Annotated in this window: 49 protein-coding genes; 26 read left to right on the top strand and 23 right to left on the bottom strand. The window is 71.8% G+C overall.

What is annotated here, in order from left to right:
* The 7 genes from VMR86_08030 to VMR86_08000 form a co-directional block, all read right to left on the bottom strand.
* Window positions 1-650 (bottom strand): ABC transporter permease (locus VMR86_08030; GenBank protein HTO06996.1); only part of this gene is annotated, 650 nt, incomplete at its 3' end.
* The gene (locus VMR86_08025; GenBank protein ID HTO06995.1) at window positions 650-1,351 is read right to left on the bottom strand and encodes an ABC transporter ATP-binding protein; all 702 of its coding nucleotides are present in this window, start codon (window positions 1,349-1,351) and stop codon (window positions 650-652) included. The genes VMR86_08030 and VMR86_08025, both read right to left, overlap by 1 nt.
* 7 nt (window positions 1,352-1,358) lie before the next feature.
* Window positions 1,359-2,639 carry an efflux RND transporter periplasmic adaptor subunit gene (locus tag VMR86_08020; GenBank protein ID HTO06994.1) on the bottom strand — a complete coding sequence of 427 codons (1,281 nt, stop codon included), beginning with the start codon at window positions 2,637-2,639 and terminating at the stop codon, window positions 1,359-1,361.
* On the bottom strand, window positions 2,636-4,024 hold the full coding sequence (locus VMR86_08015) for an efflux transporter outer membrane subunit (protein ID HTO06993.1): 1,389 nt from the start codon (window positions 4,022-4,024) through the stop codon (window positions 2,636-2,638). Before VMR86_08015 ends, VMR86_08020 begins: the two co-directional genes overlap by 4 nt.
* A gap of 27 nt (window positions 4,025-4,051) precedes the next feature.
* Complete coding sequence (locus VMR86_08010) at window positions 4,052-4,594, bottom strand: Spy/CpxP family protein refolding chaperone (protein ID HTO06992.1); 543 nt, start codon at window positions 4,592-4,594, stop codon at window positions 4,052-4,054.
* A 52-nt stretch (window positions 4,595-4,646) separates the two neighbouring features.
* Window positions 4,647-5,006 carry a hypothetical protein gene (locus tag VMR86_08005; protein HTO06991.1) on the bottom strand — a complete coding sequence of 120 codons (360 nt, stop codon included), beginning with the start codon at window positions 5,004-5,006 and terminating at the stop codon, window positions 4,647-4,649.
* Window positions 5,003-5,542, bottom strand: a complete 540-nt coding sequence (locus VMR86_08000; protein ID HTO06990.1) for an RNA polymerase sigma factor — start codon at window positions 5,540-5,542, stop codon at window positions 5,003-5,005. The genes VMR86_08005 and VMR86_08000 overlap by 4 nt, the downstream gene beginning before the upstream one ends.
* 137 nt (window positions 5,543-5,679) lie before the next feature.
* Here VMR86_08000 and VMR86_07995 point away from each other — a divergent pair, with 137 nt between their 5' ends.
* The 5 genes from VMR86_07995 to VMR86_07975 are packed head-to-tail and all read left to right on the top strand — an operon-like array spanning window position 5,680 to window position 10,455.
* Window positions 5,680-6,693 carry an ABC transporter substrate-binding protein gene (locus VMR86_07995; GenBank protein ID HTO06989.1) on the top strand — a complete coding sequence of 338 codons (1,014 nt, stop codon included), beginning with the start codon at window positions 5,680-5,682 and terminating at the stop codon, window positions 6,691-6,693.
* Entirely contained in the window at window positions 6,656-7,255 is a 600-nt protein-coding gene (locus VMR86_07990; GenBank protein HTO06988.1) for an SCO family protein, read from the top strand. Before VMR86_07995 ends, VMR86_07990 begins: the two co-directional genes overlap by 38 nt.
* Window positions 7,252-7,704, top strand: coding sequence for a hypothetical protein (locus tag VMR86_07985; GenBank protein HTO06987.1), 453 nt, complete (start codon window positions 7,252-7,254; stop codon window positions 7,702-7,704). The genes VMR86_07990 and VMR86_07985 overlap by 4 nt, the downstream gene beginning before the upstream one ends.
* Window positions 7,671-8,453, top strand: a complete 783-nt coding sequence (locus VMR86_07980) for an ABC transporter permease (protein ID HTO06986.1) — start codon at window positions 7,671-7,673, stop codon at window positions 8,451-8,453. Before VMR86_07985 ends, VMR86_07980 begins: the two co-directional genes overlap by 34 nt.
* Window positions 8,446-10,455, top strand: coding sequence for an ATP-binding cassette domain-containing protein (locus VMR86_07975; GenBank protein ID HTO06985.1), 2,010 nt, complete (start codon window positions 8,446-8,448; stop codon window positions 10,453-10,455). Before VMR86_07980 ends, VMR86_07975 begins: the two co-directional genes overlap by 8 nt.
* Here the strand turns inward: VMR86_07975 and hemG are convergent.
* Genes hemG through VMR86_07945 form a run of 6 tightly spaced genes read right to left on the bottom strand, consistent with a single transcriptional unit; the run spans window position 10,452 to window position 17,748 of the window.
* Window positions 10,452-11,753: a protoporphyrinogen oxidase gene (gene hemG, locus VMR86_07970; protein HTO06984.1), complete on the bottom strand. Its 1,302-nt coding sequence runs from the start codon at window positions 11,751-11,753 to the stop codon at window positions 10,452-10,454. The genes VMR86_07975 and hemG overlap by 4 nt on opposite strands.
* Window positions 11,746-12,792, bottom strand: coding sequence for a uroporphyrinogen decarboxylase (gene hemE / locus VMR86_07965; protein HTO06983.1), 1,047 nt, complete (start codon window positions 12,790-12,792; stop codon window positions 11,746-11,748). The genes hemG and hemE overlap by 8 nt, the downstream gene beginning before the upstream one ends.
* 22 nt (window positions 12,793-12,814) lie before the next feature.
* Window positions 12,815-13,465, bottom strand: a complete 651-nt coding sequence (locus tag VMR86_07960) for a DNA-3-methyladenine glycosylase (protein ID HTO06982.1) — start codon at window positions 13,463-13,465, stop codon at window positions 12,815-12,817.
* A complete protein-coding gene (locus VMR86_07955) occupies window positions 13,465-15,651 on the bottom strand; it encodes a penicillin acylase family protein (GenBank protein ID HTO06981.1) in 2,187 nt (728 codons plus the stop codon). The genes VMR86_07960 and VMR86_07955 overlap by 1 nt, the downstream gene beginning before the upstream one ends.
* Before the next feature lies 1 nt (window position 15,652).
* Entirely contained in the window at window positions 15,653-16,855 is a 1,203-nt protein-coding gene (locus VMR86_07950) for a CoA transferase (GenBank protein ID HTO06980.1), read from the bottom strand.
* Window positions 16,855-17,748 carry an alpha/beta hydrolase gene (locus tag VMR86_07945; GenBank protein ID HTO06979.1) on the bottom strand — a complete coding sequence of 298 codons (894 nt, stop codon included), beginning with the start codon at window positions 17,746-17,748 and terminating at the stop codon, window positions 16,855-16,857. Before VMR86_07945 ends, VMR86_07950 begins: the two co-directional genes overlap by 1 nt.
* Window positions 17,749-17,851: 103 nt before the next feature.
* Here VMR86_07945 and VMR86_07940 point away from each other — a divergent pair, with 103 nt between their 5' ends.
* Together VMR86_07940 and VMR86_07935 are read left to right on the top strand one after the other, a co-directional pair.
* Window positions 17,852-18,811 carry an LLM class F420-dependent oxidoreductase gene (locus VMR86_07940; GenBank protein HTO06978.1) on the top strand — a complete coding sequence of 320 codons (960 nt, stop codon included), beginning with the start codon at window positions 17,852-17,854 and terminating at the stop codon, window positions 18,809-18,811.
* A 22-nt stretch (window positions 18,812-18,833) separates the two neighbouring features.
* Complete coding sequence (locus tag VMR86_07935) at window positions 18,834-19,826, top strand: phosphotriesterase-related protein (GenBank protein HTO06977.1); 993 nt, start codon at window positions 18,834-18,836, stop codon at window positions 19,824-19,826.
* A gap of 3 nt (window positions 19,827-19,829) precedes the next feature.
* Here the strand turns inward: VMR86_07935 and VMR86_07930 are convergent, their stop codons facing one another.
* Window positions 19,830-20,642, bottom strand: coding sequence for an isocitrate lyase/phosphoenolpyruvate mutase family protein (locus VMR86_07930; protein ID HTO06976.1), 813 nt, complete (start codon window positions 20,640-20,642; stop codon window positions 19,830-19,832).
* A gap of 74 nt (window positions 20,643-20,716) precedes the next feature.
* On the opposite strand from VMR86_07930, the gene VMR86_07925 reads away from it, so the two are divergent.
* The 4 genes from VMR86_07925 (at window position 20,717) to VMR86_07910 (ending at window position 24,405) form a co-directional block, all read left to right on the top strand.
* A complete protein-coding gene (locus tag VMR86_07925) occupies window positions 20,717-21,652 on the top strand; it encodes a LysR family transcriptional regulator (protein ID HTO06975.1) in 936 nt (311 codons plus the stop codon).
* 203 nt (window positions 21,653-21,855) lie between these two features.
* The gene (locus VMR86_07920) at window positions 21,856-23,418 is read left to right on the top strand and encodes a radical SAM protein (protein ID HTO06974.1); all 1,563 of its coding nucleotides are present in this window, start codon (window positions 21,856-21,858) and stop codon (window positions 23,416-23,418) included.
* Between the two features lie 26 nt (window positions 23,419-23,444).
* The gene (locus VMR86_07915; GenBank protein ID HTO06973.1) at window positions 23,445-23,840 is read left to right on the top strand and encodes a DoxX family protein; all 396 of its coding nucleotides are present in this window, start codon (window positions 23,445-23,447) and stop codon (window positions 23,838-23,840) included.
* Window positions 23,841-23,892: 52 nt separating this feature from the next.
* On the top strand, window positions 23,893-24,405 hold the full coding sequence (locus tag VMR86_07910) for a hypothetical protein (GenBank protein ID HTO06972.1): 513 nt from the start codon (window positions 23,893-23,895) through the stop codon (window positions 24,403-24,405).
* On the opposite strand, the gene VMR86_07905 is transcribed toward VMR86_07910, so the two are convergent.
* Window positions 24,363-26,000 (bottom strand): sulfatase, encoded by a 1,638-nt coding sequence (locus VMR86_07905; GenBank protein HTO06971.1) that lies wholly within the window; start codon window positions 25,998-26,000, stop codon window positions 24,363-24,365. The genes VMR86_07910 and VMR86_07905 overlap by 43 nt on opposite strands.
* Before the next feature lie 60 nt (window positions 26,001-26,060).
* Between VMR86_07905 and VMR86_07900 the strand changes: the two genes are divergently transcribed.
* The 4 genes from VMR86_07900 (at window position 26,061) to VMR86_07885 (ending at window position 31,695) form a co-directional block, all read left to right on the top strand.
* A complete protein-coding gene (locus VMR86_07900; protein ID HTO06970.1) occupies window positions 26,061-26,735 on the top strand; it encodes a class I SAM-dependent methyltransferase in 675 nt (224 codons plus the stop codon).
* 1,968 nt (window positions 26,736-28,703) lie between these two features.
* Window positions 28,704-29,660: an alpha/beta hydrolase gene (locus tag VMR86_07895; protein HTO06969.1), complete on the top strand. Its 957-nt coding sequence runs from the start codon at window positions 28,704-28,706 to the stop codon at window positions 29,658-29,660.
* A gap of 3 nt (window positions 29,661-29,663) precedes the next feature.
* Complete coding sequence (locus VMR86_07890; GenBank protein HTO06968.1) at window positions 29,664-30,098, top strand: MAPEG family protein; 435 nt, start codon at window positions 29,664-29,666, stop codon at window positions 30,096-30,098.
* A gap of 16 nt (window positions 30,099-30,114) precedes the next feature.
* On the top strand, window positions 30,115-31,695 hold the full coding sequence (locus VMR86_07885) for a hypothetical protein (GenBank protein ID HTO06967.1): 1,581 nt from the start codon (window positions 30,115-30,117) through the stop codon (window positions 31,693-31,695).
* Between the two features lie 4 nt (window positions 31,696-31,699).
* On the opposite strand, the gene VMR86_07880 is transcribed toward VMR86_07885, so the two are convergent.
* Window positions 31,700-32,497: a dienelactone hydrolase family protein gene (locus tag VMR86_07880; GenBank protein HTO06966.1), complete on the bottom strand. Its 798-nt coding sequence runs from the start codon at window positions 32,495-32,497 to the stop codon at window positions 31,700-31,702.
* Between the two features lie 27 nt (window positions 32,498-32,524).
* Here VMR86_07880 and VMR86_07875 point away from each other — a divergent pair, with 27 nt between their 5' ends.
* The 8 genes from VMR86_07875 (at window position 32,525) to VMR86_07840 (ending at window position 38,779) form a co-directional block, all read left to right on the top strand.
* Window positions 32,525-33,100 (top strand): metal-dependent hydrolase, encoded by a 576-nt coding sequence (locus tag VMR86_07875; GenBank protein HTO06965.1) that lies wholly within the window; start codon window positions 32,525-32,527, stop codon window positions 33,098-33,100.
* Window positions 33,061-33,618, top strand: coding sequence for a hypothetical protein (locus VMR86_07870; GenBank protein ID HTO06964.1), 558 nt, complete (start codon window positions 33,061-33,063; stop codon window positions 33,616-33,618). Before VMR86_07875 ends, VMR86_07870 begins: the two co-directional genes overlap by 40 nt.
* Window positions 33,619-33,717: 99 nt before the next feature.
* Window positions 33,718-35,271, top strand: a complete 1,554-nt coding sequence (locus VMR86_07865; protein ID HTO06963.1) for a carboxylesterase/lipase family protein — start codon at window positions 33,718-33,720, stop codon at window positions 35,269-35,271.
* Window positions 35,244-35,885, top strand: coding sequence for a hypothetical protein (locus VMR86_07860; protein HTO06962.1), 642 nt, complete (start codon window positions 35,244-35,246; stop codon window positions 35,883-35,885). Before VMR86_07865 ends, VMR86_07860 begins: the two co-directional genes overlap by 28 nt.
* Window positions 35,882-36,241: a cupin domain-containing protein gene (locus VMR86_07855; protein ID HTO06961.1), complete on the top strand. Its 360-nt coding sequence runs from the start codon at window positions 35,882-35,884 to the stop codon at window positions 36,239-36,241. The genes VMR86_07860 and VMR86_07855 overlap by 4 nt, the downstream gene beginning before the upstream one ends.
* Before the next feature lie 63 nt (window positions 36,242-36,304).
* Window positions 36,305-36,637 (top strand): hypothetical protein, encoded by a 333-nt coding sequence (locus VMR86_07850; protein ID HTO06960.1) that lies wholly within the window; start codon window positions 36,305-36,307, stop codon window positions 36,635-36,637.
* Window positions 36,624-36,923: a metalloregulator ArsR/SmtB family transcription factor gene (locus tag VMR86_07845; GenBank protein HTO06959.1), complete on the top strand. Its 300-nt coding sequence runs from the start codon at window positions 36,624-36,626 to the stop codon at window positions 36,921-36,923. The genes VMR86_07850 and VMR86_07845 overlap by 14 nt, the downstream gene beginning before the upstream one ends.
* Window positions 36,899-38,779: a hypothetical protein gene (locus VMR86_07840; protein HTO06958.1), complete on the top strand. Its 1,881-nt coding sequence runs from the start codon at window positions 36,899-36,901 to the stop codon at window positions 38,777-38,779. The genes VMR86_07845 and VMR86_07840 overlap by 25 nt, the downstream gene beginning before the upstream one ends.
* A gap of 2 nt (window positions 38,780-38,781) precedes the next feature.
* Here the strand turns inward: VMR86_07840 and VMR86_07835 are convergent, their stop codons facing one another.
* The 4 genes from VMR86_07835 to VMR86_07820 are packed head-to-tail and all read right to left on the bottom strand — an operon-like array spanning window position 38,782 to window position 42,201.
* Window positions 38,782-40,074 carry a serine/threonine-protein kinase gene (locus VMR86_07835; protein HTO06957.1) on the bottom strand — a complete coding sequence of 431 codons (1,293 nt, stop codon included), beginning with the start codon at window positions 40,072-40,074 and terminating at the stop codon, window positions 38,782-38,784.
* A 16-nt stretch (window positions 40,075-40,090) separates the two neighbouring features.
* Entirely contained in the window at window positions 40,091-40,486 is a 396-nt protein-coding gene (locus VMR86_07830) for an FHA domain-containing protein (GenBank protein HTO06956.1), read from the bottom strand.
* A gap of 56 nt (window positions 40,487-40,542) precedes the next feature.
* Window positions 40,543-41,403 (bottom strand): alpha/beta hydrolase, encoded by an 861-nt coding sequence (locus tag VMR86_07825; GenBank protein ID HTO06955.1) that lies wholly within the window; start codon window positions 41,401-41,403, stop codon window positions 40,543-40,545.
* 18 nt (window positions 41,404-41,421) lie between these two features.
* Complete coding sequence (locus VMR86_07820; GenBank protein ID HTO06954.1) at window positions 41,422-42,201, bottom strand: lysophospholipid acyltransferase family protein; 780 nt, start codon at window positions 42,199-42,201, stop codon at window positions 41,422-41,424.
* Between the two features lie 36 nt (window positions 42,202-42,237).
* On the opposite strand from VMR86_07820, the gene VMR86_07815 reads away from it, so the two are divergent.
* Complete coding sequence (locus VMR86_07815; protein HTO06953.1) at window positions 42,238-43,839, top strand: FAD-binding oxidoreductase; 1,602 nt, start codon at window positions 42,238-42,240, stop codon at window positions 43,837-43,839.
* Between the two features lie 9 nt (window positions 43,840-43,848).
* A complete protein-coding gene (locus tag VMR86_07810) occupies window positions 43,849-44,661 on the top strand; it encodes an enoyl-CoA hydratase-related protein (protein ID HTO06952.1) in 813 nt (270 codons plus the stop codon).
* A 428-nt stretch (window positions 44,662-45,089) separates the two neighbouring features.
* Here VMR86_07810 and VMR86_07805 read toward each other — a convergent pair whose 3' ends face one another.
* Both VMR86_07805 and VMR86_07800 read right to left on the bottom strand, forming a co-directional pair.
* A complete protein-coding gene (locus VMR86_07805) occupies window positions 45,090-46,544 on the bottom strand; it encodes a DegQ family serine endoprotease (GenBank protein ID HTO06951.1) in 1,455 nt (484 codons plus the stop codon).
* A gap of 34 nt (window positions 46,545-46,578) precedes the next feature.
* Window positions 46,579-47,943, bottom strand: coding sequence for a trypsin-like peptidase domain-containing protein (locus VMR86_07800; GenBank protein ID HTO06950.1), 1,365 nt, complete (start codon window positions 47,941-47,943; stop codon window positions 46,579-46,581).
* A 27-nt stretch (window positions 47,944-47,970) separates the two neighbouring features.
* Between VMR86_07800 and galK the strand changes: the two genes are divergently transcribed.
* Window positions 47,971-49,095, top strand: coding sequence for a galactokinase (gene galK / locus VMR86_07795; GenBank protein ID HTO06949.1), 1,125 nt, complete (start codon window positions 47,971-47,973; stop codon window positions 49,093-49,095).
* Here the strand turns inward: galK and VMR86_07790 are convergent.
* The coding region (locus tag VMR86_07790; protein ID HTO06948.1) for a PDZ domain-containing protein at window positions 49,092-50,031 on the bottom strand (940 nt) is incomplete at its 5' end. The genes galK and VMR86_07790 overlap by 4 nt on opposite strands.

Raw genomic sequence — 50,031 nt, 5'->3', positions numbered from 1 at the left:
GTGTTGCCGACCAGCGTGCGCTGCAGCCAGCGCAGCGGCACGAGCACCACGTCGTCCTGGTCCTGGCCGAAGCTCGACTCACCCTTGGGAGCGAGCAGGCCGATGATCTGACAGGTGAGCTTGCCCAGCCGGATGCGCTGGCCCACGGGATCGGCCGCGCCGAACAGCTCGCGGCGCACCGTCTCGCCCAGGATGCACAGCGCCTTGCCGGCGCGCTCTTCGCCCTCCGTGAAGGCGCGGCCGCCCGCCAGGTCCCAGTTGCGCACGATCAGGAACGACGCGGTCCCGCCCGTCGCCGTGGTCGACCAGTTCTTGGCCGACGAGATCGCCTGCACCTGCTTCTGGGCGGTGGGCGCGACCGCAGCCACGCCGTAGATCTCGCGCTGGATCGCGTCGGCGTCCTCGATCTTGAAGGGCGGGGCGTCGGCGCGGGCGCCGCCCGGCCCGTAGCCCTGGCCCGGGCGCACCATGAGCATGTTGGTGCCCAGGCTGGCGATGTCGGCGGTGACCTTGGCCGTGGCGCCCGCGCCGATCGTGGTCATGGTGATCACCGCGGCCACGCCGATCACGATGCCCAGCACCGTGAGCGACGAGCGCAACACATTTCTGCGTATGGCGAGCAGCGCCAGCCGCACCATCGACCACAGCATCAGGCGGCCTCCTCGCCTTCCTTGACGATCCTGCCGTCGAGGAAGCGGATGGCGCGGTTGCTCCAGCGCGACAGGTGCTCGTCGTGGGTCACGATCACGATCGTGAGCCCCTGCGTGCGGTTGAGCTCGGTGAGCAGCTCCATGATCTCGCGCCCGCGGCTCTGGTCGAGGTTGCCCGTCGGCTCGTCGGCCAGCAGCACCTCGGGATGGGTCACGATCGCGCGCGCGATCGCCACGCGCTGCTGCTGGCCGCCGGACAGCTCGTTGGGCCGGTGACTCGCCCAGCCCGTGAGACCCACGCGCTCGAGCGCCGCGCCGGCGCGCCGGTGACGCTCCTGGGCGGAGAGCCCGCGGTAGACCAGCGGCAGCTCCACGTTCTCGAGCGCGGTGCTGCGGCCCAGCAGGTGGAAGCCCTGGAACACGAAGCCGAGATAGTTGCGGCGCAGCCGCGCGCGCTGGTCGCGCGAGAGCCGCCCGACCTCGACGCCGTCGAACCGGTACGAGCCCGAGGTCGGCGAATCGAGACAGCCCAGGATGTTCATGCAGGTCGACTTGCCCGAGCCGCTGGGCCCCATGACCGCCACGAAGTCACCGCGCTCGATCGACAGATCGATGCCGCGCAGCGCGGCCACCGCGGCCTGCCCGGTGCCGTAGATCTTGCTGACTTGCCGCAGCTCGATGACGGGGGGATGCTCGTTCACGGCGGAGTCACTTGTGCACCGCGACCGAGTCGGTGACCAGCTCGGTCTCGGGCTGGATCTCGCCGCTCTTCACCTGGGTCCAGGTGCCGTCGCTGGGTCCGGGCGAGATCGGCACCGCCTTGGGATGGCCGTTCTCGAGCACGTACACGCGCGCTTGCTTGGGGTTCAGCGGCTCGCTCGGGCGGCCGCCGAAGCGGCGCATGGGCAGGAGCGCGCTCAACAGCCCTCCCTGCGCCCCGGCCTCGCGCGCGGGCGGCTGGAAGCGCAGGGCGGCGTTGGGCACGAGCAGCGCGTCGGCCAGGTGGTTCACGGTGATCTCGGCGGTCGCGGTCATGCCCGGGCGCAGGAGCTTCTCGCCGTTGTCGACCTCGAGCACCGTCTCGTAAGTCACCACGCCCTCGATCGTCTGGGCGCCGTATCGCACCTGCTGGACCTTGGCGTTGAAGTGTCTGTCGGGCCACGCGTCGACGGTGAAGGTCGCCGCCTGGCCCTCGCTCACTTGGCCGACGTCGGCCTCGTCGACGCTCACGTGCAGCTCCATGCGCGTCAGGTCCTCGGCCAGCGTGAAGAGCACGGGCGCCTGCAGGGAGGCCGCCACCGTCTGGCCCGGCTCGACCGAGCGCACCAGGACCAGGCCGTTGATGGGCGAGACGATCGTCGCCTTCGACAGGTCGAAGAGCTGACTGGCGAGCGTCGCCTTGGCCTGCGTGACTGCCGCCTGGTTGCTCGACACGCTGGCGCGCGCGGACAGCAGCGCCGCCTTGGCGGTGTCGAGGTCGGCCTGCGACGGCACCTTGCCGCCCGAGAGCTCGCGCACGTGCTCCAGGCGCGCGATCTGACTCTCGGCCTGGGCGAGGTTCGCCTGGGACTGCTTGACCAGCGCCTCGGCGGAATCGATTGCCGCGCGCGACAGCTGCACCTGCGCTTCGAGCTTGGTGGTCTCGAGCCGCGCGAGCTCCTGTCCGACCTTCACCGTGTCGTTGAAGTCGGCCGACACGGACAGGACGATGCCCGAAATCACGCTGCTCACGTCGACCTGGTTGGTCGGCTGCAGCGTGCCGGTCGCGGTCACGGTCACCGTGAGCTCGCCGCGCCGCGCGGGCTGGGTCGTGAAGCGCACGCCGTCGTTGCCGCCGCGCAGCGCGAGCACGAGCAGCGCCAGGAGGACGAGCGCCGCCAGCCCGCCGTAGCCGAGCCAGCGATTCTTCATGCGCGCGGCGAGTGACTCGCGCAGGCCGAGCGTGCGCTCGATCTCCGAGCTCGCCGGGGTCTCCCGGAGCTCGTTCACGAAGTCGTTCCCGGTGTCCATCCGCCCCCCAGCGCTTTGAACAGGCGCACCAGGTTCGACGTGACCTGACCCTCGCTCGCGGCGAGCTGGTCCTGCAGCAGGAACAGCGAGCGCTGCGCGTCGAGCACGACCTGGAAGTCGATCAGCCCCGAGCCGTACTGGTCCTGCGCCAGCACGAGCGCCCGTTCGGCCGCGGCCGTGCCCTCGGCCAGCGCCTTGCGGCGGTCCTGCTCCTGCGCGTAGGCCACCAGCGCATTCTCCACCTCGTTCAGGGCGGAAAGCACGGTGGCCTGGTACGAGGCCAGGACCTCGTCGCGCACGGCCTCCTGCGCTTGGATCGTGGCGATCACCTGCCCGCCCTTGAAGAGGGTCTGCGACGCGCTCACCGCGAGCGTCGCCGTCTTGGCGCCGGCCTCGAGCAGGCCGGGCGGGGACAATGCTTCGAGCCCGATCGAGCCCAGGGCATTCAGGCTCGGGTAGGCGTCGGCGGTGACGACGCCTACCCGAGCGGTCTCCGCCGCGAGGTCGCGCTCGGCGCGGCGTACGTCGGGACGCTGCGCGAGCGTTTCCGCGGGGACACCGACGGCGACCTCGAGGGGAGTCACGGGAATGGGCTCGGGCGGCGCGAGCAGCGCGGTGAGGTCACCGGGCGGCGCGCCGACCAGGATGGCGATGCCGTTCATGTCGGCGGCGAGCGCGGTCTCGAGCGTGGGGATCACGGCTTCCGTGGTCGCGAGCGCCGAGCGCGCGCGCTCCACGTCGAGCTCGGTGGTGAGTCCCGCCTGCGCGCGCCAGTCGGTGAGGTCGAACGTCTCGGACTGCGAGGCGCGCGTGGCCTCGGCAATGCGCAGCCGCTCCTGCAGCGCGCGCGCGTCGACGTAGGTGAGCGCGAGCTCGGCGACCAGGGAGACCTGCACGTCGCGCAGGTTCTCCACGGCGGCGTCGCGGTCGGCGTTGGCGGCCTCGAGCCCGCGGCGCAGCCGGCCGAAGACGTCGATCTCCCAGCTGGCGTCGAGGGTGGCGAAGTAGTTGGTCACGGAGATGCTGTTGCTCGTCTGGCGTCCGGTGGCCTGGCTGTGCTGGCCGCCGGCGTTACCGGTGATGTGCGGGAAGAATGCGCCGATCGCGAAGTCGCGTAGCGCGCGTGTCTGGCGCAGCCGGGCCTCGGCCTGCGCGACGTCGTAGTTGTGGACGAGCGCCTGCTCGACGAGCTGGTCGAGCATCGGATCGCCGAGCGTCGTCCAGAAACGCGCGAGCGCCGCCTGGTCGGGCGGCAGCGCCGCGAGGCCGCCGGCCAGCGGCGTGCGCCACGCATCCGGTGCGGCGGACTCGGGGCGCACGTAGTCCGGCCCCACCGCGCAAGCGGTGAGGCCGGCCGTGAGCAGATACGCGAGGGAGTGACGTCTCAGAGATCAGTCCTCCGGAGACGTCTCTGGGGTTGGGGCGGGCGCGCCGCCGCTGGGCGGAGCTCCCTGACCACCGCGGTTGTAACCGTGGTGCCAGCGGTGCCAGCGGCCCTGCATGTGCTCGTGCATCGACTCACGGAGCTGTGCGCGCTGAGCGGGGGAGAGCTCGGCGCGCACTGCGAGAAGCGTGGTCAGCATGTCCTTGTGGGCCTGGGTCTGGAGCTGACCGATGCGGTCGGCCTGCGCCATGACCGCGTTCTGGTCCGGAGCGTCCTGGTCGAGCAAGCTGCGCATGTCCTGGAACGCCTGGCGCATCTGGCCGCGCATCGCGTCGCGCTGCGGCTTGGCGGCAGTGAGGATCGCCTGCACCTTCTGGTTCTGTGAGTCGGAGAGGCCGAGCTTGCCGAGCTGCTTCTCGAGCCGCCCTTCCATCCCCGGTCCGCCGGGACCGCCGGGTCCGCCCGTCGGGGCGTTGGGGTCTGCACGAACCGGTGACACGAACAGCGCGCACAAAAGCGCGGCGAGGGAGAGACTCTTGAACGGTCGCATGGAGAGGACCTCCTTGTCCTGACTGTTTCGACCCGCCGCGCCTGTCCGCGGTTTACCGATCGGCAGCGTCGTCGTCGAGGAGAAGCGCGAGACCCTGGTAGTCCGCCGGCAGATAGCCGGGGTCGCCCGCGAGCTCGCTGGCGTAGGCGTCGGGGTCGACCAGCGCGTCGCTCTCGGCGAGGCTGGCGCCGGCGTCGCCTGGCGTCGTCGGGGTCGCGCGCGGCAGGGCGAGATACAGCGCCGCCGCCGCCATGGCCGCCGCGAGCGCGGGCCAGGCGATGCGCGGCCCGCGCGCCGGCCGGGTCAGGCCCTGGCGCAGCGCGCGGCGCTGCTCGGCGGCCCGCGCCTCGGGCACGGGCTCGGGCTGGAACTGCTCGCGAAGTGTCTCGATCCAGCGGCGATCTTCGCTCATGACTCGTATTCCTCTTTCGCCGTGTCACCGTTTGGTGTAGGTCCGCGCAGGTCCGAGAGGTCCTCGCGCAGAGCGCCCAGCGCGCGGTGCAGGTGACTCTTGACCGTCCCGACCGCCTTGCCCAGCACTTCGGCCGCCTCGGCCACCGTGAGCTCCTCCAGGTGCACCAGCACGAACGCCTCCCGCTGGCCGGCGGACAGGCGCTCGAGTGCCGCCGCGATGCGCCGCCGCAGGCCCGGGTCGCGGCGCGGGCTCGGGTCGACCGCCGGGGGCGCGGCCTCGGGGTCGGCCCAGAACAGCCGGCGCACGCCCTGCCAGCGCCGCTGGCGCTGCACCTCGCGCACCAGGATCCGGTAGAACCAGGTGTCGAGGCTGGCCTCGCCGCGGAAGGCGCCGAGCCCGCGATAGGCCCGGAAGAAGGCGTTCTGCACCACGTCCTCGGCCGTGGCCTGGTCGCCGCCGAGCAGGCGGAACGCGAGCCGCAGCGCGCGCCCGCGCCGCGCCTCCGCGAAGCGCGCGAACTCCTCCGCATCCATGAGAGAGGGAACGTCCGCCTTCGCGCGCGCGACCGCAATTTCCACGTCCGTTTGGACTCCCCAGGCCCGGGGCCGGTTTACCCGGAGTTGCGTCTCGGTTGCGCACTCCCGCGCAGCACCGGCAGAATCCGCCCCGGATGCTGACCCGCAGAGATTTCGTGAAGGGCGCGCTCGCGCTCGCTGCGGCGTCGCCCCTGGCGAGTCTCTCCTGCTCCCGGGGCGGGACGGACGCAAACACGCTGGTCGTCGGCGGCCTGCCGGTGACCTGCAACCTCACGCTGCCGGTCGCGTGCGCCGCGAGAGCCGCGAGCTCCGGTCCGGGCGGTCGCCGCTTCGAGTACAGCAAATACGGCGGCTGGCCCGAGATCAAGGAGTCACTCATGGCCGGCCGGATCTCGGCCGCCTACATGCTCGCGCCCCTGGTCATGGATCTGGCCGACCGCAGCATCCCGGTGAAGATCGTCTCGCTCGGGCACCGTTCTGGCGCCGTGATCATGGTGCGCAGCGAGTCACCGGTGCAGCAGTTCAAGCAGCTCACGGGCAAGCGCATCGCCATTCCCAGCCGCTTCGCCGTGGACTTCCTGTTCCTGCGCAAGATGCTCGCGCGCGAGAACATGTCGGTCGGCGAGATCGAGATCGTCGAGATGCCGCCGCCCGACATGCCGGCCGCGCTCTACGCCAATGCGGTCGATGCCTATTGCACCGGTGAGCCGTTCGGCGCCGCCGCGCAGAGCGCGGGCTGGGCCCGGCCGCTGCGCATGACGCGCGACGAGTGGCCCAAGTACATCTGCTGCGTGCTCACCGTGCGCGAGGAGCTGATCCGCGACGAGGCGCCGCTCGTGCAGGACCTCGTGAACCAGGTGCTGGGCGCGGGCATGTGGCTCGATGCCGCGCCCGGGAACCGCGACAAGGCGGTGGCGATCGCGGCCGGCCAGGACTACTTCAACCAGGATCCGAAGATCCTGAAGTACGTGATGGAGAACCCGAGCGACCGCGTGACTTACGGCGACCTGCGCATGATCCGCAGCGAGTTCGAGGACCTGATGCGGCTCTCGCTGCAGGCCGGCACGATCCAGCACGAGATCCCGTACGACAAATACATGGACGAGAGCTTTGCCCGCAACGCGCAGCCGGCGGCGATTCCGCTCTAGCGCCTGCGCCTGGGCGCTCGCGCTCGCGGCCGTCACGGCCGCGGCGGACACAGCCGAGCTGCGCGCGGGGTCCTTCGATCCGCCGCGCCCCGCACCCGACTTCGCGCTGTCGGGCTCGAACGGCGCCGAGCTGCGGCTGAGTCGCTTCGCGGGCAAGGTCGTGCTGCTCGCCTTCGGCTTCACCTCGTGCCCGGAAGTGTGTCCGACCACGCTCGCGACCCTGGCCGAGGCGCGCAAGAAGCTGGGCGCGCGCGCGGCACAGGTGCAGGTCGTGTACGTGACCGTGGACCCCGCGCGCGACGACCCCGCGCGCATGAAGCAGTATCTCGCGGGCTTCGACGCGACCTTCCTGGGCGGAACGGGCAGCGAGGAGCGGCTGGCCGCGGTGCGCAAGGACTACGGAGTCAGCGCCGAGAGACGCGGCTCGGGCCAGAGCTACGGCTACTCGCACTCGTCGTTCACCTATCTGATCGACCGGAGCGGCAGCCTGCGCGCGCTCATGCCCTACGGTCACTCCGCCGAGGACTACGCGCACGACGTCGCGATCCTGCTCGGCCCGTGACCCGGCGCGCGCGCATCGCGGCGGCGCTCGCGGTCGGCGCGCTGGCCGGCCTGGGCGCCGTGGCACTGACTCCCGTGCGCGTCGGCTCGCGCGAGCAGGTGTTCGAGATCCCGAAGGGCACCTGGGCGCGGCGCATGGCCGGTGACCCGGTCGAGATCCTGCCCGACACGCTCTACCTCACGCTCGGGCTCCAGGACGTGTTGGTGCTGCGAAACCTGGACGACGTGCCGCAGACCTTCGGCCCGACTCTGTTGATGCCCGGCCAGAGCTTCCGACTCCCGTTCGCGCTCGCGTCGAGCTATCCCTTCGCCTGCACCGCGCATCTGTCGGGGCAGCTCACGGTCGTCGTCCAGCCGACGCCCGAAACGCCCTGGGCCCGGGTAGCATGGCGATTCAGGGGGTGGTCGAGAGCGCTATGGGCAGGTGGAAGCAAGCTCTTCCGGCGCTGACCGCCGCCGCCGCCCTGGTGGCCGCCTGGTGGGCGCTGGTCGCGGCCACGCACAGCGCGATCTTCCCGACGCCCGGGCAGGTCGCCGCGGGCACGGTCGAGCTGGCCGCGAACGGCACGCTGTGGCGGCACATCGCGGCGTCGCTCCTGCGAGTCACCGTGGGCTTCTCGCTGGCGCTCGCGTTCGCGGTGCCGCTCGGGCTGTGGATGGGCCGTGTGCGCGCGGCCTACACGACGCTCAACCCGCTGTTCCAGGTGCTGCGCCCGATCTCGCCGATCGCCTGGATCCCGATCGCGATCCTGTGGTTCGGCGTGGGCAACGCCTCGCCGATCTACCTGATCTTCATCTCGTCGGTGTTCCCGATGATCGTTCAGACCACCTCGGGCGTGCACACGATCGAGCCGCGCTACCTGCGCGCGGCCGAGAACTTCGGAGTGAGTCGCTGGGCGCTCCTGCGCCACGTGGTGTTTCCCGCCGCGCTGCCGCAGATCCTGGTCGGCATGCGCATCGCGCTGGGCGTGGCCTGGCTCGTGGTCGTGGCGGCCGAGATGATCGCGCTGCGTTCGGGTCTGGGGTATCTGATCATCGACTCGCGCAACGCGGGCAACCGCTACGACCTGGTGATCGCGGGCATGATCATCATCGGCGTGATCGGGCTCCTGCTCGACGGCGCGATGCGCAGGCTGGAAGGATTCGAGTCGGTGCGCTGGCGCTTCGGCGACCCCGCGGCGGGGCAGACGAGTGACTGAGGCGATCGAGGTCCGCGGGCTGCGCGTCGACTATCCGTCGAGCGCCGGCGGCGCGCCGATCCGCGTGCTCGACGGCATCGACTTCTCGGTCGCCACGGGCGAGCTGGTGTGCATCGTGGGCCCATCCGGCTGCGGCAAGTCGACGCTCTTGAACGTGATCGGCGGCTTCCTGCGCCCGAGCGCCGGCGGGGTGCGCGTGCAGGGCGAGCCGGTCCGTGGTCCCGACCGGCGGCGGGTCTTCGTGTTCCAGGAGAGCGCCGTCTTCCCCTGGCGCACGGTCGCCGAGAACGTCGGCTTCGGCCTGTCGCACCTCGAACGCGCCGCGCGCGCGCGCACCGTGGCGCACTGGGTCGAGCGCGTGGGGTTGGCCGGCTTCGAGCGCGCCTACCCGCGGCAGCTGTCCGGCGGCATGCGGCAGCGGGTCGAGATCGCGCGCGCGCTCGCCGCGAACCCCGACGTGCTGTATCTCGACGAGCCCTTCGCCTCGCTCGACTATCTGACCCGGCTGCAGATGCGCGCCGACCTGCTGGGTATCTGGCGGGCCGAGCGCAAGACCATCTTGCTCGTCACGCACGACATCGACGAGGCGCTGCAGCTCGCCGACCGGGTGCTGGTGCTGAGCCCCCGGCCCGCGCGCGTGCAAGAGATCGTGGCGATTCCGCTCGGCCGCCCGCGCCCGTTGGCCGACCCGGTGTCTCTCGCGGCGCGCGCCGCGCTGTTCCGCGGCCTGGGTGTCTCGGAAGAGACGGGCAGCGCGCTGCCGGCACGGGCGGCTTCGCCGGCGCCCGCGCCCGACGCCGACGTGGTGGTGGTGGGCGGCGGGCCCGCGGGGTCGATCCTCGCCTCCTATCTCGCGGGCGAGGGCATCGACCACGTGGTGCTCGACCGCGCCGTGCACCCGCGCCCGCACGTCGGCGAGTCATTGGTGTGCTCGACCACGCGCGTGTTCGACGAGATCGGCTTCCTGCAGCAGCTCGAGCACGGCGACTTCGTGCGCAAGCGGGGCGCGCTGTTCACGCTCGACGGCGGCCGGCGCGAGCTGGCGCTCGAGTTCCGCGCCATGCCCGACCTGGGCATCGCGCAGGACCACACCTACCACGTGGACCGCAGCCGCTTCGACGAGCTCTTGCTGGCGCACGCCGCGGCGCGCGGCGCGCGCATCCGCCAGGGCACCGGGGCCGAGGCGATCGACCTCGCGGGCGACCTGCCGCGCGTGACGGTGGCGGGCGGCGAGTCACTCCGCGCGCGCATCGTGGCCGACGCCAGCGGCCGCGCCACGCTGCTCGGCCGCCAGCTGCGCACGCGCCGCAACGACCCGCGGCTCAACCAGATCGCCGTGCACGGCTGGTTCCGCGGCGTGGAGCGCGGCCCCGACGACAGCGCGGACTGGATCCACATTCACGTGTTCGACCTGCCGCGCGCCTGGGCCTGGCAGATCCCGATCAGCGCCGAAGTGACTTCGGTCGGCATCGTGTGCGAAGGCCAGGCGGGCCTGGCGCGCGACGAGAACGGCGAGGCCTTCTTCGGGCGCATGATCGCGAGTCACCCGCTGCTCGCCTCGCGGCTGGGCAAGGCGCAGGCGCTCTCGGCGCTCTCGGTCGAGGGCTCGCAGAGCTACTTCGGCGAGCGGCTCGCGGGGCGGGGCTGGATCGCGCTCGGCGACGCGGCGCAGTTCGTCGATCCCGTGTTCTCGTCGGGTGTCTCGGTCGCCGCCGAGTCGGCCCGCTTCGCGGCGCAGGCCATCCGCGACGCGCTGCGCGATCCCGGCCACGCGCTCGAGCGCTTCGCCGAATACGACGAGACCGTGCGCCGCGGCGGCGAGGTGTGGCGCGACCTGATCCTTCTGTTCTACCGCAAGCCGCCGGTGTTCCTGAGCCTGCTCGAGGACCCGGCCACGCGGCCCGCGCTGCAGTCACTGCTCCAGGGGCGCGTGTTCGGGCCGGCCGACGCCACGGCGCTGGCGGAGCTCGAGCTGCGCGCGCTCGAGCTCGAGCGCGCCTAGCCGCCCGCTGCCAGGGCGGCGCCCGCGGCGGCTGCCGCCGCGAACGCCACGCCGTCGTAGCCCGCGCCGCAGAGCCCCGGTCCGCGCGACTCACGAAGCGCGGCCCGCAGCGCGCGCGTGCGCGCCGCATGGTCGACGTCGTAGAGCGGAATGCCTTCGGGGTGGCGCGACACGTCGAGCAGCGCCGGCTCGCGCGCCGCGCCCAGCAGTCGCTTCAGCACCGGCGCGAGCTCGCGCTCGAGCTCGGCGTCGCCGGCGGCGTGGAGGGACGGCGCCACGAACACCGACAGGAGGAGCGCGCCGGACGGGGCACGGCCCGGGAAGAGGTTCGACGCGAAGAGACAGCCGATGAGCGGAAGTCTCTCGCGCGGCGGAGCCAGGAAGCCGAGCCCGGTCCAGCGCTCGGCACAGGCCGGCTCTTCCAGCGCGAAGCTGGCCAGCACCTGCGGCAGCGAGCGATACCCGTTCAGCAGCTCGACGGCGCGCGCGTCCTCGAGCACCCGCGCGGCGGCGGCGGGCGGGAGCGCGAGCACGAGCCGCCTGCAGCGCAGCGTCTCGGGCTGCGGGCCGGCGATCTCGAGCTCGAACTCCTGCCCCGCGCGCCGCGCGCGAGTGACTCGCCGCCGCGTGCGCAGGCGTGGACCGAGCCCCGCCGCGAGCCGGTCGCACAGTCCGCCCAGGCCGACCTGGGTCGAGACGATGGCCCCGCGCGGCGCGCCGCGCGCGAACAGCCGCCGCAGCGCGAGCCCCGCGATGCGGCCGCCGGCCCGCGCGAGTGACTCGGCGAGCTGCGGAAAGGCCGACTCGAAGCCGACCTGGTCGGCTGTCGTGCCGTAGACGCCCAGCGTCAAGAGGTCGGCGAGTCTCTCGGCCGCTCCTGCGCCGAGTCTCTCTTCGAGCCACTGCCGCACGCTGCGCGGCCCGGGCCGCACGGGCCGCAACGGCTCGGCCAGCGCGGACGCCAGGGCGCCCAGCGGCAGCACGGCCCCCGAGAGCAGCTCGCAGAGGCTCGGGGGAAGCGTGACGATCCGGCCGTCCGACACGAAGCTCGGGGCGGCGCGGCGAGCCGCGAGCGGAGTGAGCTCGGCGTCGCGGATCAAGCCGAGCAGCGGGACGTTCGCCCGCACCGTGAGCGGCCCGCGCTCGACGAGATAGTCGCCGATGCGGACCGTCTCGGCGGGCCCGCCCGCGCGCTCCGCGGCCTCGAGCACGACGAAGTCGTCGAAGCCCGTGCCCAGATAGCCCCTGGCGCACGCGAGCCCGGCGATGCCGGCCCCGACGATGACGGCGCTAGGCACTTTCCTGCGCCGTGCGCACGAACGTGGCGACCGCCTCGACCGGCGTCGAGGGCAGCACGCCGTGACCCAGGTTGAGCACGTGTCCGCGCGCCTTGCGGCCGGCGCGCACCAGCTCGCGCACGGCGCGCGCGATCGCGGGCAGGGGCGCGAGCAGCGCGGTGGGGTCGAGATTGCCCTGGAGTGACACGCGCTGGCCCACGCGCGCCGCGGCCTCGGCCAGGTCGACGCGCCAGTCGAGTGACACGGCGTCGGCGCCCAGCTCCACCAGCTCGTCGAGCAGGTGCGCCGCCCCGCGCGCGAACACGATCACCGGCGGGCGGCTCTTGCCCAGGCGCGCGAGCACGTCGCGCAGCGCGCGGCCGGCGAACTTCTCGAAGCGCGGCCGGTCGAGCACGCCGGCCCAGGTGTCGAAGATCTGCACGCAGTCGGCGCCGGCCTCGATCTGCAGGCGGAGTGTCTCGGCGCAGATCTCGGCCATGCGTTCGAGCAGGCGCAGCGCGGTGTCGGGCTCGCGCCAGGCCAGGGCCGACAGCACCTCGACGTCGCGCGAGAGCTTCGACTCGGTCGCGTACGCGGCCAGGGTCCAGGGCGCCCCCGCGAAGCCGATCAGCGCGGCGCGCGAGCCAAGCTCGCGCCGCAGCCGGCGCAGCGCCTCGCAGGTGGGCGCGATCGACGCGGCCACGTCGCCGTCGAGCCGCGACAGGTCGGAGAGACTGCGCAGCGGGTTCGCGACCGTGGGGCCGGGCGAGAACTCGAGCTGGAGGTCGCCCGCGCGCAGCGGCAGCAGGATGTCGGAGAACACCACGACGCCGTCCATGCCGAAGCGGCGGTGCGGCTGCAGCGAGATCTCGGCGGCGAGCTCCGGCGAGTCACACGTGGCGAGGAAGCTCGAGCGCGCGCGGATCTCGCGGTACTCGGGCAGGTAGCGGCCGGCCTGGCGCATGAGCCAGACCGGCGGCCGGTCCACGGGCTCGCCGCGCAGCGCGCGCGTGAAGCGCTCGCGCGGCTCGAGCGCGATCTTCGCTCCTGCCTCCGCCACGGCGCCGCAGGATACGCGTCAGTCAGTGGCCCCCGCCAGCGCGAGCTGCGCGCCGCCAGGGCCGCGCGTGCGCGTTCTGCGCCGCGCGCGTCACGTGCGGACTCCCGCGCACGAAGAACCGGTACGGGAGCTCGGCCGCCTTCGTGAGGCCGATGCGCGGCCCGACCACGATCTCGACCGCGAGCGGCGTCGCCGCCGCGCGCGCCGGGCGCTCCAGGCGCAGGGGCCCGCGCAGCGCTTCGGCGCCGCTGTGCGCGAGCTCGATCGCGAACGCCTCGGCGAGGCGCCCCGGCCCGCTCGCCAGCTCCCGCCCGCCGCGGCCGCCGCGCAGCGCGCGCATGCGCTCCTCGCCCGCGAGCGGCTCGGCCGCGCGCAGCAGGACCGCCGAGCTGCGGCCCGCCGGCTCGCACACCACGTTCGCGCAGCGGTGGATGCCCATGCTGCGGTACACGTAGAAGTGTCCCGGCGGGCCGAACATGGGCTGCGTGCGCGGCGTCGGGCCGTTGTGAGAGTGGGACGCCGGATCGCTGCCGTCGCCGAGATACGCCTCGACCTCGACGATGCGCCCGACCAGCCGGGTGCCATCGGCAAGCTCGTGCACCAGGAGCAGCCCCAGCATCTCGGGGGCGACTTCCAGCGCGGGCCGGGCGAAGAACGCGCGCGCGATGCGCATCACGCGCCCGGCCGCGCGACTCGCGTGCGCGTGCGCGCGGCGGCCTCGATGCCGCGCCAGTCGTAGCGCATGGGCAGGAGGCGTGTCTCGGTCCAGGCCAGCAGCTGGTCCGCGAAGTGCGGGCTCGCCGGATCCCCGGAGACGCCGTGCGGCACCACCCAGCCGCAGCGCTCCCAGTCGGCCAGGTCGAACACGTAGCGCGCGACCGAGAGCGTGGTGGCGCGCAGGCCGAAGCCCGGCACGGTCGCCCCGCACAGCACGGTGTCGCCGTCGCCGCCCAGCGGCACCGACGGCGGCAAGGGCACGCGTCGCGCCGGCTCGAGGTCCACGGCCAGCGGGTGCCAGGCGAACGTGCGGTGCACCCGGCCCCAGCGCCACTCGGACGGCTCGGGTCCCAGGCGTGACTCCAGGAAGGCGAGCGCGCGCGCGAAGGCGTCGCCGGCGAGTGACTTCCAGTCGAACGGCACGGCCGGAGCGGGCGGCACGAAGCGCGCGGCGAGCAGCGCGGGCAGGGCGTTCCACACCAGCGCCAGCCGCTCCGGCGCGGGCGCAGCGTCGCCGAGCGCAGCCAGGCCGGCGCCACTGAGTCCGAGCGCCTCGCCGGCCAGCAGGGTGAGCTGCTCGCGGAACGCCATGTACAGCGCTGCGCCGCGCGAGTCGCGCGCCATGCGGCCGTCCCAGGCGCGCAGCTCGGCCAGTGACTCGCGCGCGCGCTCGCCCTCGGCGGTGGTGCCGTCGAGCGCGTGGACGAACAGCGGCGCCACGAGCGAGAGGTCGTCGCCGTGGATCGCGGCCATGTCGTCGACGGTCGCGCCGTGCAGCGTCTCGAGCCGGGCGCGGATGCGGCGGGCGCGCGCCGGGTGCGAGAAGTCGACGCCCAGATACGGTGCTCCAGGAACGGCGGGCCGGTCGTTGGCCGCGACCAGGATCCCGTCGGGCGGGTCCGCGAGCGCCGGCATGGCCTCGAAGGGCACGTGCCCGCGCCAGGCCCGTGACTCGTCGTCGCCGGCGACCGGCGTCCAGCGGTTCGAGGCCGCGCGCACCGGCACCCGGCCGCGGAAACGAAAGCGGATCGAGCCGTCCACGTCGGCGCAGATCAGGTTGTTGCAGGGAGTCACCCAGGCGCGCTGCGCGGCCTCGAGCTCGGCGGCGCTCCGCGCCTGCAACATGGGCAGGAGACAGTCGAAGGTCGAGTCGGGCTCCGCGAGCGAGGTCCAACGCAAGGCGATGCCCGTGCCGCTGGCGGCGTGCTCCAGGACCAGCGGCCCGCGCGGGGTCTCGGCGAGCTCGACCTCGAGCGCCGGCGCGCCGCGCACCGCGATCCGCTCGCGACTCACGCGCGTGCCGCGGGAGCGGCGCTCCACGTACAGGTCCTGGTCGTCGGCCATGCCGTGCGTGATCGACCAGGCCACGCGCGCGTTGTGACCGAAGTGCGGGAACGCGGGCACGCCGGCGAACGAGAGACCCACCACGTCGAAGCGCCGGCAAGTCAGGTGGTTCTGCCAGTACACGTTGGGCAGCTCGAGCGTGCGGTGCGGGTCACCGGCGAGCAGCGGCTTGCCGGACGCCGTACGGCTGCCGGCGATCGCCCAGTGATTGCTGCCGCCGTCGCCCTCGGGCAGCGCCGCGAGCGCGCCGGCGCCTGCGTCGAGCTCCGCCCCCGGCGGCTCGGCCACGGCCCCTGCGCTGCCCGCACCGAAGATCGCCGCCAGGAGCTCCTTGCCGCGGCTGCGCAGCACCGCGCCGCGCCACAGCTTGCGGTAGAGCGGCCCCATGAAGGCGTGCCGCAGCTTGTACACCGCGAGTGACTGCCACGGCTGCCACGGCTCGGGGACGAGCCCCGTGAGCGCGTACTCGGCGGGCAGCGCCGCGCCGCTGGCGAGCCAGGCGTTCACGCCCGCGGCGTAGGCCTCGAGCATCTCGCGTGTATCGGGCGCCAGCTGTTCCAGATCGCGCCGGGCCGAGCGCGCGATCCCCATGCGCCGCAGGAACGCATCGCGCGCGATCGCGACCGGCCCCACGGCCTCGGCCCAGCGCCCCGCGGCGCGCCTGCGGTCGTGCTCCATCTGCCACAGCCGATCTGCGGCGCACGCGAAGCCCTGGCCGAAGAAAGCGTCGGCGAGTGACTCGCCGCGCACGTGCGCGACGCCCCACTCGTCGCGCAGGATCTCGACGCCGGCAGGCAAGCTACTTCCCGAGCGCGCCCCGCTCGCGCAGCCGGCGGAGCTCGTCGGCACCGAGCCCCAGCTCGCGCAACACCATGTCGGTGTGCTGACCCAGGAGCGGCGGCGGCCCCTGCGGCCCCACGGGCGCGTCCGAGAATTCGAGCGGCGTCGCCACCGCTTGGAACTCACCCACGCCGCCGGCTTCGGGCACGGTCACGATGCCGTTCATCGCGCGCACCTGCGGGTCGGCCACGACCTCGGCCTGCGTCTGTACCGGCGCCCACCACAGGTCGACCTCGTCGAAGCGCGCGCCCCACTGCGCGAGCGTGCGCGAGGCGAAGATCGCGTCGAGCGCGCCGACCAGCTCGGCGGCGTTCTTGCGCCGGTCGCGCGCCGAGGCGTAGCGCGGGTCGGCGGTCCACTCGGGCTGCTCGATCGCGCGCGTGAGCTTGGGCCAGTGACGCTCCGCCTCGAGGCCCAGCAGCCAGAACCAGCGGCCGTCCTGACTCCGGTATTGATTCAGCACGGGGTTCAGCGCCTCGCCGCGCGGGAGCGAGGCCGCGACCGTGCCGAAGCGCAGCTGGATGCCGGTGTCCCAGCCCACGCAGTACAGGCCCGTGCGCAGGAGCGAGGTCGCCACGCGCTTGCCGCGGCCCGTGCGCTCGCGGTGGTAGAGCGCCGCCATGATTCCGGCCACGAGTGACAGCGCCGTGGCGTGGTCGCCGAAGCCGCCGCGGATCCCGTGCGGCTCGACGCCCGTGGGAAACATGATGTGCTCGGCGCCCGTGCGAGCCCAGAAGGCGCCCACGTCGTAGGCGGCGCGGTCGCGCTCGGGCCCGCGCAGCCCGTAGCCGGTGATGCTCGCGTACACCAGGCGCGGGCACTCCGGCTCGAGTGACTCCCAGTCGAGCCCGAGCTTGGCCAGCGCATCGGGCCGCAGGTTCGAGATGAACACGTCGGCGCCGGTCACGAGCCGCCGTGCGAGCGCGCGCGCCTCGGGGTCGCGTGTGTCGAGCACCACGCTGCGCTTGCCGCGGTTGTCCAGGTCGAACGGCGGGCTCTTCGGCTCGCGCAGGCCGGCCAGCGCCATGAACAGGCTGCGGCAGGGGTCGCCTTCGGGCGGCTCGATCTTCACCACGTCGGCGCCCCAGTCGGCGAGCACGCCGCCGGCGCCCGGGCCCGCGACCCATACCGCCAGCTCCACCACCCGCAGCCCCTGCAGCATCAGCGACTCCCGTCGCCGGCGCGGCCGGCTGCCGCCGCCAGTATCTCGCGCGCGTGCTCGAAGCAGAGCATGTGACCCTCGCCGGGGAACAGGTGGAGCTTGGCGTTCGGAATGCGATCGGCCTGGCCGCGCCCGTGAGACACCGGCACGTTCACGTCTGCGTCACCGTGGAAAACGTGCACCGGGATTGAAATGTCCTCGAGCCGGAAGCCCCACGGGCTCGCGAACAGGGCGAAGTCCTGCGCGGCGGCGCGCGCGGCGGTGGTCGGCGCGTGGCGCGCCTCGTCGAGGAACATGTCGGCGATCTCCCGGCGCGCCAGGATGCGCCGGTCGGCCTCCGGCAGGCTGCGCAGCATGCCGTCGAGCGCGCGGTCCGGGAAGGTGCGCATGAGGAAGAGCATGCTCGCCATCATCGGCCACACGAGCAGTGACGACTGCCGGGCGAGCGCGAAGCTCACCCGGTTCATGGTCATCATGTGCTCGTGCAGGCCCGGCAGGTCGGGCGGCGCAACGCCCGACACGATCGCGGCGCCGAGCAGCTGCGGTCCCAGGCCGTAGGCACAGGCCGCCGAGTGCGGTCCGCCGCCCGAGACACCGACCACGCCGAAGCGCGCGAGCCCCAGGTGCTCGGCCAGTCGAGCCACGTCCCGAGGCCAGTCGACCAGCCGGCGGTCCGGGTCGTAGGTCGAGTGCCCGTAGCCGGGCCGGTCGAGTGCGATCAGGCGCACGCCCTCGGCCTGCGCAGCCGCCTCGAAGGGCTCGTTCTGGCGGTGTGAGCCGGGAGTCCCGTGGAAGCCGATCACCGGCGTGCCGGTTGGAACGCCGTACTCCGCATAGGCGAGCTCGCGACCGTCGTCGAGCCGCAGGACCGTGACCTCGCGCGTGACCGCCATGTCCGCCCCTCCCTCGCTCGAGCGGAAATCTACCACCGCCGGCGGGGCGTTCGAGCGGGACCGCGCGGCGCGTCCGTGTAGAATGGCCCCGCGGGGAGTCCGGATGAATCGCTACGGCATGACGATTCCGCTCGACGGTGTGCCGCTGGCTGCGCAGCGCGAGTGGATCCAGGAGCTCGAGCAGCTGGGCTACACCGACGTGTGGTCGGCCGAAGCCGGCGGCTACGACGGACTCACTCCGCTGGCGCTCGCGTCCGTCTGGGCGCCGAGCCTGCGGCTGGGCGTGGCGATCCTGCCCGCGTTCACGCGCGGGCCGGGGCTGCTCGCGATGAGCGTCGCGTCTCTGTGTCAGGCTGCGCCGGGGCGCTTCGTGGTGGGCATCGGCACGTCGTCGGACGTGATCGTCGAGCGCTGGAACGGCATCGCCTTCAACAAGCCCTACCAGCGCGTGCGTGACTCGGTGAAGTTCCTGCGCAAGGCGCTGGCCGGCGAGAAAGTGAGTGAGGACTTCGAGAGCTTCAAGGTCGACGGCTTCCGTCTCGGCGTGAAGGTCGACCCGCAGCCCAAGATCCTGGTCGCCGCGCTGCGCCAGGGCATGCTGCGGCTGGCCGGGCGCATCGGCGACGGCGCGATCATCAACTGGCTGTCCGCCGACGACGTGAAGAAGGTCGCGCCGTTCGTGCGCGAGGGGGGCGCGAACAAGGAGATCGTCGCGCGCATCTTCGTCGCGCCCAACCCCAACAAGGCGCAGGTGCGCAGCATGGCCAAGTTCGCCATCGCCGCGTATCTCAACGTGCCGGTGTACGCGGCGTTCCACGAGTGGCTCGGGCGCGGGCCGAAGCTCGCGGGCATGTGGGACGCGTGGAAGAAGGGCGACCGCAAGGCTGCGGTCAACGCCATTCCCGACGAGGTCGTCGACGAGCTGATCGTGCACGGCTCGCCCGAAGAGTGCCGCGCGCACATCCAACGCTACGTCGATGCGGGCGTCGACACGCCCGCGCTCGCGATCCTGCCTCTCGGGGTCGACGCACGCCAAGCGACGCGCGACCTGGCCCCGAGGTGACTCAGCACAGGGAGACACTGCGATGTCGGTGATTCAGTCGGTGACCGGGAAGCTCAAGTCGGAGAAGCTGGGCAAGACGCTGATGCACGAGCACGTGATGGTCGGCTACCCGGGCTGGGAGGCCGACTGGACGCGCCCGGGCCGCTCCAAGCGCGAGATGCGCAAGGTGGCCGCGGACAAGGTCGCCGAGATGAAGGACGAGGGGATCAAGACCATGATCGATCCCTGTCCGGCGGACCTCGGGCGCGACATCGAGTTCATCGCCGAGGTGGCCCAGAAGTCGAAGTTCAACATCGTGGCCGCGACCGGTCTCTACCACGAGCACGAAGGCGGCTCGCCGCACTGGAAGTCACGCGCGGCCTTCGGCGGCCCGCAGGAGAACTTCATGGCCGAGATGATGATCGCCGAGCTCACCGACGGCGTGGGCAAATCGGGCATCAAGGCCGGCATCATCAAGGTCGCCACCAGCGCGGGCGTGATCACCGACTACGAGAAGACCGTGCTGCGCGCGGCGGCCAAGGCCTCGAAGGAGACGGGCGCGCCGATCACGACCCACACCGACCGGGGCACGATGGGCCCGGAGCAGCAGCAGTATCTCAAAGAGCAGGGCGTGCCCGCGCACCGGATCATCATCGGTCACTCGTGCGGCACGAGCGACCACGACTATCACATGAAGATCGTGCACGGCGGCTCGTATCTGGGCTTCGACCGCTTCGGGCTCGACATCATCCACCCCGACGCCGAGCGCGTGAAGTCGCTGGTGAAGCTGATCCAGAAGGGCGCGGGCGACCGGATCGTGGTCTCGCACGACACCGTGTGGTGTTGGCGCGGCGAGCCGATCGACCCGAAGGTGCTGGAAGAGATCGAGAAGCTCTGGACGCCGTCGCACTTCACCAAGCGCATCGTGCCCAAGCTCCTCGAGGGCGGCGCCACGAAGCAGGACATCGACAAGCTCCTGGTCGACAACCCGCGCCGCTTCTTCGAGGGCGACAAGCTGCCCGCGCTCGCGGGCTGAGGCTCAGGCGAAGGCCGGCCACAGGTCCGAGAGCGCGGCCATCCGGGTCACGAAGCCGAAGCGGCCAGCGCGCATCTCGCGCGCGCCGTCGAGGAACGCGGCCAGCGCCAGGCGCGAGAGACCGCCGCCGATGCTGACCCGGCGCACGCCGATCGCGCGCAGCTGGTCGAGCGTGATGCTCGGGTCGGCGAAGCCCATGACCACGTTCACGGGGCGAGTCAGCGACTTCACCACGGTCTGCATCTCCGAGAGGGTGCGCAGCCCGGGCGCGTAGAGCACGTCCGCGCCGGCCCGCTCGAAGGCCTGCAGGCGGCGGATCACTTCGTCGAGGCCGCCGACCTCGTACAAGAGCCCCTCGGCGCGCGCGGTCAGCACGAACGGGCCGGGCAGGGCGCGCGCGGCTTCGGCCGCGGCGTGCACGCGCTCGACCGCGAGGCCGAAGTCGTAGATCCACTGCGCCGGGTTGCCGGTGCAGTCTTCGATCGAGCCGCCGGCTGCGCCGGCCTCCCAGGCCTGCGCGATCATGCGCGCCGAGTCGACGGGCGAGTCGGCGAAGCCGTTCTCGAGGTCGGCGTTGAGCGGCAAGTCGGTGGCGGCGGAGAGCTCGCGCACGTTCTCGAGGATCTGCGCGGCCGTGGCGCGGCGGCGTCCGGCGCTGTTCGCGACGCCGAGGCTGGTGGTGGCGAGCGCCTCGAAGCCCAGCTGGGCGAGCAGCCGCGCGCTGCCCGCATCCCAGGGGTTGGGCAGCAGCAGCGGCTCGGGGCGTTGGTGCAGGGCCTGGAAACGAGTGGCTCGGGAGATCGCGGGGTCGCTCATGGCCGGACGATCGGCGCCCGGCCTCGATTCGTCCAATGCATAGTTTCGAACGAAAACATGCGTAGAATGCATGAATGACCCTGGACGAGCTCGAGACCTTCGTGTCCATCGCCACGGGCGGCGGCTTCACCGGGGCCTCGCGGCGCCTGCACCGCTCGCAGCCCGCGATCAGCCGGCGCATCCAGCAGCTCGAGCAGGCTCTGGACGCCGAGCTGTTCGAGCGCGTGGGCCGCAGCGTGAGAATGTCTCCGGCCGGCCGGGCGCTCCTGCCCTTCGCCGAAGCGGCGCTCGCCGCCGCGCGCGAAGGCGAGCGCGCCGTGCGCGGCGCCGCGGGCGCGAAGAGCGCACCCGTCGCACTGCGCCTGGCGATGGTCGGGACGCTCGCCGACTCACACGTCGTGACCGCGCTGCGCGCCTTCCGGCGCCGCTTCGGCGACGCCTCGCTCGAGCTCCGCACGGCGACGAGCCGCGAGGTGAGCGCGCTGGTGCGGCGCGGCGAGGCCGATCTGGGCTTGCGCTACTTCGCAGACCCCGACCGCGCGCTCGAGTCGCTGGCGCTGGGCAGCGAGCGGCTGCACGTCGTCGTGCCGGCGGATCACCCCATGCGGGCGCGCCGCGTGAAGGGCCTGGCGGTCTTTGCCGGCGAACGCTGGCTCGCGTTCCCGCCCGATCCGCGCCATCCGGAGTCGTCCGGGCTCGCGCTCGACGGCCTGCTGCGCGCGGCAGGTGTGCTCCGCCCGGTGATCCAGCCCGTCGACAGCCTCACGGCGCAGAAGCGGCTGGTGGAGGCGGGGCTCGGCATCGCGCTCCTGCCCGCGAGCAGCTTCCGCGACGAGCTGCGCCGCGGGACGCTGCGCACGATCGCAGTGGCGGGTCTGCGCGCCGAGCAGCCCGTGGTGGCGGTGCGGCGGCGCGGCGCAGCATCCGGCCGCGCAGCGAGCGAGTTTCTCGCGCTGCTCCGCAAACACACACCGGACCTGCGCCGAGCGCCTGCCGCCGCCGCACCCTAGCCCCGCGCCGCTTCGGTCGGGTCGCTGGCGCGCTCGCGAGCGCGACCCCGTTTCGACGCGAGCTGCCAGGTCAAGGGTCTTGGTGGCCGGGGTGCGGCGCCGACGCCCCGGTCCGAACGCGGCCGCTCACTGCCGCGCTGATCCACCCCGACTCCGGATAGAATGCGCGCACGCCCGTGATCTTCCACGGGGTGGGAGGTCGCATGCGCGTTCTATTGATCAATCCGTCGTATCCGTTCGAGGAGTTTCCGCGGCTCCTGGTGACCCTGCCGTACGTGGCCTCGGCGCTGCAGTCGGAAGGTCACGAGGTCGAGATTCTCGACCTCTTGCTGTCGCGCACCACGCCCGAGAAGATCGAGCGCCGCATGTCACGCTTCCGGCCGCAGCTGGTGGGAATCACTTCGGTCACGCTGAATCACCACATCGCGGCCTCGATCGCCGAAGTGGTGCGCAAGTGCGATTCCGCGGTGCCGATCGCGATGGGCGGCCCGCACGTCTCGTTCGAGATCGAGGGCAGCTTCCGCGACCTGCCAGCGCTGGACTACATCGGGATCGGCGAGGGCGAGCACACCATGCGCGAGCTGTGCCGCGCGCTCGAGGGCCGGATGGACATCCGCGACGTGCGCGGGCTCGCGCTGCGCGACGGTGACCGGATCGTGCGCAACGCGCCGCGGCCGCTCGAGGACGACCTCGACACGCTGCCCGTGCCCGCGCGCGAGCTGGTGCCGCTGCAGCGCTATCTCGCGTTCGACAGCCATGCCAGCGTGGTGACTTCCCGCGGCTGCCCGTACTCGTGCATCTTCTGCTCGGCGCCGGCCTGGACCGGGCGCCAGGTGAGATACCGCAATCCCCTGCACTGCGTGGACGAGATCGAGACGCTGGCCCAGCTGGGCTTCACCGAGATCACGATCGAGGACGACCTGTTCACGCTATACCGCAAACACTTCCTCGCGGTGTGCGGCGAGCTGATCCGGCGCGACACCGGCATCCGCTGGAACGCCTTCTCGCGCGTGGACACGATCTCGCCCGAGATCGTCGAGACCATGAAGCGCGCGGGCTGCCAGGCGATCTGCTTCGGCGTCGAGAGCGGCAGCCAGGAGATCCTCGACCTGGTCAAGAAGAAGTCGAACCTCGACAAGGTGAAGGAGGCCATGCGCATGACCCAGGAAGTGGGCATCACGGCGCTGGCCTCGTTCATCATCGGGCTGCCCGGCGAGACCGAGGAGACGCTGCGCAAGACCACCGACTTCGCCAACGAGCTCCACCAGGAGTTCGGCTCGCTGTACGGCTTCCACATCCTGGCGCCGTTCCCGGGCACCGAGGTGCGCGACCGCGCCGAGGAGTACGGGCTCGAGATCCTGAGCAACGACTGGACGCAGTACGACGCGAATCACGTGGTGACTCGCACCAGCGGCGCGACCGCGGGCGTGCTGAAGGCGGTGGCCGACGAGTACGACAGCACCATGGAGCGCTATCTGCGCTACCAGGACGGCCTGTACAAGAACGGCGAGCTCGCGGGTTACGAGCTGAAGATGTACCTGCGGCGCCACCGCCAGTCACTGCTCTGGAAGCTCTTGCTGAACGACACGATCGAAGGGCTGCCCGCGTTCCAGCGCGATCCCGTGGCGGAGCTGCGCGCGGCGGTGGTCGAGGCCACCGGCACGCGCCCGGAGTTCGCCAGCTCCGAGATCGACCGCGTGCTGGCGCTGGGTGCGCTGCGGGCCACGCCGACGCCCGAGGGCACGCGCTTCGCCTGGACCGAGTAACTCACAGAGGGGGGAGGTCACGAGCCATGGAGTCTGCGCTCTCGAAGATCGGCTGGGCGGGACATGCCGCGTTGCGCATCGTGAGTGGGTTCTTGTTCGCGTGTCACGGCGCGCAAAAGGTGTTCGGCGCGTTCGGTGGCGTCGGTGAAGCCGGCGGCAGCGCGCCGATCTGGTCGCAGTTCTGGATCGCCGGGATCATCGAGATCGTCGGCGGCACGCTGATCGCGCTGGGCGTGCGCACGCAGATCGCCGCGTTCGTCTGCTGCGGCGAGATGGCGGTCGCCTACTTCAGCGTGCACCAGAAGGGCGGTCTCCTGCCGATCCAGAACCACGGCGAGCTGGCGGTGCTGTACTGCTTCGTCTTCCTGTTCCTCGCCACGAACGGCGGCGGACCGCTCAGCCTGGAGCGCGGCGGGCGCTAGTCGGCCGCAGTCTCTGGCGCGAGCCGCCATGGAGGGCGGGGAGGAAATCGAGATGGAGCTCGCCCGCTGCCGAAGCCTGCTGTGCGCCGCGCTGCTGCTCGCGGCCTGCGCGCCGCGCGCGCCGTCGATCCGCTACCAGCCACGCGAGCGCGACCTGGTCGTGACCGCGGTGCCCCTGCTCACGCACGAGCTCGAGTCCACGTACGCGTTCCTGGCTCGGGACTTCTCCCCGGGTGGAGTGCTCGAAGGCAAGGAGCTCTACGCCTTCGTGCCCAGCTCGTTCACCGTGGTCGAGGGCGACACGGTGCACTTCACGCTCGTGAACCCGGAGGACGACGCGCACAACTTCGTGCTGCCCGGGCTCAGCCTGGCGCTGCCCGGTCAGTCGGTGACTCAGGGGACCTGGCGCGCGGACCGCGCGGGGATCTTCCGTTTCACCTGCACCATCCCGTCGCACATGCCCGAGATGTACGGCGAGATCGTGGTGCTTCCGGCCTCGGTGGGCGCCGGCTTTGCCGACGCTCAGGGCCCGGAGCGCACCACCGCGCTCTCCTTCCAGCCGTAGCGCACGGCCTTCGCCTGGATCTCGTCGCGCGCCGCGGCGTGGATCGGGCCGACGTAGAGCCGCCAGCGCTGCGGCGGGTCACCCGCGAGACGCCAGCCGATCGAGGCGCCGGGGCTTGCGGACTCGAGCGCGATCTCCACGCCCTCGCCCCAGCGCGTGCGCTTGGCGACCGGGGCCGCAGTCACGGGCTCCTTCAGCTTGGGCCACATTTTCCGCGCCATCTTCTTCTCGGACATCTGCGAGAAGTCCGGGGTCTCGGCCGAGAAGTCGGCCAGGGCCGCGCGCAGCCGCGCCAGCTCGGCTTCGTATCTCGGATCGTGCGCCAGGTTGCGGGTCTCGTCGGGGTCGGCTCGCGTGTCGTACAGCTCCTCGCGCGGGCGGGGCGCGCTGAACTGACTCTCCTGGAGCGGCGTGAGCGCGTGGGCCTCGTGCAGGCGCCACAGCTCGCGCATGGTGGGCATGAGGTCGCGGAACTTCAGCTTCTCGAGCAGCGGGCGCTCGGGCATGCGGTTCACGAGATACTGGAAGCGCGCGTCGCGCACGCTGCGCCAGTAGCCGGCCACCTTGTCGTTGCGGTCCGACGCGGCGTACACGTAGCGGCGCGGCGCCGCGCGCGCGGGGCCGATGAATGGCTGGCCGCGCAGCCAGTCCGGCAGCCCGACGCCGGCGAGACTCAGCACGGTGGGCGCCATGTCGATGAAGCTCACCAGGTCCGTGCGCACCGTGCCGGCTCCGCGCCCGTCCGGAAAACGCACGATCAGCGGCACGTGCAGGCCCGCGTCATAGGGGTCCCGCTTGGCGTGGGGCAGGCCGTCGCCGTGGTCGGCCGTGAAGATCACGATCGTCTGGTCGAGCACGCCGTCGGCCGCGAGCGCGTCGAGGATCGTGCCCACCTGCGCGTCGAGGCGCGCGATGTTGTCGTAGTGCCGCGCGAGGTCGAGGCGAGTCACGGGTGTGTCGGGCAGGAACGGTGGGACGACGACCGCGTTCGGATCGGTGACTCGCGGGCGTCGCGCGGCCTCCTGCTCGTCGCGCGGCGGCCAGATCTCGCTCTCGTGCGTCACGTCGGGATTGATCCAGGCGAAGAACGGCACGCCGGGCGGCGCGTCGCGCCAGTGCAGCATCTCGTCGGGGTCGTACTCGTCCCAGATCGTGAACGGGTCGCCGATCTGGAAGTCGGTCTTGCGGTGGTTGACCGTGAACCAGCCGGCGCGGCGCAGCAGCTCGGGGAAGGCCTTCAGCTCGGGCGGCGGAACGGCGAGATACCGGAAGCTCTTGCCCTGGCCAGCCACTTCCCAGCCGCGCGACGTGCGCATGTGCTGCGCGCCGATCGACTGCGCGTACACGCCCATGGCCAGCGCTGCGCGGCTCGGCGCGCACACCGGCGCGGTGGCGAACGCGTTCGTGAAGCGCACGCCCTCGCGCGCCAGCCGGTCGAGGCGCGGGGTGCGCGCCACGGTGTCCCCGTAGGAGCCGAGTCGCGGGCTCAGGTCTTCGGTCACGATGAGCACGATGTTGGACGGCCGCGTCCCGGCGAAGGCGGTGACCGCGCCGAGACACAACACGGCCACTCCGGCAGCAGCGAGCAGGCGCATCGGGAGTCTGTTTGTAGGCGACCTCAGGCGGACCGCAAGGCGGCCGTCTAATCTTGCGCCATGTCGAAACGGGTGGAGCGCCCCGGCGTGCGCGAAGGCTACGACCGTTGGTCGCGCACCTACGACGCGACCCCCAATCCGCTGGTCGCCCTCGACCGCAGAGTCACCTTGCGTGCGCTCGAGCCGCGCGTGGGCGAGGCGGTGCTCGACGCGGGCTGCGGCACGGGTGCACACCTGGCGAGTCTGTGCGCGGCGCGCGCCCGCGCCGTGGGTCTCGACTTCTCGCGCGGCATGCTGCAGGTCGCGCAGCGCTCCGCGCCGGCGGCGGGCCTGGCACAGGCCGACCTGAACGCGCCCTTCCCCGTGCGCGCCGGCGTGTTCGACGCGCTCTTGTCGTCGCTCGTCTCCGAGCACCTGACTGACCTCGGCCGCTTCTTCCGCGAGTCGTTCGCGGCGCTGCGCCGCGGCGGGCGGCTGGTGTTCTCGGCCTTCCATCCCGAGCTCGCGCGCGCCGGCATCGAGGCCAACTTCGAGGCCGACGGCACCGAGTATCGGCTCGGCGCCGAGCCCTGGAGCGTGGCCGACTATCAGAACCGGATCGCGGACGCCGGCTTCTCGCAGCTCGAGACCGCCGAGTATCTCGCCGACGATCGGCTCGTGTCCGAGGTTCCGGCCGCGCACAAGTATCTGGGCCGCCCGCTGCTGCTGATCGTGCGCGCGCGCCGCGCCGCGTAGAGCAGCGCCAGCGCGGTGGCGGCCAGCGCTGCTGCACCGGGCTCCGGCACCGGCACGTCGATGATCTGTCCGAGCGAGCCCACCAGGTGGTTGTAGTACAGCTTGATGCCGTTCAGGTTGAGCAGGCCGAGTGAATCGGAGAACTCCAGCGTGTCGACGTAGATCACTTCGGGCGCGCCTGTCGAGCGGTTGCCGTTGTCGTCCCGGTCGCGCAGGAACAGCCGGCCGTCCGGGCCGATCACGAGGTCGGGCAAATAGGCGTTCGCCGCCGAGAATCCCGCCGGACCCGCGCCGAGATCGCCGCCCGCCACTTCGAACGACTGCCAGTCACTCCAGTCGCCCAGCGCGGCACCGCCGCCGTGACTCGCGAACACCGAGGCTCCGGGGCCGAAGCGGAAGCGCCCCGCGCCCGGCCCGTCGAAGTCCACGTTGCCGGCGACCCGCAGCATGCCTTCGACGTCGATCGAGCTCGCGGCGTCGATCACCAGGTCGTGCGCCGAAAGACTCGTGTCGACGACCAGCGCTCCACCGTGCAGCACCTCGACGTCGCCCGTGGTCGTGACGTCGCCGCTCAGGTGGATCGTCCCGCCGTCGGCGCGCCACGCGCCGGGCCCGGTCACGCTGGCCAGCACATCCAGCGTTCCGCCCCCGGTCGCCGCAAACAGACCGCTGTGCTGCACGCCGGAGGTGGACTGCACGGTGAGCGTGCCGTTCGTAGCCTCGATCGTGCCGCCGTTCTGCTCCAGCCTCACGATCAGGCCCGACCCCCCGACGTAGTTGTCGGCGTTCCGGAACGGAGGGTCGACCTCGGTCGAGATGACGGTCGGCGAGAGTGTCACGGTACCACCGCCGGTCAGCGTGAGTGCGGCGGCTCCGGCGGAGTAAGTCAAGTCGACGTGTCCGTGGTTCTCGAGCGTCGCAGGCTGATCGGCATCGACCTCGCCGGCGAACGTGCCCTGATTCACGACGGTTCCCGCAACCGAGATGGCGCCGGCGAAGCGGCCGCCGAGCGACGAGTCCGAGAGGAACGTCGACCCCGGACCGCTGAAAGTGATCAGGCTGTTGGGGTCGGCGCTGAAGCGCACGCCTTCGAAGCTGCCCGCCGTGCGCATCTGGGTCTGCGTCGCCGAGAAGCTGCCGCCGGTCACGATCACCGTGTCGTTGAAGGTGACCGATCCCCCCCGTGTGGCTTCGATTGCGCCGCCGGTGTTGTCGATCACCGCCCCGCCGAAGGTGGTGAGCAGCGCGCCGTCGGCTGCACGCAGCACGCCGCCGTTGCGCACCGACCCGTTGGCGAGGGTCAGGCTCTGGCCAGTGACGTTCGCCTCCACCGTACCCTCGTTCTCGAACGCGTCGGTGAGGATCTGGCCGGAGCCCTGCAACAGGTTGTGGAGATTCACGATTCCCGGCACGCCGGGTGCGCCCAGCGAGCCGATGCTGCCCTGGTCCAAGCGCACCGTGCCGCCGCCCGAGAAGGTCAGCGTGCCGGCATTCGACGCGATACCGCCCGGGTAGGGGCTCGGGCCCTGGATCAGGATCTCGCCCGCGTCTTCGACCGAGTTCCCCACTACGGTGAGCTGCCCGCTGGCGGTCACGACGAGCGAGTCTCCAGCGCCGATTTCGAGAGAGTCGATCTCGGTGGGCGCGTCGAGCGTGACCACCGAGTCGCTCGCGTTTCCGCCGTCGACTCGCGCCGCGAACGAGTGAGTCGCGTCGTTCTGTGGGACGCCGTTGCTCCAGTTCGCGTCGGTCCAAGCGCCGGTGCCGCCGAGCCAGGTGCTGGTCACCGATGCGGCGCGAGCCGGGACCTGGATGCAGTACGACAAGACCAGCATCAGCGTCGAGAGCACGGGACGGCGCACGCAACTCGCAGCTTATCACGCGCCATCCGAAAGGCGAATCCGACCCAGCGGCGTGACACGATTCTACATTTCACCTTGGAGTAGACTGGCCGCGGGAGGACTGCAGATGACGCTCGACCCCAAGCTGTTCGCGCCCGAGGCGATCGACGCCGAGACCCGTGCCGCGAACGAGACACTCGAGAAGCTCCTGGCGCAGGTGCCCGCGATCCATACCCAGACGCCCCGGGCGATCCGCGCGGCGCGCGCGGCCGGGCAGGGCACGTTCGGGCCGATCGTGAAGCTCGACCACGCGCACGAGCGGGTGATTCGCGGGCCGGCGGGCGATCTGCCGCTGCGCGTGATCCGGCCCAAGGGGGCGCTGCGCGGCGTCTACTTCCACATCCACGGCGGCGGTCACGTGCTCGGCACGCACGACGGACAGGACGTCATGCTCGACGCGCTCGCGAATGCCGCCGGTGCGGTGGTGGTGAGCGTGGGCTACCGGCTGGCGCCCGAGCATCCCTATCCCGCGGGTCCCGACGACTGCGAGGCAGCGGCGCTGTGGCTGATCGAGGGCGGCGCGCGCGAGCTGGGCAGTGAGCGGCTGGTGATCGGCGGTGAGTCCGCCGGCGCGCACCTCTCGGCCATGACCCTCCTGCGCCTGCGCGACCGCCATGGCGCTACGCCGTTCCGCGCCGCGAACCTGGTGTACGGCATCTACGACCTGACCTTCACGCCCAGCGTGCGCAACTGGGGCGAGCGCAACCTCGTGCTCTCGACGCCGATCGTCGAGTGGTTCTCGAATCACTTCATCCCGGACAAGAGTCTGCGCGGAACCCGCGATGCGTCGCCCCTGCGCGCGAACCTGCGCGGCATGCCGCCGGCCCTGTTCACGGTGGGCACGCTCGACCCGCTGCTCGACGACAGTCTCTTCATGTCGTCGCGCTGGGCGGCCGCCGGGGCGCGCGCCGAGCTCGCGATCTACCCGGGCGGCGTGCACGGCTTCAACCTGTTCCCGACCAGCCTCGCCCGCGCCGCGAACGCGCGCTGCCATCAGTTCGTCGCGGTGGCGCTCGGGAGCTGAGACGTGGTGGGCAAGGTCGACATCCTGCTGCCCTGTGCGGCGCTGGTGTTCGTGACTCTCTTGGTCTGGGTCAAGCTGTACGTGGACCGCGTGGGCGAGATGCGCGAGCTCAGGATCGACCCGCAGTCGCTGCGGAGCTCGGCGCTCAACCCGGGGGTGCTGAAGAAGGTCGAGTCAGCCGACAACTTCAAGAACCTGTTCGAAGTCCCGGTGCTGTTCTACGTGCTGTGCGCGTGTCTCACCGCCGCGGACATGGTCACTCCGTTCTTCGTGGTCGGCGCCTGGGTGTTCGTGGCCCTGCGCGCGCTCCACAGCTACATCCACTGCACCTACAACCAGGTCCTCCACCGCTTCTACAGCTATGCCGCGGGTACGGTGCTGGTGTTCGCCATGTGGGCACTGTTCGCCTTCCGGCTGATCGCGCTGCGCTTGACCTGACCCTATCTTCAGGGCGGTGAGTGAGCTCCACCGCTACGAGCGACTCCCGAAGCTCCTGGACGGCGTGTACCGGTCGCCCTCGTGGCTCGACCGGCTGTTCCGAGGCCGGCGCGAGCGGCAGCGGATCGCGGCGCTGCAGGAGCTGGCCCGCACGGCCCCTTGGGTCTCCGTCTGCAACATGCTCTTGCTGTTGTCGGAGCGCGGAGCGATCGCGGACGAGGCGGCGCGGGTCATCGACTCGCTGATGGCTGCACGGACTCCGCGCGAGCTCCTGTTCATCGCCTCGGAGCTGCGGATGTCGCTTCCGGAGATCGTTCCGGAGTCACTCGTCGGGCTCGCCGAGACTCATCGCGAGACCCCCGGAGTGCTCGGGCTCCTCACGCTGCACCGGAGCGGCTACGTGCGAGAGGCCGCGGTGCGCGAGCTGGTCGCCCTCGGCGAGCCGCGCGCGCTGCGCTATCTCGCTCTCCGAGCGAACGATTGGGTGGAGGCGGTGGCCGAGCGCGCGCGCAGCGGGCTGCTCGCGCTCCTGACTCCAGCGGGACGGCGCGAGGCGTGCCGTGCGCTGCCGTTTCTGTTCCCGCTCGCCGAGCGCAGCCGGCGCGACCATCGCGCCGTGATCGCCGCGGCGGGCGAGCTCTTGCGCTCCGACGGCGGACGCGACTTCGTGGAGCTGTGCGGGAGCTTCGACCCGCCCGAGCGCCGGCGCGGCTTCGAGTGGTTGCTCGCGGGCGAGCTGCCGCTCGACGCGCCTGCGCTCCGCGCCGCGCTCGCCGAGCCCGACCCCTCCCTGCAGTGTTTCGCGTTGCGCGCCCTCGAGCGCGGCGTGCACGGTCCCGAGATCCGATCGCTGTTCGAAGAGCGGGCCGACCATGCGCCATTCCCGCGCGTGCGCGCGGAAGCGCTGCGCGTCCTGGCGGAGGCGGGCCTGGCCGGCGAGGCGCGACTCAGCGCGGCGCTGCTCGATCCCGGGATCCCCGTGCGCGTCGTGGCGCGCGCACACGTGCGCACCGACCTGGCGGCGTTCTACCGGGCCCACCTGGCGGAGAGCCAGCCGCGCCGACTCGCAGCGGCGATCGACGGCGTGAAGCTGTACGGCACGCCGAGTGATTCGCCGAGCCTGAGCGCGCTCGCAAGCCACCCCGCAGCGCGGGTGCGCGCCGCCGCGCTCTCCGCGCTCGCGCGCTTGGCGCCGGAGGTGGCGGTGACTCATGGATTGGCGGCCTTGGGCGACCCTTCGCGCGGGCTGCGCGAAGTCGCGCGCCGCGTGCTGCGCGAGCAGCGCGACCATCTCGACGCCGCCGCGCTGCGCACGCGCGCCCTCGAGCTCGACGGTCCCGCGCGCGCCGACTCGGTCTCGCTCGCGCTCGTGCTCTCCAAGTGGGACGCGGTCGAGCTCCTGCTGCAGGAGCTGCGCGACCTCGAGCCCGAGCTCCAGCCTCGGGTGACTGCCCCGCTGCGAGAATGGACCGCCCGCTTCAACCGCAGCTTCGCGCAGCCCAAGCCGCAGCAGCGCGCGGAGCTCCGCGCGCTGTTCGGCGCCGTCGCGGGCCGACTTCCGGCCCGCACCGCGGAGTTCATCGGAAGAGTGCTGTGACCCGCTAGCGCAGGCGCTCTGCGAAGAACCCCAGGATCTCGTCGAGCGCCTGGCGCGTCGGCTCGCCCTCGCGGTCGACGAGGTGCATGGTCACCACGCTGTGCGGCGGCATGCCCGTGCCCTTGCGCGCCGCCGAGTCGGGCAGCACCCGGCCTTCGAAGCGCGCGCCCAGGGCGGCTTCGTATGCCGCGAAGCGCTGCGCCTTGCAGAACGGGTCACCCTCGAAGCGGTAGGCGCGCACGGTCAGGTCGTCGCGCTCGAGTCTCTCCTTCACGCGCGCCAGCTCGTCGGGGGCGATGTGCATCCCGCCCGACTTGAACATCGGCAGCGAGGGCTGGGACAGCACGGGCGCGCGCACCGCGGGCTCGAGCATCATCGAGAGCGCGAAGTTTCCGGTGAAGCACATGCCGATCGCGCCCACGCCCTGGCCGCCGCACAGCGGGTGCGCGTGCGCGGCGAGCGCGCGCAGCCAGGCGGTGACCGGGCTCGACTCGTTGGCCGCGAAGGCGCGGAACTCGCGGCTGATGCAGCCGCGGATCATGCTGCCCAGCGCATAGCCCAGGGTCGGAGGGTGACCCGGCTTGCCGAAGAGCTGCGGCATCCAGACCGTGAAGCCCGCGTCGCGCACGCGGCGCGCGAAGCGCGCCACTCCGGCGTAGATGCCCGGCATCTCCGACATCACGATCACCGCCGGGCCGCTGCCCGCGATGAACACCAGCTTGGTCTGTCCCTCGAGAGTCACGTCGCGGCGCTCGAAGTCCGCGAGGTCGTCTCGCACCCGGAGGTCCGGCTCGGCTTCCATGCGTGCCATCATAGCCAGCCGCGAAGCATGCCGTCGGCGATCACTCATGCGGCCGTGGGTCTGGCTCTGGCGCCCGCCTTCTGGCGGCCGGGCGCGCCCCGCCGGCTGTGGCTGCTGGGGGCGCTGGCCGCGGCCGCGCCGGACCTCGACGTGATCGGCTTCCGGCTGGGGGTCGACTACGGTGACCTGCTGGGTCACCGGGGCCTGAGTCACTCGTTGTGCTTTGCGGCGCTGCTCGCGGCGGCGCTCTTGCCGCTGTCGCGCGCCGGGCCGGGCTTCTCGCCGCGCCGCGCGTGGCTGTATCTGTTCCTCGCCAGCGCGTCGCACGGGCTGCTCGACATGGCCACCGACGGTGGACTCGGCGTTGCGCTGTTCGCACCCTTCAGCGCCGCGCGCTTGTTCTTCCCGTTCCGCCCGATCGCGGTGTCGCCGCTGGGCGTGCACGCGTTCTTCGGCGCGCGCGGCGCGGCCGTGATCGCGAGCGAGGCGCTCTGGGTCTGGCTGCCGGCCGCCGCGTTCGCGGCCCTCTCAAGGGCCACTCACGGCTGGCCGAATCGCCCGGGATGCCGAACGCGAAGGGAACGGTCGTCGTCGAGGCGGTGAAGTCGCTCCTGGCCATGCCCGAGCGCGACCGGGTCGAGGCGTACCTTCCGCCCAAGCTCGCGAGCTATCTCACGCAGCGCATCGTGCTCGCGTCGTGGTATCCGCTCGAGGACTACGCGGAGCTGCTGCGCACCATGATGAAGGTGGCCGGCGGCGGGCGCGTGAATCCGTGCGAGAAGATGGGCCGCGACGCGGCGCGCTCGCACATGGAGGGCACCTACCACCGCTTCAGCAAGACCGCGGACCGCAAGGCCGCGTTCACGCTGCTCTCCTCCATGTACGACAGCGGCGACATGCGGGTGCTGGAGCGCGAGGCGGGCCGCGCGGTGGTCGAGGTCCTGAACTTCGCGCTGCCCACGCGCGAGATCTGCGACACGTTCACCGGCTACCAGGCCGAACGCATGAGCATGCTGGGGTTCGACGACGTCGAGGTGAAGCACACCAAGTGCCGCGTGATCGGCGCCCTCTCGTGCGTCTGGGAACTCACTTGGAAGGCGCGCGCCGGCGACCCGACTTAGGGCCGGAGCGAAGGCCGTCCTGAGCGTCGCCGCAAGCACCGGAGCGCACGCCCGGTGGGGCTGGCCCTGATATCCTGGACTGCACGGAGGTGTGCAGTCATGGGCGAGCCGGTCGTCGACACCAGCGCGGGCAGGCTTCGGGGCACCACGGAGCGCGGCATCCACCGCTTCGCGGGCGTGCCCTACGGGGAGCCGACCGGCGGCGAGCGCCGCTTCAAGCCGCCGCAGGCGCGCGCGCCCTGGGCGGGCGTGCGCGACGCCACGGACTTCGGGCCGATCTGCCCGCAGCTCGGGTCACTGGTCGACCGCGCGCAGTCCGACGAGAAGGTCGTCGGCGTGGTGCGCTATCTGCCGCAGAGCGAGGACTGTCTCGTGCTCAACGTGTGGACGCCGGCGATCGCCGACGGCCGCCGCCGTCCGGTCCTGGTGTGGCTGCACGGGCGCGGCTTCAGCGCCGGCGCGGGCTCGGAGTCCATGTACGACGGCGCCAACCTCGCGCGCCGCGGCGACGCGGTGGTCATCACCGTGAACCACCGCCTGAACGCCTTCGGGTATCTGCACCTGGCCGACCTGCTCGGCGAGGAATTCTCCGGCTCGGGCGTCGCCGGGCTGCTCGACGTGGTGCTGGCGCTGCAATGGGTGCGCGACAACGCCGCGGCTTTCGGCGGCGACGCCGGCAACGTCACTCTGTTCGGTGAGTCGGGCGGGGGCGCAAAGGTCAGCACCATGCTCGCGCTGCCGGCAGCGAAGGGACTGTTCCAGCGCGCGGTCGTGCAGAGCGGGCCGGGGCTGCGCGGCGTGGAGCGCGCGGCCGCGCAGGCGTTCAGCGAGCGCCTGCTCGCGGCGCTCGAGATTCCGGCGGGCGACGCGCGCAAGCTGCAGCAGCTCGAGCCGCAGCGCCTGCTCGACGCGATCGGCCGCATGCCGCCCTCTGCGCGCGGCACCGGGCCGTTCCTGCTCGGCTCGCCGGCCATGTTCCAGCTCTCGCCGGTGGTCGACGGGAGTCACTTTCCCGCGCACCCGTTCCAGCCCGAGGCCGCGCCGGCGGGCCGCGACGTGCCGCTCATGATCGGCACCAACCTCGACGAGGCGGCCATGTTCGTCGCCGCCGATCCGAAGCGGCGCCGGCTCACCGAGCAGGAGCTGCACAAACGCCTCGAGCCCATGCTGGGCGACAAGCTCGAGCGCGTGCTCGGCACCTACCGGCGCACGCGGCCCGAGGCCACGCCCTGGGACCTCTACATCGCCATCGCGACCGAGCCTACCCGCATCATGTCGATCCGCATCGCGGAGCGGAAGGCCGCGGCCGGCGGCGCGCCGGCCTACATGTATCTCTTCACCTGGCAGTCCGACTTCATGGGCGGGCTGTTCAAGTCGTCGCACGCGCTCGAGATCCCGTTCGTGTTCGACAACGCCGAGAGCACGCCGATCACCGGCGCGCGCGCCGACCGGCGGCAGCTCGCCGATCTGGTGAGTGAGACCTGGCTCGCGTTCGCGCGCAACGGAGATCCGAATCACGCTGCGATTCCCGCCTGGCGTCCGTACGGCGCGGAGCGGCGAGACACCATGATCCTCGACGTGCCCTGCCGCGCAGAGCAGGCGCCCCGCCAGGAGGAGCTCGACGCGTGGCGGGGCATCGAGGTTCGGAGATAGCCGCGCTGCCCGGCATCGTGCTGGCTGCGGCGCTGCTGGCCGGCTGCACGCTGAATCGCCTGCCGGCCGCGCCGCCCACGGCCGATCCGGTGCCCATGCACGGGGACCGCGTCGCCCTGTGGAAGGTGGGCGCCGTCGAGCCGGTGCTGACCAAGGCCGACGCCTTCACCGAGTTCCGCGCGGCGCAGACGCTGGTCTACACGCTGCGGCGCATCGACCTGTTCCACGAAGTCGACTTCGCGCGGCGCATGCGCTGTCCGATCGACGTCGAGGTCGTCGCGCTGCCCCGCGTCGACGACGTGCAGAGCGAGCCGTTCTGGTTCAGCCTGCTCACGCTCTCGATCAAGATGGACGAGCGTATCTCGATCCCGTTCCACCCCGCGGCCGCGCCCGACGAGCGCATCGAGCTGACCTACGACACCGGGCTGTGGTGGGGGCTCGCGCCGCTCGTGCTCTCGCCGCTGGCGGCGTTCGGCGCGCTGGGTGACTGGACCTTGCTCGACACCGACGATCTCGAGATCCGCCAGCTGCGCGCGCAGCTGATCGCGAAGGGCGGGGTGCTCGAGCGCCACGTCGGCCAGCAGACGCCCGGTCACTGCCCGGAGACACCATGAACAAGATCAATCTCTCCGAGAAGCTCGCGCTGTTCTCGGACCATTGGAACCCGCGCGTGGTCGCCGAGCTGAACGGCCAGCACGTGAAGCTCGTGAAGCTCGAGGGCGAGTTCGTCTGGCACCACCACGAGCACGAGGACGAGCTGTTTCTCGTGCTGCGCGGGGTGCTCGCGCTCCACTTCCGCGACCGGGTGATCGAGCTGCGCGAGGGTGAGCTGTGCGTGGTGCCGCGGGGGGTCGAGCACAAGCCGGTGGCGCGCGGCGAGGCCGCGGTGCTCTTGCTGGAGCCCGCGTCGACCTTGAACACCGGCAACGTGCGCGAAGCGCGCACACGCGAGCAGCTCGAGCGGATCTGACTTGACGCCCGCCGCGGCGCGGCGGGATGATTAGCAAATTGGCTAATCATAGGAGAACGCGCCGTGGCGGAGACCGTGATCTGCATCTACCGCGTGGCCCGGGGCAACGAGCAGGCCTTCACCCGATTGCTCGAGCGGCACTGGCCCGTGCTCCACGAGCTCGGCCTGGTGACCGACCGCCGCCCGACTCACTACCGCGGCGCCGAGCAGGACGGCCGGCCGCTGTTCGTGGAGATCTTCGAGTGGAAGGCGTCCGATTCTTCGGACCTGGCGCCCAAGCACCCCGACGTGATGGAGGTCTGGGAACGCATGGACAAGCTGACCGAAGCGCGCGACGGCCGGCCGAACATGGAGTTCCCGCACGTGCAAGTGCTGGAAGTGCTTGGCAAAGCGTGACGCGGCGCGCGAGCTCGCGGAGCTCGAGCGCGTGTTCGCTTGTCTCGCGCACCCCTCCCGCCGCCAGGTGCTCTTGTCTCTGCACCTGCACGGCGGCACGATGACCGCGGGTGAGATCGCCAGGCGCTTCGACTGCACGTGGCCGACCACGAGCCGCCACCTCCGGCAGCTCGAGGCGGCCGAGCTGGTCACCGTCGAGACCCGCGGCCGCGAGCGGGTCTACGCGGTCAACCACGCGCTCCTGCAGCGGGTGGTCGGGGATTGGCTGACTCGCTTCGACTCGTGACTCGCGCCGGGCGGGTTCCGCTGGCCGCCGTGCTGCTGTTCGCCGCGTGCAGCGGGGTGCCGGTGCGCGTGAACCGCGCCGACCCCGAAGTGGTGCAGCGCGAGGTCACCTCCGACATCCTGAACTCGGACCGCCCGAGCGAGCTGTCCGTCCAGTTCCTGCAGCGCCTGGGCCTGTACGCGGAGTTCCAGGACGACCCGGTGAAGGCGCTGCGCCTGCTGCACCGGGGGCTCGAGCGCACGGGTGACCGCTACCGGCTGTTCGCGCTCTCGGAGCTGTCCTACGCCTACGCCGAGCGCTCGAAGGACCGCAGCTACTATCTCGCCGCCGCCGTCTACGCCTACGCGCTCCTGTTCTCCGAGCTCGACGGTGACCTGCCCCTCGACCCGAGTGACCCGCGGCTGCGCGTGGCTTGTGACCTGTACAACCACGGCCTGGCCGAGGGCCTCGCCACCGGCGACCACGGCGAGTGGGTGATCGAAGCCGGCAAGCAGGCGCTGCCGTTCGGGTCACTCGAGCTCGATGCGGACTCCGCGCCCGTGTCCTGGGGCGGCTACCACCTGGAGCACTTCGTGCCTGCGGCCGACCTGCAGGTCGAGGGCCTGCGCAACCGCTACCGGCGGGCCGGCATCGGCGCGCCGCTGATCGCGGGCTTGTGGAAGGCGGACACCGACCGCGTCGTCGCGGGCCACCGGCGCATCCCGTCGAACTTGAAGGTGCCGGTGACCGGCTTCCTGCGCATCGAGACCCCGCGCGCGGGCTTGATCAGCGGGAAGCTGCGCGGCAAGCTCGAGATGTACTCGGTCGACGACCGGCTGAAGGTCGACGTGGCGCACCGCGAGTGGCCGCTCGAGTTCGAGACCAGCTCGGCGCTGGCCTACACGCTCGGTGAGTCGCGCTGGTGGGACTTCGAGTACGCGGGCTTCTTCTCGGCGGCGGTGAATCCCTGGCACGACAAGAGCAACCGCGACGGGCTGGTGCTGGTCGATCCCTACCGGCCGGGGCACATCCCGATCGTGCTCGTGCACGGCACCGCCTCGAGCCCGGGCCGCTGGGCCGACCTGATCAACGAGCTCGAGATCGACGACCGGATCCTGAATCACTACCAGATCTGGCTCTACATCTACAATACCGGCAACCCGATCGGTTACTCGGCCGGAGTCATGCGCCAGACGCTCGAGCGCGCGGTGCACGAGTTCGATCCCGAGGGCAAGGACGCCGCGCTCCACCGCATGGTGATCGTCGGCCACAGCCAGGGTGGCCTGCTCGCGAAGCTCACCGTGGTCGACAGCGGGCTGCGCTTCTGGAACCAGCTCGCCAAGGTCCCGCCCGACCAGCTCGTCGCCGACGACGCCACCCGCCAGGCGCTGATCAGCTCCACCATCTTCACGCCCGAGCCGTTCGTGCGCCGGGTGGTGTTCGTGTGCACGCCGCAGCGCGGCAGCTATCTCGCCGCCTTCAGCCTGGCCGGCATCGTCGAGTCCTTCATCGACCTGCCCAGCGACCTCACCAAGCGGCTCACCGACGTGGCGTCACTCAACCCCGGCAAGATCGCCTTGCAGTCCATGGAGGCCATGCCCACCAGCATCGACAACATGCGGCCCGGCAGCCCGTTCATCGAGACGCTGGCTTCGCTGCCGATCGCCCCGGGCGTGCACGCGCACTCGATCATCGCGCGCGAGGACCTCGAGGGGCCGCTCGAGGACGCCAGCGACGGCGTGGTGAAGTATGCGAGCGCGCACATCGACGGCGTCGAGTCGGAGAAGATCGTGCACTCGAGTCACTCGGCGCAGGGCCAACCCGACACGATCGAGGAGATCCGGCGGATCCTGCTCCTGCACCTCGAGGAGAAGTGACTTCAGTCCGCCGGGCGTTCGGGGCGCACGGAGCGGTGCTCGCCCGCGGCGAGCTCCAGATCGACGTGGGCGCTCGAGCCGCTCGGCCACTCGAACACCAGGTGGTGTCGGCCCGGCGCCAGCTCGCGCGCTTCGCCGGGCTCGACCGCGAGCGGCTCCGCGCCGTCGATCGCGACCCGGAGCCGCTGATCGGTGGCGAAGTCCACGCGGGCGGTGTCCGTCGGGTGCGCGGAGAGCATGCGCGCGCGCGCGGCCAGGTCCTGCAGCGGGTGGCCGGGCAGGCGCGCGACCAGGCCGAGTCCGCCCGCGCACGCCAGCACGGCCGCCGCAGCAGCCGCACGGCCCCAGCGCCGGCGGCGAAGAGGAGTCTCGGCCGAGAGCACCACGGTGTCGCCTTCGCGCGGCTTGAACACGCCTTCTTCCCACAGCCAGCTCGCCACCTCGAGCCGCGCCTCGGCCGGGAAGGCGCGCAGGCGCGCCTCGAGCAGCCGGCGCACGCGCTGGGCCGACGCCGGCCGCGAACGGGGCCGCGCGCGCACGAGTGACTTGACCAGCCGTGCGAGCCAGCGCGGAACGTCCCGACTCACGCGGCGCGGCGGCTCGTAGCGCTCGCGCTGGATGCGCGTCAGCAGGCTGTCGGTCTCGCCCTGCGCGGGCTCGCGGTAGGGCGGCGCGCCGCACAAGAGCTCGTACAGCACCACGCCCAGGCCGAACAGGTCGCCGCGCGCGTCGACGCGCTCGCCCAAGAGCTGCTCCGGGGCGATGTAGGGCGGCGAGCCGATCGTGGTGCCGGGACGGGTGAGTCCGTCGCTGGTCGCGTCGATCGCGATCCCGAAGTCGGCGATCTTCACGTCGCCGTTGCGGCCCAAGAGCACGTTCGCCGGCTTGAGGTCGCGGTGCACCATCCCGCGCGCGTGGATCGCCTCGAGCCCGCGCGCCAGCTCGAGCGTCACCAGCGCCGCGATGCGCCACGGGAAGCGCTGGGCTCCCGTGAGCGCCTCGCGCAGGTCCACGCCGTCGACGTATTCCTGCGCGATGTAGTGCTCGCCACGCCAGGCGATCCAGTCGTACACCGCGACCACGTTCTGGTGGTGGATCGAGGCCGCAGCGCGCGCCTCGCGCGCGAAGCGCTCGACCAACTCCTCGCTCGAGGAGAGGTCCGGGCGGAGTCTCTTCAGCACCGCCGGCCGGTCGAGCGACTGGTGCCGGCCCAGCAGCACCACGCCCATGCCGCCTGAGCCGAGCTCGCGCTCGATGGCGAAGTTGCCGATGGTGCGCGGGCCCGTGCCGGACATGGAGCGCGGCTGCGAGTCAGTCGAGCGAGTGAGTCTTGGGCGACGCCGCGCGCGTCTCGACCACGTAGCGCAGCTCGATCTGGCCCAGCGCGATGCGGTCGCCGTGCTTCAGCTCGGCCAGCGCCATGCGCGCGCCGTTCACGACCACGCCGTTCGTGCTGCCCAGGTCGCGCACGCGGTAGCCGTTCGAGCCGAGCTCGAGCGCTGCGTGCTGGTGCGAGATCGAGGCGTCGTCGATCACCACCTCGGAGTCCTTGCCTCGGCCGATCGTGACGCGCGGCTTGGTCAGCGTCACCTCGCTGCCGGCAAGCGGACCCGAAGCGAACACCAGCGACACCGCGTGCGTCGCGAGATACCCGTCCCGTCGCTCCGAGCGCGAGACCGGGACCTGGCGCGTCTTCCCGTCCTTCATGGCGCAGACCTCCGACGGGGATGCATCGGAGTCCGGCGGAAGGCTCTTGAGAGGCCCTAATCTCCCAGCACGAAGCCCGACAGGGCCTTCTCGAAGGCCTCCGGGTTGTCGAGCATGACGGAGTGGCCGGCCTTGGGAATCACTGCCAGGCGGCCCTGCTTCAGCACCTCGTCGGCCATCTTGTCGGCCACGTCCGCCGAGAGCACGTCCGACGCGGCGCCGCGCACCACGAGCGCGGGGCAGGGCAGCTTCTCGAGCGCGCTCCACAGCAGCTTGGCCTCGTCGGCCGACCAGCGCGCGAGCTCCTCTTCGTTCTGGCCGCGCCGGGCGCGCATGAACGCCGGGTCGAGCTTGAGCTCGAGCCGGCCGTCGGGCCGCGCGCGCGTCCAGTGAGTGGCGAGCTTCGCCAGGATGTCCGCGCGCGTCGCCGGGTACTGGCGCGCCAGGATGCGCTCGTAGTCTCTCGGCGTCGCGAACGACGGCTCCTGCTGCTGCACGTCGAGCCGGATGCGCGTGGTGCCACGCGCGTCGAGCTCGGGCGCGGAGTCCACGATGACCAGGCCCGCCAGCTTCTCGGGGAACAGGCCCGCGAAGCGCATCGCGACCCGCCCGCCCAGCGAGTGACCGACCAGCACCGCGCGCGCCGCGCCCAATGACTCGAGCGCGGACGCGACGTCGCGCGCCATGGTCTCGTGGTCGTAGCGGCCCTCGGAGTCGCGGTCGGAGTCGCCGTGGCCGCGGTGGTCCAGAGCCAGCACGCGGTAGTGGGGCGCGAACACCGGCGCGCACCAGTCCCACACGTGCGCGTCGTTCGAGAAGCCGTGCAGGAACAACAACAGCGTTCCCTCGCGGCTCCACTCCAGTGCGTGCAGAGTGAGTCCGTGAGTCCCCGGCAGGCGCAGCGACGTGGGCTCCATCGCGCGCATTCTACACGCTCAGTCGACGCCGCCCGGGTCGACCCCCTGCGCGCGCAGCCGGGCGCGCGCCGAGGCCCGCAGGCCGCCGATCACGCGCTGCGCCTCGTCGCGCAGCCGCGTGCGATCGCCGGCGCTCAGCCCCTCGACCGGGATCGGCGCGCCGATCTCGAGCACCACCGGTGCCGGCGCGAGCCACACCCGACCCGGCGGCCAGATCGGGAAGGTGCCCGCGACCGCGATGGGCAGGATCGGCAGCTTGAAGTCGAGCGCGGTCGCGAACGCGCCCATTTTGAACTCGCGGTAGGAGCCGTCGCGCGCGCGGTTGCCTTCGGCGAAGAACAGGATCGAGACCTCGGCCGGGCGCTCCGACATGCCGGCCTGCACCCGGCGCACGTCGTTGCCGGAGCGTGCGCGCTCGACCGCGATGTTTCCGGTGCGCCGGAGCGCCGGTCCGAACACCGGCACCGACAAGAGCTGCTGCTTCAAGACGAAGCGGATCACGAGCTCGGGCAGCGAGGACAGGATGACCGGCGGGTCCCAGTTGCTCTCGTGATTCGAGACCACCACGTAGGCCTGACCGGGGCGGATGTGCTCGCGCCCGCGCACCTCGATGCGCGTGCCGGCCACGGTCACGCAGGTGCGCGCGAAGCCCACGTAGTAGCGGTGCGCCTGGCGCGGGCTCGCACCGAAGAGTGCGTGGAAGAACGCGCCTGCGCTCCACATCATGAGCGCGAGCGGCAAGAGCACGATCGCGCCGACGCCGCGCAAGAAGCGCTCGATCGGCCCCGGTCTCCCCATCGGCGAAGAGACTAGCGAGTCGGCCATAATGCGCCGGTGAAGCGGCTGAGCTTCTGGGGCTGGGGGTACGAGGGCGCGGGGCCGGACGACGCCGCCCGCGAGCGTCTGGCGAAGTCGCTGGGCGAGCGCTTCGCGCGTCCGCTCGCGCCCGCGCCGTTGCCGCGCATCGAGGAGATCGCGCTGCCCGCGCCGCGCACCCACGCGCCCGCGGCGCTGGCTCCGATCGCGAGCGCGGACCCGCACGAGCGCGCGCGTCACACCTACGGCCGGAGCTACCGCGATGCGGTGCGCGCGCAGCGGCGCGACTTCGCACACCCGCCCGACTGGGTGGCGTTCCCGAGAAACGAGGCCGACGTGATCGCGGTGCTCGAGCACTGCGGCCGGGTCGGCGCGGCGCTGATTCCCTTCGGCGGCGGCTCCAGCGTGGTGGGCGGCGTGGAGACCGCGGTCGACGGTGACTACCGCGGCGTGGTGACTCTCGATCTCTCGCGCATGGCCGCGGTGCGCGAGATCGACCGCGCATCGCGCGCGGCGCGCATCGAGGCCGGCGTGCTCGGCCCCGCGCTCGAGGACCAGCTGCGGCCCCACGGACTCACCTTGCGCCACTTCCCGCAGTCGTTCGAGTTCAGCTCGCTGGGCGGCTGGATCGCGACGCGCAGCGGCGGTCACTTCGCCACGCGCTACACGCACATCGACGACTTCGTCGAGTCCGTGCGCGTGGTGACTCCCGAGGGCGTGCTCGAGACGCGCCGCCTGCCGGGCTCCGGCGCCGGCCCCGCGCCCGACCGGCTGTTCATCGGCTCGGAGGGGACGCTGGGCGTGATCACCGAGGCCTGGATGCGCCTGCAGGACCGGCCGACGCGGCGCGCGAACGCGGCCGTGCGCTTCGAGAGCTTCGCGGCGGGCGTGGCGGCGGTGCGCGCGCTCTCGCAGTCGGGGCTCGAGCCCGCGAACTGCCGGCTGCTCGATCCGGGCGAGGCACTGACTTCGGCGGGCGGCTCGGGCAAGGAGTCGATCCTGGTGCTGGGCTTCGAGTCGCACGACCACGACCTCGAGCCCTGGATGCGGCGTGCGGCCGAGCTGTGCCGCGACCACGGCGGCGTGGTGCCCGAGGACGCCGTGCGCACGCGCAGCGACTCCGCAGTGACTCGCGAGGGCAGCGCGGGCGCGTGGCGCAGCTCGTTCATCGGCGCGCCGTACCTGCGCGACGCGCTGGTCTCGATCGGCATTCTGGCCGAGACCTTCGAGACGGCAGTCACCTGGGACCGCTTCGAGCGCCTGCACGCGCGCGTGATCGACGAGGTCGGCGGCGCGCTGCGCCGCGTGTACGGCGCCGGCACGATCACCTGCCGCTTCACGCACGTGTATCCCGACGGCCCGGCGCCCTATTTCTCGCTGCTCGCGCCGGCCACGCGCGGCTCGGAGCTCGAGCAGTGGGCCGAGGTGAAGGCCACCGCCAGCCGCGTGCTCGGCGAGGAGGGCGCGACCATCACCCACCACCACGCGGTCGGCCGCGACCACCGCGACGGCTACGACCGCGAGCGCCCGGAGCTGTTCGCGCGCGCGCTGCGCGGCGCCAAGCGCGAGCTCGACCCGCACTGGCTGCTCAACCCCGGGGTGTTGTTCGACCGCGCGTAGGAGGGAATCATGGGCGACGAGTATCGGACGCTGCTGGTGAGTCGCGAGGCGGGCGGCCTCGTGCTCTGCACCTTGAACCGGCCCGAGGTGCTGAACGCGATGAGCCCGCAGCTCGTCGAGGAGCTGCACCAGTTCCTCGACCGGCTGCACGACGACACCGAGGCGCGCGTGGTGATCCTGCGCGGCGCCGGCCGCGGCTTCTGCGCCGGGCTGGACCTGAAGGCGCAGTCGGGCTCGAGCTCGACCCTCCGCCCGAGTGTCTCGGCCAGCCTGCGTGGGCAGCACCGGATCGCGGAGCTCGTGATCAAGATGCGCCGGGTCGCGCAGCCGTTCATCGCGCTGGTGCACGGTCCGGCCTCGGGCGGCGGCTTCGCGCTCGCCCTGGCCAGTGACATCCGCATCGCGGGTGAGTCGGCGCGCATGAACGCGGCCTTCATCCGCATCGGCCTGGGCGCCTGCGACATCGGCGCTTCGTACTTCCTGCCGCGCATCGTGGGCTCGTCGGTGGCGGCGGAGCTGCTGCTGACGGGCGGCTTCATCGAAGCGCCGCGCGCGCTGGCGACGGGCCTGGTGTCGCGCGTGGTGCCGGACGCGGAGCTCGAGAAGGCCGGCCGGGCGATGGCGGCCGACATCCTGCGCAACTCCCCGGTCGGCGTGCGACTCACGAAGGACTGTCTCAACTGGTCGATCGACGCGCCTACACTCGAAGCTGCGATCGCCATGGAGGACCGGAACCAGATCCTGGCCTCGCAGAGCGGTGACTTCCGCGAAGGCGTTCGGGCGTTTCTAGAGAAGCGGCCACCGAAGTACAGCGGAGACTGATCGAGATCAGACGCGCGGTTGCGCTTCGCGGGGCCAGGCATCAGCCCCTCCTCGCGGGTCCCTTCTCGTCGAAGACTCCTGCGAAACCCACTCGTCGGGGCAGATGCCCGGCCCCGCTCGCGGACGAGCTGGTTCGTATTCCCCCTTTAGGTGAGAACGCGTCGACGATTGGGCCGGCGCGCGTTCCCGGTCCGCGTTCGATCACTTTGCAGGCTCGCGCCGCATCGGGCTCGCGGCGGATCGATCTGCCTGCGCGGACGATGAGTCGGAGTCGGATCGGTCGTCGACGCGGACTCTATTTTGTTTGTGTGCCGGCTGGGTGTCATTCGCGCGCGCGGCCGGGGCAAAACCCGGAGGGAGCGTCTGCAGGGTACTCCCGAAGCAGCGACCGAGGGTTTTAGCCCGGAGCGCGGCGCGCAGAGATGCTCTTAGGAATCTTTCTCGATCGCGAGATACAGCGTTCCATCGCCGCGCTGGACCAGGAGGACTGCGGAGTCGTTGTTCTTGCCCAGGGCGTCCTTCAGCTGCTTGGGGTTGGCGATCTCGACCCGGTTGGCTTCCAGGATGACGTCGCCCCGGCGCAGGCCGGCGCGGGCGGCGGCGGACTCGGGGTCGACGGAGGCGACGACCACGCCCTTGGTGTTGGAGGAGAGGCCGAGCTGGCTCGCGATCTCGTCGCTCATCGGAGAGACCTCGAAGCCCCAGTCACTGTCGGTCTGCTCGTCGGAGGCGGGCTGCACCTCCTCTTCCTTCATCTTCTCGAGCGTCGCCTTCAGCTTCTTCTCCTTGCCGTCGCGCAGGATCACCACGTCGACCGCGCTGCCGGGCGGGGTGCTCGCCACGATGCGCGGCAGGTCGTCGTAGTCCTTGATGTCGCGGCCGTCGAACTTCGTGATCACGTCGCCGCGCTCGAGCTTGGCCTTCGAAGCCGGGCTGTCGTCGAAGACCTGGCCGACCAGGGCGCCGTGCGAGTCGGAGATCTTGAAGGTCTTGGCGAGCGCCGGAGTGACTCGCTGGATCTGCACGCCGAGCCAGCCGCGGGTGACCGAGCCGTGCTCGAGCAGCTGCGGCAGGAGCTGCTTGGCCATGTTGATCGGAATGGCGAAGCCGATGCCCTGGCCGTTGGCGGCGATCGCGGTATTGATGCCGATCACGCGGCCCTTCATGTCGCAGAGCGGACCGCCGGAGTTGCCGGGGTTGATGCTGGCGTCGGTCTGCAGGAAGTCGTCGTAGGGGCCGGCGATCTGCTCGCCGCCGAAGTTCGAGCGGCCCTTCGCGGACAGGATGCCCACGGTCACCGTGTGGTCGAGGCCGAACGGGTTGCCGATGGCCATGACCCAGCTGCCCACGCGCAGGTGCTCGGAGTCACCGAGCGGCACGGTGGCGAGCGGCTTGTCGGCCGAGACCTTGATCAGCGCGAGGTCGGTCTTGGGGTCGCGGCCGATGATCTTCGCGTCGCGCTCGGTGCCGTCCTCGAACACCGCGACGACTTTGTCGGCGCTCTCGACCACGTGATTGTTGGTCACGATCAGGCCGTCCGAAGACACGACGAAGCCCGACCCGGTCGAGGGCACGCGGAACTGGTGCGGCGTGTGCGGCTTCTCGCCGGGCTTGCGCTGCTGGCCGAAGAACTCCTCGAACAGCTCCTCGGGGCCGCCCTTCATGCTCTGCTTGCGCTCGACTTTGATGTTCACGACCGCGGGAGACACTTTCTCGGCCAGGTCGGCGAACGAGTCGGGCCGGCCGGACGCATCTCCGGGCTCGCCTTCGGTCCAGAACGGCTTCGGGACCTCGGCGGACGCGCGCTGCAGCGGCGCGGCGATGCCGGCCAGCAGCAAGAGTGCGCTGCACAGCGAAACGAGATGACGAGAGGCCTTCGACATGTCTTCTATCTCCTTGGCTCTGCCGATTCGACGCTCACCAGAGCTCGAGCATCACGCTGCCGATTCCACGGCCGCGCTGAACCACGACCACGACCCCGTCCTGGCCGAGAATCCTGGGGATCGCCTTGCGCAGGGCGCTCCGGTCATCGATGCGATCCTGCCCCAGCTTGAGCACGAGGTCGCCGGGGCGCAGGCCGCGCTCCTCGGCGGCGCTGTGCGGCACGACGCGCTGCACCACCAGGCCATGGTCGGACTGGAGCTTGTACTGCTTGGCCAGCGCGGGCGTGCGCTCGGCCAGGTCGAGCCCGAGCAGCACCTGCGCGAGCTCGTCGGCGCGGGCCTCGGGGAAGGGCGCGGCCTCGAGCTCGAGCGCGAGCTTGTGACCGCTGCGGTCGAGCGACACGCGCGCGCGGTCGCCGACCGTGATGCTGCGCGAGATCTCGTAGAACTCGCGGCGCGAGTGCACGGGCGACCGGTCGAGGTCGGTCACGATGTCACCGCGCTGGATCCCGGCCGACGCCGCGGGGGTTCCCTCGAAGACGTTCGAGACCAGCACGCCCGTGGCCTGGTCCGAGCCCATGGCGTCGCGCAGCGCGGGAGTCAGCTCCTGCAGCCAGATGCCGAACCAGGTCGCCTGCACCTCGCCGTGGGCGATCAGGTCGTTCACGATCCGGCGCGCGCGGTTGATCGGGATCGCGAAGCCGATGCCCTGCGCGTTGCCGAGGATCGCGGTGTTGATGCCGATCACTTCGCCGTCCATGTTGAGCAGCGGACCACCCGAGTTACCGGGGTTGATGCTGGCATCGGTCTGCAGGAAGCCGTGGTACTCGCGGCCGTCGCCCCGGATCGAGCGATTGGTGGCAGACAGCACGCCGGTGGTGACGGTGCTGTTCAGGCCGAAGGGGTTGCCGATCGCGATCACGCTCTCGCCGATCATGAGGTCGTCGGAGTCGCCGAGCTTCGGCGTGGGCAGGGGATCCTGTGTCTTGATGCGCACCACTGCGAGGTCGGACGCGGGGTCTCCGCCCACCAGCTCCGCGTCGAATTGCCGGCCATCGGACAGCGTGACGCGGATCTGTGTAGCGCCTGCGAGCACGTGTTCGTTGGTGAGTACGAAGCCATCCTTGGTGATGATCACGCCCGTTCCCAGGCTCTGCGCGGTGCTCGCGCGCGGGTTCATGAAGCGGCGGAAGAACTCGTCGAACATGGGGTCGCCGCGCAGGAACGGATTCGCCTGGTCTACGACAACCTGGGTGGAGGTGATATTCACGGTGGCGGGCGTGGCGCTCTCGACCGCGGCGACCACCGGCGTGCGCCGCGACTCGCGGTCGGCGCGGGCGGCAAGTGCGGGCCAGAAGGCCGCAGCGCAGGCCGCGAAAACGAGCAGGGACGGGCGCATGGGGGCTGCACGCTAGGGCATTTGGCAATGGCGAGAAAGAGCGGCGAGACGCGGGCGCGCGCCCCCGGGCGGGTCAACTGGATCGGCGAGCACACGGACTACAACGGGGGCCTGGTGCTGCCGGCGCCGATCGACCTGGACACGCGCGTGCGCGTGGCGCTGCGCGACGACCGGCGGGTGACCGGGCGCTCGCGCGAGCGCCCGGACGCGGCGGCCGAGCTCGACGCGCCGCCCGCCAGTGACTGGCTCGACTATCCGCGCGGCATGGCGCGTGCGCTCGCGGCTGCCGGCTGGCTGCCGGAGAGTGGATTCGAGTTGCACGTGGAGAGTGACTTGCCGCAGGGCGCGGGTCTCTCGAGCTCGGCGGCGCTGCTCGCGGCCAGCGCCCTGGCGCTCCTGGCTGCGGCAGGACGCCACGTGGCGCCCGAAGAGCGGCCGGAGCTCGCCCGCCTGTGCCAGCGCGCCGAGAGCGAGTTCGCGGGCGTCCCGTGCGGGCTGATGGACCACTACGCGGTGCTGTGCGGCCGGCGCGACAGCGCGCTCTGGCTCGACTGCGCCACGCTGGAGACGCGCGCCGTGGAGCTTCCCGACTCACACGCGATCCTGATCTTCGACACGGGCGTGGAGCGCAGCCTGCGCGCCGGCAAGTATGCCGAGCGCCGCGCCGAGTGCGCGCGCGCGCTGGCGGGCGCTCAGGCGGCGCTGGCCCGGCCGCTGGCCTCGCTCTCGCAGCTGGCAGCCGCCGAGCTGCCCCGGCTGGCCGGCGCGCTCGACCCGGTGGCCCTGCGCCGCGCGCGCCACGTCGTGAGCGAGAACCGGCGCGTCGCGGAGTTCGCCGAGGCCGTCGCGCGCGGCGACCTCGCAGCGGCGGGCGAATGCCTGTTCGCCTCGCACGAAAGCCTGCGCGACGACTACCAGGTGAGCTGCCCCGAGGCCGACGCGCTGGTGGCCGACTCGCGCGCACTCCTGGGCTGTGCCGGCGCGCGCATGACCGGCGCGGGCTTCGGCGGCTGCACCCTGCACTGGGTCGACGCGGCGCACGCGGACGCCTTCGCGCAGGCGCTGGGCGGGCGCTTCCGCGCGCGCTTCGGCCGCACGCCGAGACACTGGCGCGCGATGCCCGGCACGCCGGCCGAGCTCTCAAGCGCCTAGCGCGCGCTCGGGCTGGTGCCGGCCGACTTGTCGCCGCGAGTCACGGCGCGCGGAGACAGAAGCAGGAAGCGCGTGTCGTCGCCGCGCAGCGCGCGCACCAGGAACGGCTTGTCGCTGGGCAGACCGCCCAGCGCCTTGCGGAACTCGTCGAGCGTGGCGACCCGAGACTTCTCGAGCTCCACGATCAGGTCGCCGCGCTCCATGCCCGCCTCGTCGGCCTCGGATCCGCTCTCCACGTACGACACGAGCACGCCCTCGCGCTGCGGCAGACGCTGGCCGCGGAAGCTCGACTCGGTGACTTCCTCCACGGTGAAGCCGTGCTGGGTCTCCTGCTCGTCGGGCACGAACTTGGGCTGCGTGGTGAGCGAGGCGTGCAGCGTCTTGCTCGCGCCGCCGCGCACGATTTCGATGTTCACGGCGCGACCCGCGCTGCGCTGCGCGACCAGGCGCTGGAACTGGCCCAGGTCCTCTTCCTTCTCGGCGTGGAGTGTCTCGCCGTCGAACTTGGTGATCACGTCGCCGACCTGGAGCCCCGCGTGCTCGGCCGGCGAGTCGTGCGCCACCGAGCCCACCACCACGCCGTGCACGCCGGGCTCGCCCCAGTATCGGGCGAGGTCGCGCGGCAGCGGCTGCAGAGTGACTCCCAGGTAGCCGCGCGCGATCCGGCCCTGGTCGAGCAGGTCGCCGGCCACACGCTTGGCGGTGTCGATCGGGATGGTGAAGCCGATGCCGCGGCCCTGGCCGCGCGAGTTGATGCCGATCACCTCGCCCTTCAAGTTGATCAGCGGGCCGCCCGACGAGCCGTGGTCGATCATGGCGTCGGTCTGGATGAAGTCGTTGAGCAGCTGCTCGGTGCGCAGGTCGCGGCCCTTGGCAGACACGATGCCCAGTGACACCGAGCCCTCGAGGCCGTACGGGTTGCCGATCGCGATCACC

This window comes from Myxococcota bacterium (genome assembly GCA_035498015.1).
Classification (GTDB): domain Bacteria; phylum Myxococcota_A; class UBA9160; order SZUA-336; family SZUA-336; genus VGRW01.
This window is presented reverse-complemented; position numbering and strand designations above follow the sequence as displayed.

What these genes read in the sequence shown, in the direction of transcription:
- VMR86_08010 (HTO06992.1), bottom strand. Translation starts at nt 4,594, where the DNA reads ATGCGACCGTTCAAGAGTCTCTCCCTCGCCGCGCTTTTGTGCGCGCTG.
- VMR86_08005 (HTO06991.1), bottom strand. Translation starts at nt 5,006, where the DNA reads ATGAGCGAAGATCGCCGCTGGATCGAGACACTTCGCGAGCAGTTCCAG.
- VMR86_08000 (HTO06990.1), bottom strand. Translation starts at nt 5,542, where the DNA reads ATGGATGCGGAGGAGTTCGCGCGCTTCGCGGAGGCGCGGCGCGGGCGC.
- VMR86_07995 (HTO06989.1), top strand. Translation starts at nt 5,680, where the DNA reads ATGCTGACCCGCAGAGATTTCGTGAAGGGCGCGCTCGCGCTCGCTGCG.
- VMR86_07980 (HTO06986.1), top strand. Translation starts at nt 7,671, where the DNA reads ATGGGCAGGTGGAAGCAAGCTCTTCCGGCGCTGACCGCCGCCGCCGCC.
- VMR86_07960 (HTO06982.1), bottom strand. Translation starts at nt 13,465, where the DNA reads ATGCGCATCGCGCGCGCGTTCTTCGCCCGGCCCGCGCTGGAAGTCGCC.
- VMR86_07950 (HTO06980.1), bottom strand. Translation starts at nt 16,855, where the DNA reads ATGCTGCAGGGGCTGCGGGTGGTGGAGCTGGCGGTATGGGTCGCGGGC.
- VMR86_07945 (HTO06979.1), bottom strand. Translation starts at nt 17,748, where the DNA reads ATGGCGGTCACGCGCGAGGTCACGGTCCTGCGGCTCGACGACGGTCGC.
- VMR86_07940 (HTO06978.1), top strand. Translation starts at nt 17,852, where the DNA reads ATGAATCGCTACGGCATGACGATTCCGCTCGACGGTGTGCCGCTGGCT.
- VMR86_07935 (HTO06977.1), top strand. Translation starts at nt 18,834, where the DNA reads ATGTCGGTGATTCAGTCGGTGACCGGGAAGCTCAAGTCGGAGAAGCTG.
- VMR86_07930 (HTO06976.1), bottom strand. Translation starts at nt 20,642, where the DNA reads ATGAGCGACCCCGCGATCTCCCGAGCCACTCGTTTCCAGGCCCTGCAC.
- VMR86_07925 (HTO06975.1), top strand. Translation starts at nt 20,717, where the DNA reads ATGACCCTGGACGAGCTCGAGACCTTCGTGTCCATCGCCACGGGCGGC.
- VMR86_07920 (HTO06974.1), top strand. Translation starts at nt 21,856, where the DNA reads ATGCGCGTTCTATTGATCAATCCGTCGTATCCGTTCGAGGAGTTTCCG.
- VMR86_07915 (HTO06973.1), top strand. Translation starts at nt 23,445, where the DNA reads ATGGAGTCTGCGCTCTCGAAGATCGGCTGGGCGGGACATGCCGCGTTG.
- VMR86_07910 (HTO06972.1), top strand. Translation starts at nt 23,893, where the DNA reads ATGGAGCTCGCCCGCTGCCGAAGCCTGCTGTGCGCCGCGCTGCTGCTC.
- VMR86_07905 (HTO06971.1), bottom strand. Translation starts at nt 26,000, where the DNA reads ATGCGCCTGCTCGCTGCTGCCGGAGTGGCCGTGTTGTGTCTCGGCGCG.
- VMR86_07900 (HTO06970.1), top strand. Translation starts at nt 26,061, where the DNA reads ATGTCGAAACGGGTGGAGCGCCCCGGCGTGCGCGAAGGCTACGACCGT.
- VMR86_07895 (HTO06969.1), top strand. Translation starts at nt 28,704, where the DNA reads ATGACGCTCGACCCCAAGCTGTTCGCGCCCGAGGCGATCGACGCCGAG.
- VMR86_07880 (HTO06966.1), bottom strand. Translation starts at nt 32,497, where the DNA reads ATGGAAGCCGAGCCGGACCTCCGGGTGCGAGACGACCTCGCGGACTTC.
- VMR86_07875 (HTO06965.1), top strand. Translation starts at nt 32,525, where the DNA reads ATGCCGTCGGCGATCACTCATGCGGCCGTGGGTCTGGCTCTGGCGCCC.
- VMR86_07870 (HTO06964.1), top strand. Translation starts at nt 33,061, where the DNA reads ATGCCGAACGCGAAGGGAACGGTCGTCGTCGAGGCGGTGAAGTCGCTC.
- VMR86_07865 (HTO06963.1), top strand. Translation starts at nt 33,718, where the DNA reads ATGGGCGAGCCGGTCGTCGACACCAGCGCGGGCAGGCTTCGGGGCACC.
- VMR86_07855 (HTO06961.1), top strand. Translation starts at nt 35,882, where the DNA reads ATGAACAAGATCAATCTCTCCGAGAAGCTCGCGCTGTTCTCGGACCAT.
- VMR86_07835 (HTO06957.1), bottom strand. Translation starts at nt 40,074, where the DNA reads ATGTCCGGCACGGGCCCGCGCACCATCGGCAACTTCGCCATCGAGCGC.
- VMR86_07830 (HTO06956.1), bottom strand. Translation starts at nt 40,486, where the DNA reads ATGAAGGACGGGAAGACGCGCCAGGTCCCGGTCTCGCGCTCGGAGCGA.
- VMR86_07825 (HTO06955.1), bottom strand. Translation starts at nt 41,403, where the DNA reads ATGGAGCCCACGTCGCTGCGCCTGCCGGGGACTCACGGACTCACTCTG.
- VMR86_07820 (HTO06954.1), bottom strand. Translation starts at nt 42,201, where the DNA reads ATGGGGAGACCGGGGCCGATCGAGCGCTTCTTGCGCGGCGTCGGCGCG.
- VMR86_07810 (HTO06952.1), top strand. Translation starts at nt 43,849, where the DNA reads ATGGGCGACGAGTATCGGACGCTGCTGGTGAGTCGCGAGGCGGGCGGC.
- VMR86_07805 (HTO06951.1), bottom strand. Translation starts at nt 46,544, where the DNA reads ATGTCGAAGGCCTCTCGTCATCTCGTTTCGCTGTGCAGCGCACTCTTG.
- VMR86_07800 (HTO06950.1), bottom strand. Translation starts at nt 47,943, where the DNA reads ATGCGCCCGTCCCTGCTCGTTTTCGCGGCCTGCGCTGCGGCCTTCTGG.
- galK (HTO06949.1), top strand. Translation starts at nt 47,971, where the DNA reads ATGGCGAGAAAGAGCGGCGAGACGCGGGCGCGCGCCCCCGGGCGGGTC.